The organism is Acholeplasma equifetale ATCC 29724, from assembly GCF_000687735.1.
Lineage (GTDB): Bacteria > Bacillota_I > Bacilli_A > Acholeplasmatales > Acholeplasmataceae > Acholeplasma > Acholeplasma equifetale.
In genome coordinates, this window is record NZ_JHXL01000001.1 from 57,672 (window position 1) to 115,342 (window position 57,671).

55 protein-coding genes and 1 tRNA gene (2 of these 56 cut by a window edge) are annotated in these 57,671 nt (G+C 27.7%); 54 read left to right on the forward strand and 2 right to left on the reverse strand.

All coding sequences use genetic code 11. The features are described from left to right. From T434_RS0100330 to T434_RS0100395, 13 genes are all read left to right on the forward strand, one after another. On the forward strand, positions 1-590 hold the 3' portion of the coding sequence (locus tag T434_RS0100330; RefSeq protein WP_035357868.1) for an NAD(P)/FAD-dependent oxidoreductase. 379 nt of this gene lie to the left of the window's left edge; the window shows 590 of its 969 coding nt (coding positions 380-969); the start codon falls outside the window, past its left edge; it ends in the stop codon at positions 588-590. Between the two features lie 136 nt (positions 591-726). Then, positions 727-1,041 carry a PadR family transcriptional regulator gene (locus tag T434_RS0100335; RefSeq protein WP_162150546.1) on the forward strand — a complete coding sequence of 105 codons (315 nt, stop codon included), beginning with the start codon at positions 727-729 and terminating at the stop codon, positions 1,039-1,041. Beyond that, positions 1,038-2,162 carry a DUF1700 domain-containing protein gene (locus T434_RS0100340; RefSeq protein WP_026399419.1) on the forward strand — a complete coding sequence of 375 codons (1,125 nt, stop codon included), beginning with the start codon at positions 1,038-1,040 and terminating at the stop codon, positions 2,160-2,162. The genes T434_RS0100335 and T434_RS0100340 overlap by 4 nt, the downstream gene beginning before the upstream one ends. A 105-nt stretch (positions 2,163-2,267) precedes the next feature. Beyond that, positions 2,268-2,456, forward strand: coding sequence for a hypothetical protein (locus T434_RS0100345; protein ID WP_026399420.1), 189 nt, complete (start codon positions 2,268-2,270; stop codon positions 2,454-2,456). A gap of 194 nt (positions 2,457-2,650) precedes the next feature. Next, positions 2,651-3,832: an ABC transporter ATP-binding protein gene (locus tag T434_RS0100350; protein WP_026399421.1), complete on the forward strand. Its 1,182-nt coding sequence runs from the start codon at positions 2,651-2,653 to the stop codon at positions 3,830-3,832. After that, positions 3,832-4,725 carry an ABC transporter permease gene (locus T434_RS0100355; RefSeq protein ID WP_026399422.1) on the forward strand — a complete coding sequence of 298 codons (894 nt, stop codon included), beginning with the start codon at positions 3,832-3,834 and terminating at the stop codon, positions 4,723-4,725. Before T434_RS0100350 ends, T434_RS0100355 begins: the two co-directional genes overlap by 1 nt. Beyond that, positions 4,712-5,506: an ABC transporter permease gene (locus tag T434_RS06235; protein WP_162150547.1), complete on the forward strand. Its 795-nt coding sequence runs from the start codon at positions 4,712-4,714 to the stop codon at positions 5,504-5,506. Before T434_RS0100355 ends, T434_RS06235 begins: the two co-directional genes overlap by 14 nt. Continuing rightward, on the forward strand, positions 5,503-6,573 hold the full coding sequence (locus tag T434_RS0100365; protein ID WP_026399423.1) for an extracellular solute-binding protein: 1,071 nt from the start codon (positions 5,503-5,505) through the stop codon (positions 6,571-6,573). Before T434_RS06235 ends, T434_RS0100365 begins: the two co-directional genes overlap by 4 nt. 125 nt (positions 6,574-6,698) lie before the next feature. Then, positions 6,699-7,082, forward strand: a complete 384-nt coding sequence (locus T434_RS0100375) for a transcription antitermination protein NusB (protein ID WP_162150548.1) — start codon at positions 6,699-6,701, stop codon at positions 7,080-7,082. Between the two features lie 10 nt (positions 7,083-7,092). Further along, complete coding sequence (xseA, locus tag T434_RS0100380; protein WP_162150549.1) at positions 7,093-8,436, forward strand: exodeoxyribonuclease VII large subunit; 1,344 nt, start codon at positions 7,093-7,095, stop codon at positions 8,434-8,436. Then, positions 8,433-8,618 (forward strand): exodeoxyribonuclease VII small subunit, encoded by a 186-nt coding sequence (xseB, locus tag T434_RS0100385; protein WP_162150550.1) that lies wholly within the window; start codon positions 8,433-8,435, stop codon positions 8,616-8,618. The genes xseA and xseB overlap by 4 nt, the downstream gene beginning before the upstream one ends. Beyond that, positions 8,615-9,310, forward strand: coding sequence for a TlyA family RNA methyltransferase (locus tag T434_RS0100390; RefSeq protein WP_162150551.1), 696 nt, complete (start codon positions 8,615-8,617; stop codon positions 9,308-9,310). Before xseB ends, T434_RS0100390 begins: the two co-directional genes overlap by 4 nt. Positions 9,311-9,314: 4 nt before the next feature. Further along, complete coding sequence (locus T434_RS0100395; protein WP_026399428.1) at positions 9,315-10,964, forward strand: DNA repair protein RecN; 1,650 nt, start codon at positions 9,315-9,317, stop codon at positions 10,962-10,964. A gap of 312 nt (positions 10,965-11,276) precedes the next feature. Here the strand turns inward: T434_RS0100395 and T434_RS0100400 are convergent, their stop codons facing one another. Continuing rightward, positions 11,277-11,462, reverse strand: coding sequence for a hypothetical protein (locus T434_RS0100400; protein WP_026399429.1), 186 nt, complete (start codon positions 11,460-11,462; stop codon positions 11,277-11,279). A gap of 72 nt (positions 11,463-11,534) precedes the next feature. Between T434_RS0100400 and dinB the strand changes: the two genes are divergently transcribed. From dinB to glgB, 39 genes are all read left to right on the forward strand, one after another. Beyond that, complete coding sequence (gene dinB, locus T434_RS06240; protein ID WP_051614251.1) at positions 11,535-12,626, forward strand: DNA polymerase IV; 1,092 nt, start codon at positions 11,535-11,537, stop codon at positions 12,624-12,626. A gap of 33 nt (positions 12,627-12,659) precedes the next feature. Then, positions 12,660-13,913 (forward strand): DEAD/DEAH box helicase, encoded by a 1,254-nt coding sequence (locus T434_RS06245; RefSeq protein WP_051614252.1) that lies wholly within the window; start codon positions 12,660-12,662, stop codon positions 13,911-13,913. Further along, positions 13,888-14,781 (forward strand): deoxyribonuclease IV, encoded by an 894-nt coding sequence (locus T434_RS0100415; protein WP_026399430.1) that lies wholly within the window; start codon positions 13,888-13,890, stop codon positions 14,779-14,781. Before T434_RS06245 ends, T434_RS0100415 begins: the two co-directional genes overlap by 26 nt. Positions 14,782-14,832: 51 nt before the next feature. Continuing rightward, entirely contained in the window at positions 14,833-15,480 is a 648-nt protein-coding gene (locus T434_RS0100420; RefSeq protein ID WP_026399431.1) for a hypothetical protein, read from the forward strand. 83 nt (positions 15,481-15,563) lie between these two features. Beyond that, on the forward strand, positions 15,564-17,240 hold the full coding sequence (gene argS / locus T434_RS0100425) for an arginine--tRNA ligase (protein WP_084300985.1): 1,677 nt from the start codon (positions 15,564-15,566) through the stop codon (positions 17,238-17,240). After that, positions 17,241-18,308 (forward strand): lysylphosphatidylglycerol synthase transmembrane domain-containing protein, encoded by a 1,068-nt coding sequence (locus T434_RS0100430; protein ID WP_026399433.1) that lies wholly within the window; start codon positions 17,241-17,243, stop codon positions 18,306-18,308. After that, positions 18,289-19,485 (forward strand): alpha-monoglucosyldiacylglycerol synthase, encoded by a 1,197-nt coding sequence (mgs, locus tag T434_RS0100435; protein WP_026399434.1) that lies wholly within the window; start codon positions 18,289-18,291, stop codon positions 19,483-19,485. The genes T434_RS0100430 and mgs overlap by 20 nt, the downstream gene beginning before the upstream one ends. 14 nt (positions 19,486-19,499) lie before the next feature. Further along, positions 19,500-19,582, forward strand: a tRNA-Leu gene (locus tag T434_RS0100440). Between the two features lie 94 nt (positions 19,583-19,676). Then, a complete protein-coding gene (locus tag T434_RS06250) occupies positions 19,677-19,859 on the forward strand; it encodes a DUF4250 domain-containing protein (RefSeq protein WP_210997077.1) in 183 nt (60 codons plus the stop codon). Between the two features lie 176 nt (positions 19,860-20,035). Further along, on the forward strand, positions 20,036-20,947 hold the full coding sequence (locus tag T434_RS0100450; RefSeq protein WP_026399435.1) for a metal ABC transporter solute-binding protein, Zn/Mn family: 912 nt from the start codon (positions 20,036-20,038) through the stop codon (positions 20,945-20,947). Positions 20,948-20,959: 12 nt separating this feature from the next. Continuing rightward, positions 20,960-21,670, forward strand: a complete 711-nt coding sequence (locus T434_RS0100455; protein ID WP_026399436.1) for a metal ABC transporter ATP-binding protein — start codon at positions 20,960-20,962, stop codon at positions 21,668-21,670. Between the two features lie 8 nt (positions 21,671-21,678). Continuing rightward, positions 21,679-22,737: a metal ABC transporter permease gene (locus T434_RS06255; protein WP_162150552.1), complete on the forward strand. Its 1,059-nt coding sequence runs from the start codon at positions 21,679-21,681 to the stop codon at positions 22,735-22,737. After that, complete coding sequence (locus T434_RS0100465; RefSeq protein ID WP_026399437.1) at positions 22,734-23,846, forward strand: metal ABC transporter permease; 1,113 nt, start codon at positions 22,734-22,736, stop codon at positions 23,844-23,846. The genes T434_RS06255 and T434_RS0100465 overlap by 4 nt, the downstream gene beginning before the upstream one ends. Positions 23,847-23,865: 19 nt before the next feature. After that, the gene (locus T434_RS0100470) at positions 23,866-24,525 is read left to right on the forward strand and encodes a metal-dependent transcriptional regulator (protein WP_026399438.1); all 660 of its coding nucleotides are present in this window, start codon (positions 23,866-23,868) and stop codon (positions 24,523-24,525) included. A 117-nt stretch (positions 24,526-24,642) separates the two neighbouring features. Then, entirely contained in the window at positions 24,643-25,818 is a 1,176-nt protein-coding gene (locus T434_RS0100475; RefSeq protein WP_026399439.1) for a PTS sugar transporter subunit IIC, read from the forward strand. Between the two features lie 81 nt (positions 25,819-25,899). Continuing rightward, complete coding sequence (locus T434_RS0100480) at positions 25,900-27,345, forward strand: nicotinate phosphoribosyltransferase (protein ID WP_026399440.1); 1,446 nt, start codon at positions 25,900-25,902, stop codon at positions 27,343-27,345. Positions 27,346-27,373: 28 nt separating this feature from the next. Further along, positions 27,374-28,780: an MATE family efflux transporter gene (locus T434_RS0100485; protein ID WP_162150553.1), complete on the forward strand. Its 1,407-nt coding sequence runs from the start codon at positions 27,374-27,376 to the stop codon at positions 28,778-28,780. After that, positions 28,777-29,301, forward strand: coding sequence for a tRNA (cytidine(34)-2'-O)-methyltransferase (locus T434_RS0100490; RefSeq protein ID WP_026399442.1), 525 nt, complete (start codon positions 28,777-28,779; stop codon positions 29,299-29,301). Before T434_RS0100485 ends, T434_RS0100490 begins: the two co-directional genes overlap by 4 nt. 1 nt (position 29,302) lies before the next feature. After that, positions 29,303-29,977 (forward strand): PAQR family membrane homeostasis protein TrhA, encoded by a 675-nt coding sequence (gene trhA, locus T434_RS0100495; protein WP_026399443.1) that lies wholly within the window; start codon positions 29,303-29,305, stop codon positions 29,975-29,977. A gap of 80 nt (positions 29,978-30,057) precedes the next feature. After that, entirely contained in the window at positions 30,058-31,248 is a 1,191-nt protein-coding gene (locus tag T434_RS0100500) for an acetate kinase (RefSeq protein WP_026399444.1), read from the forward strand. An 82-nt stretch (positions 31,249-31,330) separates the two neighbouring features. Then, entirely contained in the window at positions 31,331-32,542 is a 1,212-nt protein-coding gene (locus tag T434_RS0100505; RefSeq protein ID WP_026399445.1) for a thiolase family protein, read from the forward strand. Continuing rightward, positions 32,529-33,926 carry a 23S rRNA (uracil(1939)-C(5))-methyltransferase RlmD gene (gene rlmD / locus T434_RS06260; protein ID WP_245588305.1) on the forward strand — a complete coding sequence of 466 codons (1,398 nt, stop codon included), beginning with the start codon at positions 32,529-32,531 and terminating at the stop codon, positions 33,924-33,926. The genes T434_RS0100505 and rlmD (T434_RS06260) overlap by 14 nt, the downstream gene beginning before the upstream one ends. A 23-nt stretch (positions 33,927-33,949) precedes the next feature. Next, complete coding sequence (gene rlmD / locus T434_RS0100515) at positions 33,950-35,317, forward strand: 23S rRNA (uracil(1939)-C(5))-methyltransferase RlmD (RefSeq protein WP_026399446.1); 1,368 nt, start codon at positions 33,950-33,952, stop codon at positions 35,315-35,317. Positions 35,318-35,329: 12 nt separating this feature from the next. Continuing rightward, positions 35,330-36,052, forward strand: coding sequence for an HAD-IIB family hydrolase (locus tag T434_RS0100520; RefSeq protein ID WP_026399447.1), 723 nt, complete (start codon positions 35,330-35,332; stop codon positions 36,050-36,052). 96 nt (positions 36,053-36,148) lie between these two features. Continuing rightward, a complete protein-coding gene (locus tag T434_RS06265; protein ID WP_162150554.1) occupies positions 36,149-36,463 on the forward strand; it encodes an antibiotic biosynthesis monooxygenase family protein in 315 nt (104 codons plus the stop codon). Then, entirely contained in the window at positions 36,460-37,434 is a 975-nt protein-coding gene (locus tag T434_RS0100530) for an ABC transporter permease (RefSeq protein ID WP_035357880.1), read from the forward strand. Before T434_RS06265 ends, T434_RS0100530 begins: the two co-directional genes overlap by 4 nt. Continuing rightward, positions 37,427-38,425: an iron chelate uptake ABC transporter family permease subunit gene (locus T434_RS0100535; RefSeq protein WP_162150555.1), complete on the forward strand. Its 999-nt coding sequence runs from the start codon at positions 37,427-37,429 to the stop codon at positions 38,423-38,425. Before T434_RS0100530 ends, T434_RS0100535 begins: the two co-directional genes overlap by 8 nt. After that, positions 38,422-39,219 (forward strand): iron ABC transporter ATP-binding protein, encoded by a 798-nt coding sequence (locus T434_RS06270; RefSeq protein ID WP_051614256.1) that lies wholly within the window; start codon positions 38,422-38,424, stop codon positions 39,217-39,219. Before T434_RS0100535 ends, T434_RS06270 begins: the two co-directional genes overlap by 4 nt. A gap of 1 nt (position 39,220) precedes the next feature. After that, on the forward strand, positions 39,221-40,216 hold the full coding sequence (locus T434_RS0100545) for an ABC transporter substrate-binding protein (RefSeq protein WP_026399450.1): 996 nt from the start codon (positions 39,221-39,223) through the stop codon (positions 40,214-40,216). Between the two features lie 80 nt (positions 40,217-40,296). Next, positions 40,297-41,658, forward strand: a complete 1,362-nt coding sequence (locus T434_RS0100550) for a serine hydrolase domain-containing protein (protein ID WP_026399451.1) — start codon at positions 40,297-40,299, stop codon at positions 41,656-41,658. Between the two features lie 95 nt (positions 41,659-41,753). Next, a complete protein-coding gene (locus tag T434_RS0100555; RefSeq protein WP_026399452.1) occupies positions 41,754-45,434 on the forward strand; it encodes an AAA domain-containing protein in 3,681 nt (1,226 codons plus the stop codon). 45 nt (positions 45,435-45,479) lie between these two features. Continuing rightward, entirely contained in the window at positions 45,480-45,821 is a 342-nt protein-coding gene (locus tag T434_RS0100560) for an iron chaperone (RefSeq protein ID WP_425393895.1), read from the forward strand. Further along, complete coding sequence (locus tag T434_RS0100565) at positions 45,818-46,102, forward strand: DUF1294 domain-containing protein (RefSeq protein ID WP_051614258.1); 285 nt, start codon at positions 45,818-45,820, stop codon at positions 46,100-46,102. The genes T434_RS0100560 and T434_RS0100565 overlap by 4 nt, the downstream gene beginning before the upstream one ends. A 78-nt stretch (positions 46,103-46,180) precedes the next feature. Next, positions 46,181-46,735, forward strand: a complete 555-nt coding sequence (locus T434_RS07335; protein ID WP_051614259.1) for a DUF2188 domain-containing protein — start codon at positions 46,181-46,183, stop codon at positions 46,733-46,735. A gap of 89 nt (positions 46,736-46,824) precedes the next feature. Further along, a complete protein-coding gene (locus tag T434_RS0100575; protein WP_026399455.1) occupies positions 46,825-47,631 on the forward strand; it encodes a hypothetical protein in 807 nt (268 codons plus the stop codon). Beyond that, positions 47,624-48,667, forward strand: coding sequence for an LLM class flavin-dependent oxidoreductase (locus T434_RS0100580; protein WP_026399456.1), 1,044 nt, complete (start codon positions 47,624-47,626; stop codon positions 48,665-48,667). Before T434_RS0100575 ends, T434_RS0100580 begins: the two co-directional genes overlap by 8 nt. 12 nt (positions 48,668-48,679) lie before the next feature. Further along, positions 48,680-49,978, forward strand: coding sequence for an ArsB/NhaD family transporter (locus T434_RS0100585; RefSeq protein WP_026399457.1), 1,299 nt, complete (start codon positions 48,680-48,682; stop codon positions 49,976-49,978). 118 nt (positions 49,979-50,096) lie between these two features. Then, positions 50,097-52,472 carry a glycogen/starch/alpha-glucan phosphorylase gene (locus T434_RS0100590; RefSeq protein WP_026399458.1) on the forward strand — a complete coding sequence of 792 codons (2,376 nt, stop codon included), beginning with the start codon at positions 50,097-50,099 and terminating at the stop codon, positions 52,470-52,472. 68 nt (positions 52,473-52,540) lie between these two features. Further along, complete coding sequence (gene glgB / locus T434_RS06280; RefSeq protein WP_245588306.1) at positions 52,541-54,388, forward strand: 1,4-alpha-glucan branching protein GlgB; 1,848 nt, start codon at positions 52,541-52,543, stop codon at positions 54,386-54,388. 4 nt (positions 54,389-54,392) lie between these two features. Here the strand turns inward: glgB and T434_RS0100600 are convergent, their stop codons facing one another. After that, positions 54,393-55,364, reverse strand: a complete 972-nt coding sequence (locus T434_RS0100600) for a LacI family DNA-binding transcriptional regulator (protein WP_035357885.1) — start codon at positions 55,362-55,364, stop codon at positions 54,393-54,395. An 85-nt stretch (positions 55,365-55,449) separates the two neighbouring features. Here T434_RS0100600 and T434_RS06285 point away from each other — a divergent pair, with 85 nt between their 5' ends. Both T434_RS06285 and alsK read left to right on the forward strand, forming a co-directional pair. After that, positions 55,450-57,405, forward strand: coding sequence for an alpha-amylase family glycosyl hydrolase (locus T434_RS06285; RefSeq protein WP_051614260.1), 1,956 nt, complete (start codon positions 55,450-55,452; stop codon positions 57,403-57,405). Next, positions 57,405-57,671: the beginning of an allose kinase gene (gene alsK / locus T434_RS0100610; protein ID WP_162150557.1), read on the forward strand. 624 nt of this gene lie beyond the right edge of the window; 267 of the gene's 891 nt are visible here — the first part of the coding sequence; it begins with the start codon at positions 57,405-57,407; its stop codon lies off the right edge, out of view. The genes T434_RS06285 and alsK overlap by 1 nt, the downstream gene beginning before the upstream one ends.

Below are 57,671 nucleotides of genomic sequence, written 5' to 3' on the forward strand. Positions count from 1 at the left end.
CAAAAGATTATAATAATATTCTTTATTTTGTTAAAGATTTAGAACAATTTAGAGATAAGAAAGTGTTAGTATTAGGTGGTGGTGACTCAGCGTTTGACTGGGCATTAGCTATTTCAAAATATACAAGCGATGTCACATTAGTTCATCGACGTGATGAATTTAGAGCAATCCCATTAACTGTTGAATTATTTAGATCAAAGGGAAAAATATTAACACCATATACAGTTTTAGATGCAATAGGTGATGGTAATATTGCTAAAGGTTTAAAACTAAAACATGCTAAAGATGGTTCTGAATTAATATTGGAAGCAGATTATATTGTTGTTAACTATGGCTTTGTATTATCAAAATCTCGTCTAGAAGATTGGAAATTAGATGGTGAAAAAGGTTTAATATTCGTTGATAGCCAAATGAGAACAAGTCAACCAGGTATTTATGCAGCAGGTAATGGTGTAGATTACCCTGGAAAAGTTAAACTTATTTCTACAGGTCAAGGAGAAGCTGCAATAGCAATCCAATCCATATATAATGAATTACATCCAGAGGCATTAAATAAATTCGAACACTCATCATCACTCATTAATGATTAATTAAGGTATAGTTTTCTATACCTTTTTTTTACAATAAAAAAAATTATCAAAAGTATTGTGTTTTACACAGGACCTATGATATTATAGTATTGTGTAAAACACATAACCGTAAAATTAGAGAGAATTGGGGTGTAAAATGACAACGCAATTTAAAAAAGGAATTTTAGAACTTTGCATATTGAAATTGATTGAAAAAGAAGATATGTATGGTTTTGAACTTATAGATAAAGTTGGAACAATTCTTGATGTAAACGAAAATACAATTTATCCAATATTAAGAAGACTAACACAACAAGGATTATTTGATATATACATCAAGGAAAGTTCATTAGGAGCAAATCGTAAATATTATAAAATTACAGAAAAGGGTATTAACAAATTAAATGAATACTATCAAGAATGGAAAACATTTTTAGAAAGTGTTAATCAAATTTTAGGAGAGAAGATATGAGAAAAAAAGAGTATTTAAATGAATTATTTCATATTTTGATGGAACATGATGTAGATAGAAAAGAAGTCGATAAAATTATAAAAGAATATGAAGAACTTTATGGCGAAGCATATGATTACTATATGGATGATGAAAAAGTTATAAAAAAATTAGGTTCTCCAAATGAAGTTTATCATGTTTTAAAACATGATTTAAAATATCGTAAATCAAGTCAAATGAATAATAAGTTTGTGGCCTTAAGTCCATTTATTGCATTAATATTATTTTTTGCCATCGGTATGGGGTTTGATGCATATGAATATTCTTGGATGTCATTTTTATTAATTCCAATATCAGCTATTCTATTAAATGTAAAGGGTCGTGCGAAATTTATAGCTATATCACCATTTATTAGCTTGGTTGTATTTATGATATTAGGTTTTGTATGGAGTTTATGGCATCCAGGATGGTTGGTGTTCTTATTAATTCCAATGACAGCAATTACATTAGAAGCAGGTAAAGATAGATATGTTGCTTTAAGTCCATTTGTTATTACTTTCATATATGTATTAGTATCTTATTTCAACCAAGAGTTTTTAATTTACGGATGGGGGTTATATATATTTGTTTTAGTATTTGCAAGTATAAGAAAACCATTCAAAATTATGGATCTACTAGTTATATTAACTTCTATAAGTGCATTAATAATCCATTGGTGGATTGGATTAGCCACAGGAAACTTTGAATATTTATGGTTAGTATATATCGTACCGTTATTATTTGCTTTATATTCTGGTGTAATAAAAATTGATATAACATTTTTCGATATTAAAAAACATCCTATATTATTCCTAATATCTATCTTAATGATCTTATTATTTATTGGATTAGGATTCTTATTACCAAATAATGGGTTTTCATATAGTTGGGTAACATTATTAGTAATTCCAATGTGTGCTATCTACTCAAAAGTTAAATTTAAATATCTAGTTGCATATACACCATTTTTATCTGTTATCATATTTATGACTTTAGGTTATTTCTTTGGCTTATGGAATATTGCATGGATTATATTCTTAAGTATTCCAATTATGGGAATTCTAACCCCTGAAGAAAACTATGAAAAGGAAGAAAAAGCATAAAAAGTACGAAAATATAGAATTTTGATAAAATAGATGTGTCATCTTGAAACATTAGATGATGACAAGAAAGGAGTATAGAATTAAGTTTTAATTCTAGAAAAATATATGACTGTCAAAGAATATCTTGATCAAAATCCAAATGTTAAATATATTATTACAGATCGTATGAGAGTTCCAATTTCTGCTGATTTACTAAAATGGTTAAAGTTAGAAGAAATTGATATTAGAAAAGTTGAAACATTAGAAGATGGATCTGTAAAAATACATACTGATTATATGCATGATGCTTGCTAAACATGACTTGAACGAGTCATGTTTTTTTTATTTAAAAAAATAAAGTTTTATTATTGACATCTTAAAAATATTCTATATAATATATGCAGTTTAGTTTATTATTGTTTAACAGTAAGATTATATTTACTAAACATTAATTAAAAAACAAAAATATAAATCATACTGTGAGTAAACACAGTAGGAAAGGGATAAATATGGCTACATTAGTACAGTTAAAAGATGTTACAAAAGAATTTAATGGACAAGTTGTCTTAAGAGGTATTGACCTTGAAATTAAGAGTAATGAATTCGTGACTTTCTTAGGTCCATCTGGATGTGGAAAGACAACAACATTAAGAATTATTGGTGGATTTATCGATCCTACTGGTGGAGAAGTATTATTCGATGGAGAAGATATTCTAAAAATCCCTGCATATAAAAGACCTACAAATACTGTATTTCAAAGATATTCTTTATTTCCACATTTAAATGTATATGAAAACGTAGCATTTGGATTGAGAGTTAAAGGACGTAATCATAAACAAAAAGAAGAAATTAAAGCTTTGAAATTGGAATTAAAAAAAGAAATTCAGGAAAACCCTGAACAAAAAGAAAAAATTTCAAAAACTTATCAAGAAAAAATAAAACAAGTCAAATCAAAATTTATAACTAAAAAACAATTTGAAGAAGAAATTAAATTTAAAGTGAATAAATATTTAAAATTAGTTGGTTTAGAAGGTTTTGAAAATCGTTCAATTCAAAAATTATCAGGTGGGCAAATGCAAAGAGTTGCTATTGCAAGAGCATTAATTAATGAACCGAAAGTTTTATTACTTGATGAACCATTAGCAGCATTAGACTTAAAACTTCGTAAAGAAATGCAATATGAATTAAAAGAGATTCAAAGAAATGCTGGAATTACATTTATTTATGTAACGCATGATCAAGAAGAAGCATTAACAATGAGTGATAAAGTTGTTGTCATGAATAAAGGTGAAATTCAACAAGTTGGTACACCAATTGATATTTATAATGAACCTGTTAACCGATTTGTTGCTGATTTTATTGGTGAATCTAATATCATTCCTGGTATTATGAAAAAAGATTTCTTAGTTCATTTTGATGGTTATGATTTTGAATGTGTTGATAAAGGATTTAGTGTAAATCAAGAAGTAGACATTGTGATTCGACCTGAAGATATTGACATTGTTCCAAGAGGTAAAGGAAAAATTCCCGGAATTGTTGATTCAGTCATCTTTAAAGGTGTTCACTTTGAAATAGACATTAAAACAGATACAAGAGTTTACACAGTACATACAACAGATTTTGTTGCCGAAGGTAAAGAAGTAGATATTGATTGGTTCCCAGAAGATATTCATGTAATGGAGATTTGGTAATGGATAAAGGGTTTATTCAAAAAAAGAGTAAATCAGATAAAAAGAATATATTTCAGTTAGATTTCTTTTTAGGTTTACCTTACTACGTTATGCTCGTAGTATTCATTATCATACCAATATTTATTCTAGTTTTATATGCCTTCACTGAAGGTGGGGACTCATTATTCAATATTCGTTTTACTCTGGCAAACTTTGAAAAATTCTTTAGTCAATCAATATTTATTGAAAGACTTATAGAATCTATTTGGTTAGCTATTCGTTCAACTTTTTATTGTCTACTTATTTGTTATCCTTTAGCATATATGGTTTCAAGACTTAAAAAACGAACTCAAACGATTTTAGTGTTATTATTAACTGCAACCATGTGGATTAATTCATTAATTCTCATGCATTCACTTAAAAACGTGTTTTTAATTGCTGGTTCATGGGTAGCGGGGTCTAATGCAAGTTACACAGAACAAGCGATGTTCCTTGGACATGATTACTCAATTATTATTGGTACGATTTTCTTATATATGCCATATATGTTTTTACCAATTTATACACAAATGACAAAAATTGATCCTGCTTTAATAGAAGGTGCTACTGATTTAGGCGCTAATAAAATTCAATCATTATTCAAGGTTGTATTACCATTAACATTGTCAAGTGTTATATCGAGCTGTTTAATTGTTTTGTTACCTGCTACAACAACTTTAGTTGTAAACCAAATTATGGGGGATAGCAGAAGACCATTAATCGCTAATCTTATTGAACAACAATCTAAAAAGATTGGTGCATTTGGAGAAATGGCTGCTTACGCTATGATATTAAGTCTTATCATGTTAATCTTTGTTTGGGTACTTAATAAATTTGATCGATATGAAGAGGTACTTGCTAATGAAGAAGAATAATCGTCGTTTATCGTTACTATCTTATGTGTTCATAGGATTAGTCTTGGCATTTATATATATTCCATTAACGGTTATGGTTGTATTTTCATTTAATGAATTACAAAGTCAAACAGTTTATCAAGGATTAACATTAAAATGGTACTTAAACATTTTTGAAAATAGAGATTTAAGAAGTGCACTTATTAATACAATTATTGTTTCAATTAGTGCGACAATATTTTCAACAATAATCGCGACTTTTGCAGCAATTGCTGTATCAAGACAGAAAAAAACATTTAGGGAATTAATTTTACAAGGAAATAATATTCCAATTTTAAGTCCCGATATTGTTACTGCAGTTGCATTCTTATTATTCTTTATTGCACTAGCAATTGAACCAAATTTAGGAACAATGATTATGGCTCATATTGCAATTTGTACACCTTATGCTTTTGTAACCATATATCCAAAGGTTAGAGGATTGGACCCGAGCATTATTGAAGCTGCTCAAGATTTGGGAGCAACACCACTTAAAACGCTTTGGAAGGTCATTATTCCTCAATTATATGGAACAATTCTAGCAGGTGCTGCAATTTCATTTACAATATCATTTGATGATTATATTATTTCAAGCTTAACATCAGGTGGTATTCAAAATATCTCTATTTACTTATATTCATTAACTAGAGGTATTTCGCCAAGTATTAATGCATTATCTACAATTATTATGTTAGTAATTGGTATTAAAATTATTTATGATTTAATTAAAAATAAAAACAACGAAGGAGAAGAGGAAGAATGAAAAAAATCTATGCATTATTATTTACATTAATCACAGTATTATTTCTACAAGCATGTGATTCAAACGCACTAAAAATTTATTTACCAAAAGAATATATTGATGATTCAGTTGTTGAAGCATTTGAACAAGAATATGGTGTTAAAGTTGAAATTTATCAATTTGATTCAAATGAAATTGCTTTAACACAAGCAAGAATCAATCGTTATGATTTAATTATTCCATCAGATTATGCGATTGAAGAATTTAAAGCTGAAGGTATGATTAAACCTATTGATTGGGATAAAATTGAATTAAAGAAAGATGGATTTGCTGAAAGTCTACAAACTATTTTAGATGAACTTAAAGCAAACGGATTTGATTTATTAGAATATGCTGTACCTTATTTCTGGGGTTCAATTGGCTTAATATATAATCACAATAAACCTGAAGTTGAAGAGAAAGTATTAAGTCAAGGTTGGGCTGTATTAGGTGATCATTCAATAACAAAAATGATTTATGATTCACCAAGAGATGCTTATATGGCAGCGTTATTTGCAAATGAAACACCAATTACAATGAGTAATGCAACAGAAAATGATATTAAAGCTGCAACTGATTGGTTAATTGCTGCAAAAGGTCCAAATACTGTTGTCGAATCAGATGAAATTTTAGATAAAGCAGCTGGTAATGCAGTGCCTTATGATGTTGCTATGGTATATTCAGGTGATGCGACTTATATTTTACAAGATAATGAAAATTATACATTTTATATTCCTGAATGGAGCAACGTTTGGATTGATGGTATGGTTATTCCAACCAATTCACGTAATGAAGATTTAGCATATGACTTTATCAATTTCATCAACTCATATGAACAAAACTTAGCAAATACAATGTATATTGGTTATTCACCAGTTCGTCAAGATGTTTTAAATACATTATTAGAAGACGAAGAGTTCGTATTTGATGAAAGAATTGAATATGCATTTAATGTTGATGTTACATTATTTAGTTATGAAGTGTATCGTTATGACAACAAATTAAAAGGTTGGATTGATGAAAACTACGATTTATTCTTACTTAAGTAATGAAAAGTTAAAAACTGAGTTACAAGACTCAGTTTTTATTTTAAATTATCTAAAAAAATCAAAATTGTACTTAATTATTTTTTAGAATATAAAAAAATGTTATAATTACACATGAGGTAATGAACATGATTAACAAACCAATTGAAAAATATGAAAATTTAATGAACTTATTGTATCAATATGAATTTTATAATACAAAAGATTTTTATGAATATGAACTTCTTGATGAGGATACAAAAGAAGTATTTAATGATATTTTAAATCAACTTGAATCAATTGATAGTCTAATTTCTTCACATTTGTTTAACTATACAATTGATCGATTAAATAAAGTTGATCTAAGCATTATACGTATTGCAGTCTATGAGTTAATTAAAAAAGAATATGAAGCAGTTTTAGTCTTAAATCAAGCGATTGAAATGACTAAAGAATATTCTGATTTAGATGATGAAAAACAGCATAAGTTCACAAATAAATTATTAGATAGTATATATAAAAGCTTAAAATAAGGGGTACTAAATGAGTTACTCAAATTACTTAACAGTAACAGCTTTAACTACATATCTAAAAGTGAAATTAGAAAATGATCCTCACCTTAAAAAAATCTTATTAAAGGGTGAGATTTCTAATTTTAAGAGACATAGTACTGGTCACTTATATTTTTCACTAAAAGACGAAAAATCATCGATTAATTCGATGATGTTTTCATCCTATACTAAATCACTTCTATTTGAACCAAAAGACGGGGATCATGTTTTAGTTGAAGGATATATTTCTTTATATGAAGCACGTGGTACTTATTCTATATCTATAACATCAATGACTTTAGATGGTGTTGGAGAATTATATTTAAAGTATGAACAACTTAAAAAAGATTTTGAAGCATTAGGATATTTCGATTCAAAATATAAAAAACCGATTCCTAAATTTCCAAAAGCAATCGGTGTAATTACATCAGAAACTGGAGCAGTTATTCAAGATATTAAAACAACAGTCTCAAGAAGATATTTACTTACTAAAATTATTTTATATCCTGCTTTAGTTCAAGGTGAAGGCTCTAAAGATAGTCTTGTAAGACAAATTAAACGTGCAAATGAAGAAGCGATCGTTGACACGTTAATTATAGGACGTGGTGGTGGATCAATTGAAGATCTATGGTCATTTAATGAGCCTGAAGTTATTACAGCGATATTTGAATCCAAAATACCTGTAATAACTGCAATAGGGCATGAAACGGATACAACCTTATCGGATTTTGTTTCAGATCTAAGAGCTCCGACACCTACTGCAGCTGCAGAATTAGCAACACCAAATATCAATGATTTACTAATAAATATAAAAGAAAAAGAACAACAATTAAACTATTATATTAATGAACGATTAAAAAATATTAAACTTCAATTAATGAATTTAGATGAAAGATTAGTTATTTCAAGTCCAAAAGCAAAACTTGAAACAATTCATGATAGAGTATCTGACTTATCATATTTACTCAATAAAAACTATAAAAATAAACTCACACAATATGAATATCAAGTCTTAGTATTAAAGAATAAACTTATAAGTCCAAAAGACAAAATACATAACATTGAACAAAAGATAATGCTTTTAGAAAAAGCACTTTCTTCAAATTATCAACATAAAGTGAGTCGATTAGAAAGTGACTTTAAGTCACTAACAAGTAAGCTAAATGCATTAAATCCATTGAATATCATGGAAAGAGGCTTTTCACTAACAACAAAAAATCAAAAGGTTATTACATCGATTAAAGAATTAAATAAAGATGATGTCATTGAAGTGGATTTTAAAGATGGTTCTGTTGAATCAAAAGTTATCCAAATAAAGGAGCGTAACTTAAAATGAATGAAAAATTAAATTTCGAAGAATTAATGAAAAAATTAGAAGAAACTGTAAAAGCTTTAGAAAGTAAAGAAATTTCATTGGAAGATTCAATTCATAAGTATAAAGAAGGTTTAGAATTATCTAAACAACTATATGAAATGATTAAATCTGCTGAAAAGTTAATTGTAGAAGTTAAAGAATGAGACTTGATAAATACATTCAAGAAAATTTTTTAGAATATACACGTTCTAAAGCTGCAGATATTATTAAACGTGGTTTTGTATATGTCGATGGAAAAGTTGTTACAAAACCTGGGTATGATTTAAAAGGACATGAACAAATCGAAATTAAATATGATGGGTTTGCATCTCGTGCTGGAGAAAAGTTAGATTATGCAATCCGTTTATTTGATGTTGATGTAAAAGATTATGTCGCTGTTGATATTGGTGCATCAACTGGTGGTTTTACAGATTGTCTTTTAAAAGCTGGCGTACATGAAGTTTACGCTTATGATGTGGGAAAAAACCAAATGATTGAGCGATTGAAAAATGATCCTAGAGTTCATTCATTTGAAGAAACAAATATTTTAGATGTTAAAATTCCTAAAAATGATATTTGTGTCATTGATGTTTCTTTTACATCTATAATACCAATTTTAAATCACATTAAAGATGATACAAACTTAATATTATTCTTGTTTAAACCACAATTTGAAACGCAAGGTAGAGGTTTAAAAAAAGGTATTTTAAAGGATATAAAAATTCAACGACAAGCCATCCAAAATATTACAATGTTTATTCAATCAATTAATTATAGAATTCTTGGATTTACTAAATCGCCAATCGAAGGTAAAGATGGCAATGAGGAATTTTTATTTCTAATTCAAAAAGGGTGATTCAATGCTTAAAACACTGTCTATTAAAAACTTTGCATTAATCGATGATTTAGAAATTAATTTTGAAAATGGATTATCAGCAATAACAGGTGAAACAGGCTCAGGTAAATCAATTTTACTTGAATCTTTATCGCTTTTATTTGGTAAACGAAGCGATAGTGATTATATTCGTCATGGAGCAAAGAAAGCGACTGTTAAAGGTGAATTCATACTTTCAAATGAGCAATCATTTGTACTTGATCTACCAAATCATATTGTCTTAGAACGAGAAATTGATGAAAGTGGTCGTCATGTCGTTAAACTAAACCATGAAGTCATAACGCTTGGTAAACTTAAAAATATTACAGCATCAATTGGTTTAATTCACGGACAAGATGATACATATCTTTTATTGGACAAAAATAGTTTAATTGATTTTGTTGATCAATTAGATATAAAAAAAATAAATGATTTACAAAATGATTTTTTACTTAAACTATCTAATTACCATGAAGAAGTAAAAAAATTTGAATCATTAAAAAAGAAAAAAGATGCAAATTTAGAACGTTTAGAAATTTTAGAACAACAAAGAGCAGAACTTGAATCATATAACTTAGAAGAAAATGAAAAAGTTGAATTAGAAGAAATTGTTGATAAATTAAAAAACTTTGATTTAATTAAACAAAACTTACAAATATCTTACGATCTTGTTACAAGTGAAACGTTCCAATTGAATCAATTGTTTGATGCTTATAAACATTTAGAAAAAATTAAATCATATGATTCTTCTTATGAAAGACTATCAACGTTATTTATGGATAGTTTTTATAATCTAGAAGATTCAATAAATGATTTAAAAAACATATTGAAAAATTTTGATTTTGATGAAGATTTATTTAATCAGTATCAAGAACGTATTTATGAACTCAACAATTTGGAATTAAAGTATGGTAAAGAAATTAATAATTTAATTATATATTTAAGTGAAATCAAAGATGAGATTTCATTAATGAGTAATTATGATCAATTTATTATTGATAGTGAAAATAAAATTAAAAAACTATATGATGAAACATATAAACGTGCTAAAGTATTAAGTGATTACCGAATGAAACTTGCAGAAAGACTAGAAATGAAACTTATAGAACATTTAAAAGAACTTGATCTTATAAATGCACAATTTAAAGTTACATTTGAACCATTCCGATATGGTGATTCATTTTATGAAAATGGAATAGATAAAGTGGATTTTTTAATAAGTCTTAACGAAGGTGAACCCTTAAAACCATTAAGTAAAGTTGCAAGTGGTGGTGAAAAAGCTCGTTTTATGTTTTCTTTAAAAAGTATTTATGCTAAAGAACGTGGTTTATCGATGGTAATTTTTGATGAAGTTGATGTTGGCATCTCTGGTAAAACAGCAGCTAAAGTGGCACAAAAAATGAAGGAACTTTCTAACGATATGCAAGTATTAGTTGTGACACATCTACCACAAGTTGCTGCAAGATCTAAAATGCATTACAAAATTTACAAGGAAAAAGAAAATCAAAGAATGAAATCATTCATCAAAACATTAACATTCGATGAACGAATTATGGAACTTGCAAGTATGCTTTCAGATGAAAAAATCACACAATTTGCAATAGAACAAGCAAAATCCTTGTTAAATAATGATTAAAATACGCAAAAATGCGTATTTTTTATTATAAATACTACTAAATGTAAATTTACATTGTATTTTCATGAAAATATGTTACAATATATAAGTACCAAGAAAAAAGTAATTAATTTTAGGAGAGGATGGATATTTTATAAAAGGGGTGATATACATATGAATAAGTCAAGAAAAAATGTTTTCTATTATCTAGGACAAATGTTTTTAACAGTATTTTTATTACATGAAAGGAACTAATTAATAAATGAATACGTGTTATAAATAAAAACGAACTCGTTGTTATGTGTGAGTTCGTTTTTATTTTATATTAACTTATTATTGCTTAAATGCTTGAATTGTTACAACGATTGCACCAATAATAATAGATGCAACAAAACCAAAGAATAAAATCCCAAGGATAACTTTTCCAACAACTGATTCAGATGGGTTTTTAAATTCTACATAATCTTTCTTTTGATCCTTTTTAATAGCAGGATTTTGTTTGATTTTCTTTTTAGACATTTTATCACTCCGTAAAATATAATTCATTAGTCATTATACTATATAATAGAAGATAAATAAAGGAAGAATGATATGAAAAATAACGTGAGGGTCATATTTCATATAGATTTAAATGCTTTTTTTGCAACTTGTGCAATGATTAAAGAGCCTTATTTGAAAAATAAGGTGTTTGCTGTTGGCTCTCCAAGCCAAAGAGGTGTGTTATCAACTGCGAGTTATAAAGCTAGAAAATATGGCATTGGTGCTGGTATGAGTGTTACAGAAGCACTTAAAAAATACCCGAAGTTATTATTAGTACCATTAGATTTTGATTTTTATAAACAAAAATCTAAAGCATTCATGAATATTTTAGAAGAGTATAGTGATTTAATTTTACAAGCATCGATCGATGAAGCATATGTAGATATGACACATCATATGAAAACAATTCATCCAATAGAACTAGCAAAACAAATTCAAAAGCGTTTGTTGAAGGATGAATCATTACCTTGTAGTATTGGCATTGCACCAACCTTATTTTTAGCTAAAATGGCTAGTGATTTAAAAAAACCTTTAGGTATCACTGTTTTACGTAAAAGAGATGTAAAAAAAGTTTTATATCCTATGGATGTTAAAGATATTCATGGAATTGGGAAGAAAACATATCCTAGATTAAAACAATTAGGTATAAATACGATTGAAGATTTTGTTAATTTGAGTAATTTACCTACGATTAAAAAAGTGATGAGTGAAAGAAGTTATCAACAATATCGTGATAATATTTTAGGTAATGGAAATAATGTCATTGATCCAGATAAATATAAATTACCAAAATCAATATCGTCTGAAACAACATTCAATTATGATGTAAGTGATGAAAATGTAATATTCGATGAGATGAAAAATCAATTTCAAGAAGCATATAGACGTTTAAAAAGAACGGAGATGCTTGCAAAAACCATTGGATATAAGCTTAAAAAATCAGACTTTAAAACAATTACACGTTCAATTACTTTAGAAGAATATACTGATAACGATGTAATCTTATTAGATGCATTAGATACTTTATTTCAAGAAACATTTGATGGTGAAAAGGTGCGCTTAGTTGGTGTACATTTAAGTAATTTAAGTTTAAAAAATCAAGATGAAATTCCATTTAATTTGTTTACTTATCAAAATTTTTAGTAATATTATGATATAATGCTTGAGGTGATGAATATGACTTTATATGAATTGTTAAGAAATTTAAAATTTGAATCGTTAACGCCTATTCAAGAGGAAGTTTTTGAAAAATTTGATGAACCACGACATATTGTTGGTTTGGCTCCTACTGGAACAGGTAAAACTCATGCGTATTTATTACCTTTATTAGTCAATCTTAAAAGGAATCCAAATGAACTTGAAGCAATTATTTTAGTTCCGACAAATGAACTAGTTATACAAGTTTCAAAAATGTTAGAAGATACAGATAAAACTGTGATTTATAAAGCTTTTTATGGTTCTATGGACATGGAAAAAGAAGCTTTAAAACTGAAAAATAATCAACCTAATTTAATTATTACAACACCACATAAATTAGTTGATTTATTTGTTGAAAAGCGCGTACTTAATTTAAAAAATTTACATTATTTAATATTAGATGAAGCGGATATGATGTTTGATGAAGATTTTATGAGTTTAATTGATCCTGTTTTATCTAAAATTGATGTTCCAAAGTTTTTATTATTTAGTGCAACACTTACAAAAGCGATGGAACCATTTATTAAAAAATATTTTGGCCAACACATTTTTATTGATACAACAAACGTATCAAAATTAAATATAGAATATCCATTAATTAGATGTTACGATAATAGATTAGACACATTAGTTGAAATTACTAAACGTATTAATCCATATTTATGTTTTATTTTTGTTAGTAGAAATGAAGATATAGAGCGTGTCTTTAATCGATTACTTGATGAAGGGTTAAAAGTTATTTCGATTTCATCAAATATTAATGTAAAGCAAAGAAAACGTATTATGGAACAAATTGAATCGCTAGAATATCAATATGTTGTCTCAAGTGACTTATTATCTCGAGGTATTGATTTTAAAGTAAGTCATGTTATTCATTATGATTTACCACATTTTTTAGAATATTTTAATCATAGAAGTGGTAGAACAGGTCGTATGGGTGATGAGGGCATTGTTATTACACTTTATGATGAAGAAGACCGAAAGAAAATTGATAAATTAAGACAAAAAGGTATTCTCTTTGTTAATGCAACATTAACGAAAGATGGATTACAATATGTTATAAGAAGATATAAAAAATATGACAAAAAGATTGCTGAAGCAATAAAATCAGTTCCAAAACCTAAAAAGGTTTCTCCAGGATATAAGAAAAAATATCGAAAAGAAGTTAAAAAAGCAATCCAAAGTGTCAAGAAAGAGAGATATCGTCATGCTAATATTAGGAAGTCACGTTAGTTTAAGTGGTAATGAAATGTATTTAGGAAGTGTTAAAGAAGCACTTTCATACGGTGCAACAACAATGATGGTTTATACCGGTGCACCACAAAATACAATTCGTAAACCATTAAAAGATATGCGTATTGATGAAGCTAAATCATTAATGCAATCATCAAATATTGATATTAATCATGTGGTTGTTCATGCACCTTATATTATTAATCTTGCAAATCCAGATCCTGAAAAAAGAAGTTTTGCAGTTGAATTTTTAACAAAAGAAATTGAAAGAACGGATGCAATGGGTGTTAATCAAGTTGTATTACATCCTGGATCAGCAGTAGGATTAGATCGCATTCAAGCAATTCAATGGATTGCAGAGGGTATTAATCAAGTATTTAATAATACACCAAACTCTAAAGTAAGAATTGCATTAGAAACAATGGCTGGAAAAGGTAATGAAGTAGGTAGAACTTTTGAAGAGCTTAAAGCAATTATCGATTTAATAGAAAATCAAGCACGTATTTCGGTATGTTTTGATACTTGTCACGTACATGATGCAGGGTATGATTTAAAAAATAATTATGAAGAGGTATTAAAACAATTTAATACTGTAGTTGGTTTAAATCGTATTAGTGTTATTCATGTAAATGATACAAAAAATGAACTTGGTGCCCATAAAGACCGTCATGAAAATATAGGTTTTGGACATTTAGGTTTTGATGTTTTAATCAAAATCATCTTTGATGAACGTTTCAAAAATATACCTAAAATATTAGAAACACCATATGTTGATGGTTTACCACCATACAAATATGAAATAGAAATGATTAAAAACCGTAAATTTATAGATAATCTCAAGGAAGTCATCAAAAATAGCATTGAATAATATTGTTATTCATGCTATAATGAAAATCGCGAATGTTAAAGGAGTATTGTGATGGCGAAAAAATATCAAGCAATTGAATCAAAAGTACACTGGTTGACATGGACAGCGATTATTGCAATTGTTGTTGCATTAGTAAGTTTAGTCATTTTAATTCAACCATCAAAAGAAGAAGTATTTTATAATACATATTATGGTATAGCTACTGAATATGATTTTAAGAAAAAATTACCTAGAGATAATAAATATATTATTGTTGATCGTTTAGAAGATGGATTCTTAGGTATTAATAAAGGTGTATTTTCTATGGGGGAAAGAAACGATAAATTAACAATAGTTTTCGTAAGTCATCCTTCGATTGAAAATGGATCAACAACTTTAAGTAACGTTTATGCAAGATTATATGGTTCAAGTGAAGTAAAACCATCAATTGAAGCATCTAATTTATATAAAGAATTAGGTGATGAAAAAATTGATTTAGTTTACTATGAACTTTCATCTGATAAAGTTGATGAATTTGTAGATCAAATTAAAAATCGTTATGATAATAAATTTGCATCTGAAACAATTCCAATGCTTCTTGTATTGTTTGATGGAAAATTAGTTGACTATGCAGTATTAACAAGTTCAAACATTCCATTACAATTAATTCAATTCTATGATTCAGTATTAGACAACAAACTAATCGCTTCATTAAAATAACAGTTAGTATGAACTAACTGTTTTTTATATCATCTTTTGATGATATTTTTTATAATTTTTGTTATAATAAATTGAATTGAGGTATGGCCATGATAAATCAAGTAAAAGTCGAATTAAAAAAATTATTAGAGAATAAATTGAATATATCAGGTATAGTTGTTGAAACACCAAAAAAAGGACAAAGTGATTTGAGTATCCCTCTTTTTGGTTTTGTTAAACTTCTAGGATTACCAATGATGGATGTATATCACAAATTCAGCGATGTTATAAAAGATTATCCACTTTATTTAAAGGATGAATTTGTATCTGGATTTTTAAACATTTATTTAAATAGAGAAATATTAGCTAAAAATATATTAGATGAAGTACATTTAAAAAAATCAAATTATGGTAGTTCAGATATAAATGGTAAAACTGTTGTCATCGATTATAGTTCACCAAATATTGCAAAAAGTTTTTCAGTAGGTCATTTACGTTCTACGGTTATTGGAAATTCCTTAAAGTTAATTTATGAAAAAAATGGATATCATGTCATTGGTATTAACCACTTAGGTGACTGGGGAACTCAATTTGGTCGAATGATTGTTGCATATAAAAAATGGGGAAATGAATCATTAATTGAAAAAAATCCAATTTCTGAGCTTCAAAAATTATACGTTAAGTTCCATGATGAACTTGCTAATCATCCTGAATTAGAGCAAGAAGGTAGAGATGCTTTCTTAAAACTTGAACAAGGTGATCCTGAGTATATAAAACTTTGGGAATTTTTTAGAGAACAATCACTTAAAGAATTTATGGAAATGTATGATCTTTTAAATGTAAAATTTGATTCGTTTAATGGTGAAGCATTCTATAATGACAAGATGGATAGAGTTGTTAAAGAATTAGAAGACAAAAATTTAATTAAAGAAGATGAAGGCGCATTAGTTGTCTTCATTGGTGAAAATTATCCACCAGTACTTATTAAACGTAGCGATGGAGCTACACTATATGCAACTAGAGATTTAGCTGCATTATTGTATAGAAAAGATACATATAATTTTGATAAAATCCTATATGTTGTGGGCAATGAACAAAAATTACACTTTGAATCACTTAAAAAAGTTTCTGATTTAATGGGTTATAATTTTGATTTAGTTCATGTAAACTTTGGTTTAGTGCTTCAAGATGGAAAGAAAATGTCTACACGTACAGGTAAATATACAAAATTAATGGATGTCATCAATGAAGCAATTTCAAATGCTAAAAAGGCTATTGAAGAAAAAAATCCAAATTTAGAAAATAAAGAAGAAGTTGCAAAAACCGTTGGTGTTGGTGCAATTATATTCAATGACTTAAAAAATGAACGTCATTTAGATGTAGAATATAACTTAGAGCAAATGGTTAAGTTTGAAGGGCAAACAGGACCATACTTACAATATTCTATTGTGAGAATATTTAGTATGCTAAAAAACGTTAACTTAAACTTTGATCTTGTAAATTATCAAACATATACAAATGATGTATACTTTAATCTTGTACAACTCATTGATCAGTTTCCAGTTGTATTAGAACGTGCTCAAAATGAAAATTCTCCATCAGTAATCGCTAGATATTTACTACAATTAGCTCAAGAATTCAACTCATTCTATGGAAAGGTTAGAATTTTAGCTGATGATCAAAATTTACTACAAGCAAACATTTATCTTGTAACTGCAATTCAAACAGTTTTAATTGAAGGATTAAGACTATTAGGTATTGGTTATTTAGAGGCAATGTAGATGGATCAAAATAATCAGTCACAAAAAAAAATATGGATTAATATTGTAGTTGTTATCATCATTATGTTATCAATGATAACAATCATTGGTAGTTTAAATGATTTTGAAACATTACTACAAACCATTTCAAATATAAAGATTCATTATTTTATTATTGCGCTTATTATTGCTTTGATTAGTTTTTTATTAATGAGTCTTTCAAGTTTTATTGTTTTACGTGCGATAAATAAAAAACTTAGTTTTGGGACAGGTTTTTTAATCCAAACTGTTGAACCGTTTTTTAATGGTATTACACCATTTTCATCAGGAGCTCAACCTTTTCAAATTTATTATTATCATAAACATCATGTTGAAGTAGAAGAATCAACATCTGTATTAGCTGTAAATTTTATATTATATCAAATCGTTACCGTTATTTTATCAACTTTGTGTATTATTTTATTTTGGGATAAAATTTATCAAGCAATGGGTATTAATGTTATATATATTCTCATTGGATATTCTATTAATACTTTAATACTTATCATGATGTTTTTAATGGCCTATGTAAATAAAGTTTACCGTTTGTTCGAAAACATGTTTGGGTTTTTCCAGCGATTTAAATTAACCAAAAAACATGCAACAAATTTTAAAAATAAAACAAAGAACTTTGTTGGTAACTTCCAAAATGGTGTTAGATTCTTATTTACTAAAAAACGTGTATTTATATTAGGAACTTTTACGAAATTGATATCCATTATCCTTACATATTTAACGACCGTATTTATAGCTATGTCACTTGATTTTTCTTTTGATTTGAGTGACAATATATATATGATTTTTGCAAGTGTAATTGCTGTAAATACAATGATGTTTGTACCGTTACCTGGTGCATCTGGTGGTACTGAAGCAGCATTCACTGGATTAATGGCAGGATTGTTTATAAATCAAAGTAATACAACAGAATTAGTAACTATTATGTTACTATGGCGTATAGCAACATATTATTTTAGTATGTTATATGGATTTATAGGGTACTTAATTTTACAAAAGAAAAGAGTTGTAACGGATGAGAATAGGGATATTTAGTGATGCTTACAAGCCATTGATTTCTGGTGTTGTAACAAGTATTGAAACACTTAAAGAAGGATTAGAACAATTAGGACACGAGGTTTATGTCATAACACCTTATGGCCCTAATCAAAAAGAAGAACTAGATCCTCATGTTATCCGTCTAAAAGGTATTAGAGTTCCTAAAAAAGGATTAAAGGACTTTAGATGGGTATTATTTGCTAAAAGATATTTAAAGTTAGTTAAGAAATTAGAATTAGATGTAATACACATTCATACAGAATTTTCTGTTGGTCAATTAGGCTTATCAGCAATGAAAAAATTTAATATTCCTGCAGTATATACGCTTCATACATCATACCAAGATTACACACATTATGTTTCAAAAGTCATGACATACTTTACACCAATGATAGCTAAGCGTATTGCAGGTATGATTAATAATAAATATACAAAAAGAGTCGATATGACAATTGTACCAACTAAGAAAATTTATGATAAAATGATTAAGTTGAAACACGATGGTAGATTTACAATTATACCTTCTGGTATTGAACTTAAATCATTTTACAAAGAATCATATTCTGATGAAGAAGTACAAGCTCTTAAAGATAAACTCAGAATAAAAAAAGACGATTTTGTTGCTATTATCGTAGCACGTATTGCAAAAGAAAAGTCAATTGAAGATTTAGTTGATGGATTTGTTGAATTTCATCAAAGTTATCCAAAATCAGTATTCTTTATCGTCGGTGATGGTCCAGATAGAGTTAAATTAGAAAATCATATTAGAAAATTTAAAGGAAATGACTTTATTAAAACTTTAGGGTTTGTAAGTCATGATCAAGTCGGATTGTATTATCAAGTTGCAGATGTATTTTTAAATGCATCGACAACAGAAACACAAGGTTTAACATATGTTGAGGCATTGGCTGCATCGTTACCAATTGTAGTTAGATATGATGATGTATTTGATTCTTTTGTAAAGCATGGAGAAAATGGAATATTTTTCAAACAGACTAGTGAATTAGTTCAAATTTTAAAAGATATTCAAGAACAAAAAATTGACTTAAATATATTAAAAGAGAATGCTCGAAAGAGTGTTGAACCGTATTCAAAAGAACAATATGCAAAAAACTTAGTTAAGCTTTATACACAAGTTATTGAAGAAAGAAATGAAAAGAAAAAGCCTAAATAATTAGGCTTTTATATGGGCGATTGGCGAAATCGGCAGACGCAACGGACTCAAAATCCGTCGGGAAACCATGTGGGTTCAAGTCCCACATCGCCCACCACATAGCTTTAATTGGTTTGATACTAAGTTATCAAACTTTTTTATTTGTTTAAAGGATACTTAAGTGTTAAAATCGCTATTAAGAGGGATGTATTATGATTAAAGAACCTAATATTTTACTAAGTTATATAAACACAAAACTTCGTGATTTTTATAAATCGATAGATGACTTATGTGAAGATTTAGACTTATCAAAAGATGAAATTGATCAAATTTTAATTTCAATTGGTTATATATATGATGAATCATCAAATCAATACAAATTGAAAATTACTTGATATAGATTATTAAGTTTTGTTGATATAGAAATATATATTTACACGTATTAGATTTAATTATAAATGCTGTTATAACAGCATTTTTTTATTAATCAAATCAAATTTATTGCTTATTATATAAAATAATGATAAACTTAATAAAAAATTAAGGTATACCATAAAAAAGGAGAGAAATCATGAAAAAAATCATTATGCTTATTACTTATATGATTTTGTCTTTTATATGTGTAAGTTGTGAAATTAAAAAGTATGAATACATTGAAGGTAAGGTTAATATTGTAGTTACGACGACTATGTTAGCTGATTTAACAAAAGAATTAGGCAAAGAACGAGTTAATGTTAAAACATTGATGGAAGTTGGCGTAGATCCGCATAGTTTTGAACCACGTCCAAGTGATGTCCGAGCTTTGATTCAATCAGATTTAATAATTGCAAACGGTCTACATTTAGAAGCTAAACTTTTAAATGTTCTTGATGGTTTTGAAAATGATAAATTGTTAAATATTGGGAAATATTTAGATGAAAGTAAACTTATTTATGATGAGAATGGTCAAGTTGATCCTCATATATGGTTTGATATTGATCTTTGGATGGATACAGCAAAAATTATCAAAGATAGATTAATTGCATTTGATAAAAAGTGTGAAGATATATACGAACATAATTATAGAAATTATGTATTAGAACTAAATGAATTAAAGATATATGTCTTATCGCGTATTAATGAATTGAATATTGATAAACGAATTTTAGTCACAGCACATGATGCATTTAGTTATTTTGGTAAAGCATATGATTTTCAATTATATTCTATACAAGGAATTTCAACTGAAACTGAAGCAAGTGCCAAAGATATTGAATCATTAGCTAATTTCGTAGCTTTACATAAAGTTAATGCAATTTTTATAGAATCTTCTGTTCCGTATACAACAATTGAATCTGTTATACAAAGTGCTAAAGTTAAAGGTCATAATTTAAAAATTGGTGGAGAATTACATTCGGACTCACTAGGTTCAAATGAAGATGATAATACATATATAAAAATGGTTAAAAAGAATGTTGATACCATCGTAGATAATTTAAAATAAAGGGGGATATATATGTTTGCGTTAGAAATTGATGACTTAACAGTATCATACGATTTAAAACCAATATTATGGGATGTTGACATTAATATTTCTTTAGGAAGATTGGTGGCAATTGTAGGTCCCAATGGGGCTGGTAAATCCACTTTAATTAAGAGTATATTAAATCTTATAAAACCAGTTAGTGGACGTATAAAGATTTTATCAAAATCTTATAAAGATGTAAGAAAAAGAATAGCTTATGTACCACAAAGAAACTCTGTTGACTGGGATTTTCCTACAACAGTCTTTGATGTTGTTATGATGGGAAGATACGGGCATATTGGTTGGATAAAACGTCCAAGTTCAAAAGATAAAGAAATTGTCTATGATGCGCTTTTGAAAGTAGATATGATAGATTACAAAGATAGACAAATATCTGAATTGTCAGGCGGTCAACAACAACGTGTATTTTTGGCGAGATCTTTAGTACAGCAAGCAGATATATATTTAATGGATGAGCCTTTTCAGGGTGTTGATGCAAAAACTGAAAAAGCAATTGTAGATATTTTAAAAAATTTGAAGGAAAACAATAAAACAGTAATTGTAGTTCATCATGACTTAGAAACTGTTGATAAATATTTTGATGATGTAATTTTATTAAACAAAAAGATTATCGCATATGGAACAGTAAGAGAAGTATTTACACCTGAAATGATTAAAAAAACATATCAAACAAAAGAGTAGGTGAAATTATGCTCGATTTTATCATAGATAATTATACGTTATTTGTTATCATATTAGGAACTATGCTTCTAAGTATGGCAGCTTCATTTTTAGGAGTTTTTCTAATATTGAGAAAACAAGCTTTAATCGGAGATGCTATTTCGCATGCGACATTACCTGGAGTTGTATTAGCATACATATTAACACACAATAAAGATATGAAAATACTTCTATTAGGGGCAGCTTTTTCCGCAGCTGTATCAATCTTTATACTTGAAATGATAAAAAGATATTCAAAAATAAAATATGACGCATCACTTGCACTCGTGTTATCATCTTTTTTTGGATTAGGTCAAATTTTATTGCAAATTGTTCAAGGTAAAGGGGATGCAGCATCTGCTGGATTAAATAAGTTTATATTTGGTGAAGCTGCAACGATGTTATTAAGTGATGTCATTTTAATTGGAATAGTCGCTTTCTTAGTAAGTTTTATACTTATTATATTTTGGAAAGAAATTAAACTTTATCTATTTAATGAACAGTTTTTTGAGTCACTAGGATTTAGTTCATTATTAATGCGCACAATTTTTACATTTTTAACGATTATTGTTGTTGTTATTGGTATAAGAACAGTTGGGGTCATACTCATGAGTGCATTATTAATTGCTCCAGGAGTTGCAGCTAGACAGTGGTCTAATAGATTAAATTACAACGTACTTATTGCAACTTTATTTAGTGTTATCTCTGCAATAATTGGTACAATTTATTCAAGTCAAATAAGTCATTTACCAACAGGACCGGTTATTGTAGTTTGCTTGGCATCCTTAGTGTTTTTATCACTTATATTTGCTCCCAAAAGAGGTATATTGTTTATAAAATTTAAGAATATAAAATATAAAAAAATGATTAAAAGATATCGCATATTGATACATATTTATGAAAATAACGATAAATCTTTAAAAATTTATGATATACCAAACTTTCTTATTAATGAAGGATATGTCTATATAAGTGATGATAAAAGTATAAATTTATCAAATAAAGGTAGATCAATTATAAAAAAAATATTAAGTGGTGATGTCAGATGAATTATGAGATTAGTATTTTTTTGATTGCACTTATCACATCAATTACATGTAGCATAGTTGGTGTATTTCTTGTAATACGTAAAATGAGTATGATGACTGACGCTATAAGTCATACAATTTTATTAGGTATTGTTATAGCTTACATATTTGTAAAAGATTTACAATCTCCGTTGTTATTTATTGGTGCGACAACGATGGGATTGGTAACAGTATACTTAATTGAACTTTTAGTAAAAACAAGAAAGATTAATGAAGATGCAGCAACAGGGGTAACCTTTCCATTATTATTTAGCATTGCGGTTATATTAATTAGCTTAGATTTTAGAGATGTACATTTAGATATTGATGCTGTTATACTTGGTAAACTTGAATTTAGCGCTTTAAACAAATTAATTATAGGAAATTTTATTTTAGGTCCGAAAAATTTATGGGTTATGTCAATTATTTTACTTATTAATTTATTTTTTATAATAACTTTTTATAAAGAATTAAAGATTGTAAGTTTTGATAGTGCCCTAGCAAGTATTCTTGGTATAAGTCCAATTATCATCCATTATGTACTTATGTCATTAGTTTCAATAACTGCTGTGTCGGCATTTGAAGCAGTTGGTTCAATTTTAGTAATTTCTATGATGATAGGACCGACTATGACTTCTTTGTTAATATCTAAAAATTTATGTCATACAATTATATATTCTGTTATTTTTGCATCATTGAACTGTATTATGGGTTATAGTGTGGCATTTATACTAGACGTACGTATATCAAGTGTTATTTCAATTATGACACTTATAACATTTTTAATTGTATTTATATTTGCACCTAAAGGAATGATTAAAACAATTATTAACAAAAGAATTCAAAGAAATGATTTTAATTTAATGACATTTTTAACACATATACATAATCATCAAAATACTCAAAATGCATTGAATGAAATATCTATCGAGAATGCACAGATAGCATTAAATTGGAATAAAAATTTTTTTGATAAGTTTTATAAAAAAGCATATAAACTTGGACTAATTTATGTGAATGATGATATGATAATATTAACAACCAAAGGGATAGAACACATAGATTATATGAATAAAGTGTATTCTCGATAGAGAAAGAGGTAATTTATATATGAATCGAGCAGAAGAAGATTACATTAAAGCTTTATATGAGTTGACTGTCGAACGTGATCGAAAGATGGTAAAAACATCTGAATTAGCATATCAATTTGGGTTTACAGATCAAACAGTTAACGAAATGATAAGAAAGCTGAAGAATAAAAAATTAGTTAATTTTATACCGTACAAAGGTGTAAGTTTAACAAAAGATGGATTGGATATCGCAATAAAAATGATTCGAGCACATCGTTTATGGGAAGTTTTTTTAACTCAAAAACTAGGTTTTAATTGGTCGGATGTTCATGAAAATGCTGAAATGTTAGAACATGTTTCAAATAATCAAATTTTAGATAAATTATATGAATTTTTAGGTGAACCTAAATACTGTCAGCATGGAAATCCTATACCTTCTGTCGATGGAAAAGTAAAACCAATTAGCATTACCCCACTTATTGATTTAAAAAAAGGAGATAAATTTAAATTAGTTAGAGTGCTTGATAAAAAAGATTTACTTCATTATTTAGACACATTAAACATTAATTTATATGACTCATTTGAAGTAGTAAATATTGATGATTTTTTGCAAACTATAACTTTAAAAAATAATGAAATTCAATATGATATTAACTATCATATAGCATCAATGTTATTTGTAGAAATATCAAAAATATAATTTAAATATGAGGTTATATCTCTTGATATAACCTTTTATTTGTATATAGATAGCAAAATGATATAAAAAATGATATATTATGGATTAGTGAAAATATAATGAAAGAAGATGAAAAGAATGACAACAAGTGAAAAAAATATTTCAAACGATAAATTAAAACGTGTAAAAGATTTTTTATACACAACACTCAATTCCATGACATTTGGAATTTTTGGAACAATTGTTGTTGGTGCAATAATTGGAACATTGGGGACCATTTTGGTATTAATAGGTTTACCAAGTGAATATAATGTTTTTGCTAGAGTATCTGGCATATTAACTGCTTTAACAGGAGCAGGAATAGGATTATCAATTGCTTTAGGTTTAAAACTCAGTGGTCTTAAACTGGTTATGCTAACTGTTGCTGGTGGAATAGCAACAATGCTTAAAATAGATTTTTCATTACCTGGTTTTTATGGTGATATGAATCTTTCAAGTCCTAATCCAATTACTGCATATTTTGTAGTTATTATTACGTATTTCATCATCGAAAGTATTTTTAAAAAGAAAACAAATTATGATTTATTTTTTATTCCTATTGTTGGTGTATTAGGTGCTGTATTAGCGAGTTATATCGTATCATGGCCTATTGATCGACTCATGTTTCTAATTGGCCAAATGATATCATTTTTTATTGATATTGAACCTTTTACAACATCAGCATTCATTGGATTAATTTTTGGTATTTTATTAACTCTACCATTTATATCATCAGCTGGTGTAGCGGTTGCGGTGTTTTCAGTAAGTTATCCTCTTTATCCAACACAAACTGTTATTGCTATGGCAGCAGCAGTTGTTGGATGTAGTGCTCAAATGATTGGTTTTGCAGTACAATCTGCAAGAAAAAATAATGCTGGAACGATATTTTCAATAGCACTTGCTTCAAGTATGTTCCAATTTAAGAATATTATGAAAAAGCCTTTAGTATGGGTACCAACATTAATTACATCATTACTTTTACCACCAATAACATATTTAATTTTTGGTGGATATGACTGGTTAATTCAAACATTTGCTGAATTAAGTGCGAATGGAGAATTGGCTTCTGGACATTTTGTATGGCCAGGTATGGGGTCCAGTGGATTAGTAGGACAACTACAAACGCTAGCAATATCTGGATTTAATGTTCAAAGTGTATTATTTGTTTTAGTACAAGTATCTTTCCCTGCAGGATTAGTGTTCGCATTAGATTCTTTATTTTTAAAACTTAATCTTTATAAAGCGGAAGATTTAGTTTTAGATGCTACATTGTAATAAAAATCCCTTAATAGGGATTTTTTTTACTTTTGAATGGTTTATTGTATTAATAATGATAAAATAGAATTAGGTGATAATATGGATCAAAGAAAATTTACATTGTTAACAGACTTATATGAAATAACAATGGCTAACGCATATTTCAAAGATGGCAGAAAAGATGAAATAGCTGTTTTTGATGTTTTTTTTAGAAAGGTTCCAGATGATGGAGGATATGCAATTTTAGCAGGTTTAGAATCAATTATTGATTATATAGAAAATTTAAGATTCGATCCTGAAGAAATTGAGTTTTTAAGAAGTAAAAAAATGTTTGATGATGGTTTTTTAGAATATTTAAAAACTTTTAAATTTACATCAGATGTTTATGCGATAGAGGAAGGTACACCGATTTTTCCAAATGAACCGCTTCTAATCGTTCACGGACCTATTATTGAATGTCAATTAGTTGAGACATTTATTTTATTATCATTAAACCATCAATCATTAATTGCAACCAAAGCATCACGCATAGTACGTGAAGCTAAAGGGAGACCAGTATTTGAATTTGGTGCTAGAAGAGCACATTCATATGATGCATCGATTTTAGGTGCAAGAAGCGCATATATTGGTGGTGTTATTGGAACATCAAATGTTATTGCTGAACAACTTTATGGTATTCCATCTGTTGGTACAATGGCTCATTCATATATACAATCTTTTGATGATGAATTTGAAGCATTTAAGAGTTTTGCATTAAATTATCCAGATAATACAATATTACTCGTAGATACTTATGATACATTAGGTCAGGGTATACCTAATGCTATTAAAACACATTTTGAAGTATTACAACCAATGGGAAAACGTTTGAAAGGTATTCGTATTGATTCTGGGGATTTAGCTTATCTTTCTAACAAAGCAAGAGAAATGTTAGATGAACAAGGTTTAACCGATGTGACAATTACTGTTTCTAACTCATTAGATGAGTTTTTAATTCGTGATCTAGTTACACATCAAGATGCTAAAATTGATTCATTTGGCGTTGGCGAACGCTTAATTACTGCAAGAAGTGAAGCAGTTTTCGGTGGTGTTTATAAATTATCTGCTATTAAAGAAGGCAATACATACATACCGAAAATTAAAATTTCTGATAATGTTGCAAAGACAACTATTCCTGGATTTAAGCAAGTATATCGTTTTTATGATGAGGATCATAAGGCAATTGCAGATGTCATTACATTACATGATGAAGTGATTGATGAAAGTAAACCATATTTACTATTTGATCCAAATTATCCTTGGAAAGAAAAATTAGTTACAAATTTCAAAGCAGAACCACTTTTAGTACCAATTTATAAAAATGGAAAACTTGTATACAAGAAACCATCGTTAGTTGAAATTAGAAAACGTAAAATTGAATTATTTGATACTTTATGGAAAGAAGTTACAAGATTAAAAAATCCACACGAATACTATGTGGATTTATCTAAACCATTATGGGATTTAAGACAAGAACTTATCACATCACATAAAACAAAAAATTAAATATAAAAGTTAGAAAGAAGCTATACATATGGATCAGCAAATATCAAAAAATACTCGAAGAATGATCGAAGGTAAACATCCTTGGGCTTATATGTTGTTATTATCATTACCGATTTTAGTAAATAACCTTATTAAGTCATTTAATGGGATGGTTGATATATATTTTGTCTCTCGAATGGATGCAAGTAAAGAGGCAATTGAATCTGCGATTGCTGCATTGAATTTACATGAATCATACAATAACCTTTTATTAGCATTAGGTGTTGGGTTATCAATTGCAACTATGACTGTAGTCTCTCAATATCTTGGTGCAAAAAGAGAAAATAAAGCAAGATATTTTGCAGGACAATTTGTTTTTATATCAATTATTGTAGGGTTAATATTAACATTTTTTGTTCTTAGTACAACGTGGTTTATTATCGATTGGATGGGTGCTAAGAATTTAACATATGAATTTGGTTTAGAATATTTTAATATTCGATCTCTTGAATTGATAGCAGTTGTATTTTTTTCTGTTTATCAAGCGATACGTCAATCTCAAGGATCAACATTAATTCCTACGAGCTTAAATATTTTAGGAATTATCACAAATATTATATTAACTTGGTATTTTGTTTCAGTTCTTAACATGGGGGTTGCTGGAAGTGCTTGGGCTACATTAATTGGTAACTGGGCGTTTGTTCCATTTATGATTCTTGATTTATTTATTTCAAGAAAACATATGCGTTTAAAACTAAATGATATAAAACCAAACATTAAAAGTGTTAAAGAAATTTGGCCATTTGCTTATCCAGCTACTTTATCACATGCAATTACTTATTTTGGATTTTTATTAATCAATGCATTTATTTTAACTGCATATGGTGATACAATTGCATCAGGATTTTCAACAGGAAATAAATTATCAAATTTATTGATGAATCCAATATATGCAATTACAACGATAAGTGCTGTATTCATTGGAGCTAATATTGGTAACAAAAAGCCAGAACGTGCTATAAAAATATATCGCCAATCAGGAATAATAACATTTTCACTTACAGTTATTGCAATATCAATCGCTATTATTTATCGAGAACCATTTGTTACAGCTTTAGTTGGAGAAAATAATCCAAATTTAATTGAAATATCTAAAGAATACACCATATGGTTACTAATTACACAACCATTTATGGCTATTTTCCAAAATTATATGGCTATTTTTAATGGATCCGGTCAATCCAGACTCGGTATGAAATCTCAATCATTTAGACTCTGGATATTAAGAATTCCATCACTCATTATTTTATATTTTGGTTTTCCAAATTTAAGTTATAGTATCATTTGGATTGCAATGAATTTTTCTAATATTACAGCATTATTCTACGCACACCATCAAAGAAAGAAAATTGATTTAAGTATTAAAGTAAATTTAGAAGAAGGTGTCACATCATGATTCACGTTGTTTTATGTCAACCTGAAATACCACAAAATACAGGTAATATTATGAGAACTTGTGTTGGTACAAATGTGAAATTACATTTAATTGAACCGCTAGGTTTCAAAATAGATGATGCAAAATTAAGAAGAAGTGCAGTTGATTATTATGATCATATTGAATATGATATTTATCCTGATTGGGAGTCATTTATTAAAACACATCAAGGAAAATATTTTTTTCTAACACGATACGGAAAACATGCATATCACGAACCAAAATATAATGAAATTAATGAAGATATTTATTTAGTATTTGGTTCAGAATCACATGGAATTAATAGAATCTTATTAAAAGAACAATTTGAAAATACATTTAGAATTCCTAGCAACGATAAAATTAGAAGTCTTAATTTATCAAACTGCGTAGCTATATGTATATTTGAGATTTTAAGACAAAAAGGATTTCCCAATTTAGAATTACAAGAACCAGATACATTAAAGGGGAAAAATTATTTATTAACAGTAACGGAGGATTAGTATGGCAGCAAAAGAAAAAATAAAAAGGAATCAAACTGTTGGTGAAGAAATAGCGAATTCCGTTTCACATGGTGTTATGGCACTTTTTGGTGTTTTAGCTTTAGTATTGTTAATTCTAAAAGCTGATGGACCATGGGAAATGTTATCTGCAATTGTATTTGGGATTTCAATAATACTTTTATACGCTATGTCAACACTTTATCATGCTTTAGCATTTACGAAATCTAAAAGTGTATTTAAGAGATTAGACCACATATCTATTTATATTTTAATAGGTGGTACATTTGCACCTGCTTTATTACTCTTACCATCATTAAGAGATAAGTATTTTTTAGGTATTGAAGGATTTTTAGATGCCGGATTAAGTTTATTTATTATTCAATGGATAGTTATTACTGTAGGTATTGTATTTAAGTCAATATGGGTATATCGATATCAAGCACTTCATGTTATTATATTTTTAATACTTGGTTGGAGTGCATTAATATTTGCAACAGATTTATTTAATCAAAAACCAATGGCGTTTATTTTAATTTTTTTAGGTGGTTTAGCATATTCAGTAGGTGTTATATTTTATGCTAAATCTGATATAAGATATTTTCACTTTTTATGGCATATATGGGTAGCGATTGGTACTATATTACAGTTTTTTGCAATATACCTTTATTTAATATAATTCAAGATAAAGTTTGTAAATGTTTGTAATTCTACATCATTTACGTTACAATAAATAAGGAAATGTGAGGTAATTAGATTATGAAAATCATGTCGGTAAATGCCGGAAGTTCAAGTTTAAAGTTTCAATTATTAAGAATGCCAGAAGAACTTGAAATCGCAAGTGGTATTGTTGAAAGAATTGGAAATAATAATGCTGAATTCACTTTAAAATTCAATGGTGAAAAATTCGTTTCAAAAGATTTAGTTATTTTAGATCACTCAGTTGCAGTTGATTTAGTAATTAATAGTTTAATAGAACATAAAGTCATCGAAACATTAGATGAAATACAAGGTGTTGGTCACCGTGTTGTTCAAGGTGGGGAGTTATTTAAAGATTCTGTCATAATCGATGATGAAGTTGTTTTAAAAATTGCATCATTAAATGACTTAGCACCATTACATAATCCTGCACACATTATTGGTATAAATGCATTTAGAAAAATTTTACCTAATGTTGTACAAGTAGCAGTGTTTGATACAACTTTCCATCAAACGATGCCAGCTGAAAACTATTTATATGCTGTACCATATGAATGGTATGAAAAACATGGTGTAAGAAAATATGGTGCACATGGAACAAGCCATCAATATGTTTCACAAGAAGCAATTAAGAGATTAGGGAATAAAGAAAATTCTAAGATTATTGTGTGTCATATTGGTAATGGCGCATCAATTACAGCAGTATTAGACGGTAAGAGTGTAGATACTTCAATGGGATTAACACCACTTGAAGGTATTCCTATGGGAACAAGAAGCGGTAATATTGATCCATCTATCTTCCAATTAATGAATAAAAAAGAAGGTTATTCATTAGAAAAGACATTAAATGAATTAAATAAGAGCAGTGGTTATTTGGGTGTTTCAGGTGTATCACACGATTCAAGAGACATTATTGCAGCAGCTGAACAAGGAAACAAACGTGCCCAACTTGCATTAGATATTCAATCAAAACGTATTGCAGACTATATTGCAAGCTATTATGTTTTACTTGGTGGATTAGATGCGTTAGTTTTCACAGCAGGAATTGGTGAAAACTCAAAAGAACTTAGACTAAATGTATGTAAAAGATTAGAAGTTTTAGGTATCGAAATTGACGAGGAAAAGAATAATTCACGAGGCGATAAAGAAATTTCTAAAGATACATCAAAAGTTAAAATTTGGGTAATTCCAACAAATGAAGAAGTTATGATTGCAAGAGACGTTATTCGCTTAGGTAATTTTAAGAAGTAAAACTACAATTTTGTAGTTTTATTTTCTTTTATAACTATAAATATCTTATAATAGATATGTATCTTTTTATTCGGAGGTTTTCATGGAAAATGTATACATCATTGCATCTAAACGTAGTCCAATTGGATCGTTTTTAGGAACTTTAAAAGATCTTCCATTAGTAGATTATGCTGCACATGTATTAAAAGAAACAATTCAAAGTAAGAATATTAATTCAAAAGATATTGACGAAGTTATTGTTGGACAAGTTTTGAGTGCTAATCACGGCCAAGGTGTTTCACGTCAAATTGCACTTAAAGCGGGATTAGATGAATCAATTCCAACATTTTCAGTAAACATGGTTTGCGGATCTGGTATGTTAAGTATCATTCAAGGTTATTTAGCTATTAGAGAAAAAGATGCAAACTTAGTTGTTGCAGGTGGTATTGAGTCTATGAGTCAGTCCCCTTTTTATATTGATTCTAACATTCGTAGCGGTGTTAAATTTAATAATTTTGAATTAAAAGATGGCATTATTAAAGATGGATTAATAGATGCTTTTACAGAAGAACACATGGGCGTTATTGCTGAAAAGGTTGTTGATCATCTTTTAGTTACCAGAGAAGAATCTGATCTATTTGCATATCAAAGTCACATGAAAGCCTCAGAGGCTTTAAATTTAGGATTATTTAAAGATGAAATTGTTCCAATTGAAATAAAAACTAAAAATCAAGTTAAGATTTTTGAAAACGATGAACATATTCGTCCAGAAACTTCTTTAGAAAAGTTAGCACAATTAAAACCTATATTTAAATCAAACGGTATAATTACAGCTGGTAACGCTTCAGGTATGAACGATGGTGCTAGTTTTGTCATACTTGCAAGTGAATCATATGTTAAAAAACATCAAATAAAACCACTTGCAAAAATAATTTCATACGCAAAAGTTGGTGTTAGTCCACAAAATTATGGATTAGGAATTGTCCCTGCTGTTAATAAAATACTAAAAAATACAAATCTAACTCTTGATGAAATTGATACGATTGAATTAAATGAAGCATTTTCTATTCAAGTTTTAAGCGTTGTTAAAAAATTATCAAAAGAATTAAACATTGATGAAAATAAAATTTTAAATAAAATTAATCCACTTGGTGGTGCGATTGCTTTAGGACATCCTATTGGTATGAGTGGGAATCGTATTGTTGTTACACAAATACATCATATGCTAAGAAATAAACTTCGTTATGGTTTATCAAGTTTATGTATTGGTGGAGGTTTAGGAATCGCATTACTTATTGAAAATGCATCAATTTAAAAGAGGTGACATTATGCAACAACATGTTAAATTAAATGATTTACTAGAACTAGATATAAAAAGAATGGGTATTAATGGTGAAGGCATTGGCTATTATGAAAGATTAGCTATTTTTGTTGATCATGCATTACCTGGTGAAAAGGTATTAGTTCGTATTAAAGAAGTTTATCCTAATCGTGCTGTTGCTGAATTAATTAAAGTAATTAACGAATCTAAAGACCGTATTGACCCGTTTTGTCCAGTATATGATGTTTGTGGAGGTTGTCAAACACAACATTTTAATTACGAGGCAATGTTAGAACAAAAAAAAGACATTTTAATGAAGTCCCTTGATCGCTATTTGGGAAACTATTCAAAATCTATTATTAGAGATACAATTGGGATGGATTTTCCAATGCATTATAGAAATAAAGCATCATTACCATTTAAAAAAATAGATGGTAAAAATCATTTTGGAATGTATGAAAGAGGAAGTAACTATTTTGTTCCAATTGAAGATTGTGGTATACAACATCCAACAATCAATGAAATTTTTAAAACATTAACTTACCTGATGGATAAATACCATATAGATAGTTACGATTTTTATACTCAAATGGGTTATTTAACACATGGTGTTGTTAGAATTTCAGAAAATTTAGAAGAAATTCAAGTGTCATTAATTACTGTTAAAGAATTACCATCAATGGATAATTTTATACAAGAACTTATTGAATATCACCCAATGGTTAAAAGTGTTTATGAAGTTGTTCAACCAGATATTAAACGACAAACATTTTTAAATGAAAATTCAAACCTATTATATGGAAAAGAATCAATTAATGAAAATTTAGGCGGTTATGAATTTACATTAAAACCTGAAGCATTTTTCCAACTTAATACTTATCAAGCACATCATTTTTATGAGGCTATGAAAACTTTAGCAAAATTATCAAAAAATGATGTCGTTATCGATGCTTATGCAGGTATTGCACCTATAAGTCATTATATTCATTCTTACTGTAAAAAAGTTTATGCAATAGAAATTAATGAAGAATCAGCATTAGCTGCTAAAGCATCTTTAATAAAAAATAATATTCATAATGTTGAAGTTATCGAAGGTGATTTCAAAGATGTTTTAAAGGAAAGATTTTTAAATAAACATATCGATGTGATATTATTTGATCCACCACGTATTGGCTTAGGAAAAGAAACAATCGATGTGATTAAACTTAAAAAACCAAGTCGAATTGTTTATGGGTCATGTAATCCTTCAACACTAGCTAAAGATTTAAATGAATTGATTGATATTTATGAAATTAAGGAAATTATACCATTTGATATGTTTCCTTATACAAGTTTAGTTGAAAGTGTGACGCTTTTAGAACTTAAAAAAATTAATTGAACCAAAAAGAAAGCGTGTAGTTTATGATTAATCATCAAATAAAAATAAATGATTTAATAGAAGTTGAAATAAAAAAAATTGGAATTAACGGTGAAGGTATTGGATATTATAATAGATTAACTGTTTTTGTTGATCATGCCCTTCCAGGAGAAACTGTTATCGTAAGGGTTAAAGAAATTTATCCTAATAGAATTGTAGGAGATATTGAAAAAATCAAGAATCAAAGTCCAGATAGATTAGAAGTACTATATCCTGAGTATGATGCATGTGGTGCATATAGCATGCAACATATGACGTATAAAAGATCATTAACATTAAAACGAGATATTATTGTTAATGCTTTAAATCACTATGTTAAAGAAAAAATTAATTATAAAAAAATCAAACCAATGATTGGTATGAAAGAACCTTTTGGTTATCGTAATAAAGTTTCTTTACCTATAAGAAGAATTAACGGTAAAAATAAATTTGGATTATACGCCGAAAAAAGCAATGAATTTATACCAGTTAATGATTCACCAGTTCAAAATCCAATAATCAATAAAATTATTCAATATTTGGAAACTATCCTTGATGAATATCATTTTGATGCGTATATTTCTAAAACAAAGCAAGGATTTATTAAAAGCGTTGTTGTAAGAAGAGCACATTATTCAGGTGAAACACAAATTTCTTTTTTACTCATGAGAAAATTTGATAAAGTAAAAGAAGTTGTTGAAAAATTGGTAAATAAGTTTCCTGAAGTTGTTTCAGTTTATGTGTTTTATACAAATAAGTATAAAGAACAAGTTTTCTTTTCAAAACAATTTGAACTTATTTATGGAAAATTAACAATCACTGAAAAATTAAATAATCAATTTTATCATTTGTATCCTGAAGCTTTTTTCCAATTAAATACTGAGATGGCTGATATTTTTTATAAAAAAATGAAATCTTTAGCTCAACTTAAAAAAGATGATATTGTTGTTGATGCATATGCAGGAATTGCTCCTGTAAGTCATTATGTTTATGATGCATGTCAAAAAGTATATGCTATTGAAATTGAAGAAAAATCAGTTAAAAGCGCCAAAGAATCGCTTAAACGAAATCGAATTTTCAATGTCGAAGTAATTCAAAATGATTTTAGTATAGCTTTAAAAAATTTAAAAAATATAAAAATTGATGTTATGTTTTTTGATCCTCCTAGAACAGGTTTAGGATTAGAAACTATAAACCAAGTTATTAAGTATTTACCTAAAAAAATAGTGTATGGATCATGTAATCCGTCCACACTTGCTAAAGATATAGCTGAACTCGTTAAGTATTATAATGTCGTAGAAATACAACCTTTGGATATGTTTCCATACACGCCATTAGTTGAAAGTGTGACATTATTAGAACTCAAAAAATAGAAAAGGGATTTTATGCAATATAAAACATTCATCGTAGATTATGATGGTACATTTTATCGAAGCGAAAAAGAATTATATGAAAATATGGATTTAGTCAAAAAATTAAGACAACAAGGCCATCAATTTATGATTGCTACTGGTCGTGGGCATGATAGTTTTGCAAGAGAAATGGCTAAGCATCAATTTGAATATGACTATTTAATTTTATGTAGTGGTGCTTTAATCTTAAATAAAAATAATGAAAGACTACATCATTTTTCAATGAGTCATCATAATTCAGAGAAATTAAACCAAATAATAAAAACATATAATGATAATTTAGTTAGTGAACGATATATTTATTTAGATTTTGTTGATCAATATTATTTGCCTAATGAACCGTTGTTAAAGGTCGCATATACATTTCAAAAACAAGATAAAAACCTAACATTAAAAAAAGTTTTAGAAGAAGAATTTAAAGATGTTTTTAATGTATATTATATTGCTGGAACAACACATGATTATATTGAAATTATAGCTAAAAACATTCATAAAGGGATTGCTATTATGTATTTAAGGGATTTAGGTCTATTGAACAATGAGATTTTTGTGTTAGGTGATTCGGAAAATGATTTGGAAATGATAGATATGTTTGACGGTTATTTAGTTTCTAATCATCAAGTTCAAAGTAAAAAATCATATAAAATTATTGAATCTTTTGAAGAATTAATAAAAGTAAATGTTGGTAAAATATAAAATATTTTATGGTATAGCACTAATTTCATTGTAAAAGTTGGCTTAATCATATAAAATATAAATTAGTAACTTTGTAGAACGAAAGGAAAATTGAATATGTACGTCATTGTAAGGACTATGAAAGTCAAAAAAGGCTACGAACAAGAAATTCTTGAACGTTTTCTTAAACCTGGTCTGATTGAAAACTTTAAAGGTTTTGTAAAATCAGAATTATATGTTGATCGCATAAATCGTGAATACGATCTTTTTAAGCAACATATTTATTGGGAAGATAAGAAAGCGTTTTTTGCTTGGGAAGGCTCTCCTGAACATATTGCTATGCACAAGGATAAGAATCACTCACACAATCAAAAACCTGAATATATTTTAGAATCTTCTAGAGAGGCATATTATTTAATTGCATCAAAATGAATAAAAAACGAATAATTAGCATCATTATGTTAATCATTTTAATGATTTTGTCACTTGGCATAGATGCTAGAGAAGATGTCAACTTAATCACGATTTTACAAGGTAATCCAGAGGCATTAGAAATTCTTTTTATATCTAGAATTCCTAGAACAATAACCATTTTACTCACAGCTAGTGCATTATCTGTTGCAGGATTAATTATGCAAGCAATTGGAAGAAATAAATTTGTCGCACCTTCCATAGCTGGTACTACACAAGCAGCAGCATTAGGTATTTTACTAACAAGTTTACTAATCCCAGGAACACCAATATGGGGTAAATTTTTATTTTCATTTAGCTTATCGATGTTAGCTACTTTTTTCTTTTTATATTTTTTAAATAAAATACAGTTTAAAAATGAAATATATATACCACTTATTGGTCTTATGTTCGGATCACTAATTGGTGCTTTAACGACATTGATAGCTCAAATGACGAACACTTTACAAGTCTTAAATGCTATTGGTGTTGGGAGTTTTACAAATAAAACAATTGGAACATATGAGATAATTTTGTTAATAGTACCAGCATTGATTTTTGCATTTATGTATGTTACAAAATTTAGTATTGTTTCAATGGGAAAAGATTTTAGTCAAAATTTAGGTGTCAAATATAATAAAGTTTTAACGATTGGACTATTAATTGTTTCATTAATTTCTGCAAGCACATATATTGTTGTTGGACCATTACCATTTTTAGGTTTAATTATTCCAAATATTGTTTCAATCTATTATGGAGATAATCTTAAAAAGAACATTTGGGATATTGCAATATTTGGTTCAATTTTTGTATTCATTTGTGACCTTTTAGCTCGTACACTTATTTTCATTTTTACAGGAATGCGTTATGAGTTAAGTGTTGGATTCATTATGGGAATTATTGGATCGATTATATTTTTATGGTTAATATTTAGGAGGGTTAAACATGCGTAATAAGAATTTCCTCCTAATTATAATTAGTATTGTTTCCGTAATTACTTATTTATCCATATTTTTAGTTTCACAATGGCAAGTTATTCAATATAGCTTATCAGATCCAAATCGAGCACCATATGTTTTTCAAATGATTGGACAAATTGTATTAAGAAGAACGATGCATATAGTTGCGTTCTTAATAGTTGGTGTTATCATTTCTTTTACAACTTTAATTTTTCAAACACTTACACAAAATAAAATATTAACACCATCTTTACTCGGATTTGAAAGTATTTATGCAGTCACTCAAACAACAATTGTATTTTTTATGGGAAGTATTTCGCCATTATTAATTAACTTACAATTAAACTTTATGGTTAGTGTTTTATTGATGATGGGTGTAACTTTACTTATGTATCAATTTGTTTTAAAGAAGAATAAAAATAACATCATCTTACTTTTACTTATTGGTATGGTTTTATCAACGTTAGCCCAAAATTATGCGTCTTTTTTACAAGTTTTAATGCATCCTGAAGAGTTTCAAACAGTAGCAAGTTTAACTTCTGTTTCGATTACAAATATTGAGGTTAATTTAATATTTTGGGTTTTACCTATTGTTGTGATAAGTATGATTTATTTATATCGAAAGCATTATACATATGATGTCATGCAGCTTGGAGAAGTTTATGCAAAAAATTTAGGAATTAATTATTCAAAAGAAACATATACTTCATTAATATTTGTTTCATTATTAACAGCCATTTCAACTGCTCTTGTAGGACCATTATCATTTTTAGGATTATTAAGTGTTAATTTAGCAAGAGAGTTTACTAAAAAGTATCAGCATAAACATTTATTTTTCACGTCATCGATAATTTCAATAATCTTTTTAGCATTAGGACAATCCATCATTGAGTTGACCGGATTTGTTACAACAGTAACAACTTTTATTTCAATTGTTGGTGGAAGCTATATGATTTACCTAATTGTAAAGGAGCATAAAATATGATTAAACTAGAAAATGTCAACCAAAGTTATGGCCATAAAGATATTTTAAAAAATATTAATATTACCATTCCTGAAAATAAAATTACAGCAATTATTGGTCCTAATGGTGCGGGGAAAACAACATTATTTAATGTAATTTCACGTTTAGTTCCAATTAAAAGTGGTGTTATTGAAATAGATGATGTCAATGTATTAACTAATAAAGAAGACTTAAGTAAAACAATAGCTGTTTTAAAACAATCTAATAATTTTAATTTAAAACTTACAAGTGAAGAGCTTATTGCATTTGGTCGATATCCGCACACTAAAGGACGATTAAGCAAAGCATGTAAAGAAAAGATTGAAGAAGTTATTAAATATTTAAAATTAGATAGTATTAGACATCAGTACATTGATACATTATCAGGTGGTCAGTTACAACGCGTCATGCTTGCTATGATTTTGGTTCAAGATACAAAATATATTTTATTAGATGAACCACTTAATAATTTAGATATGAAATATGCTGTAGAAATGATGTTATTGTTACAAAAGTTAGTTGAAGAATTAGGGAAAACAATTATTGTTGTGATGCATGACATTAACATTGCTGCAACATTTTGCGATTATGTTATTGCGATAAAAGACGGTAGAGTTCAATTCGAAGGTAATATGGATGATTTAATGCATGTTGAAGTTTTAAACGAAATTTACGATCATCAATTTTGTATTCGAGAAGTTGATGGTAAAAAATTCTGCGTTTATCATAATATATTAGATGCACAAATAAAAAATTCAAAAGAAGGGATATTGTAGAATGAGAAAGATATTTTTAACATTACTTACATTGAATTTAATATTTTTAGCTGCTTGTTCATTTGATTTTCAAAATGGCGATTTTGAAAAAGTCTCAATTACACATCAAGTTAGTAAAAAAATTGGTGAGGATAAAGACGGAAAAATTATTTATGAACGAGTTAATGTAACTGAAACATTTAAGGTAAATCCAAAAGTTGTTGCAGTATTTACATTAGAAGTTGCAGATATCTTTTTACAAACTGATTTAGAAAATTATGATTTTTCATTATTAGGTATTGCAAAAAGTAATTTACCACCAGTATTAGATGAATTTAAAAAAGATAAATACCCAAATATTGGTACATTGTTTGAACCTAATTATGATACATTAGATTTAATGTTGCCTGATTTAATTATTATTGGTGGACGTAGTGCAAGTCTATATGAAACATTAAAAGAAAAGTATCCAATGGCGGATATTCTAGATGTTTCAAATACAAATTACTCATTTTCTATTCAAAAAGAGGTATTTCATAATATTGGACTTATTTTCCCAAATGCAAAAGATATATTAAATCAAAAAATCCTTGAGTTTGAAGAAAAAATTCTTGAAATCAATTTAAAAGCAAACGGATTAAATACATTATTTGTTTCAATTAATGAAGGTCAATTATCTGTTTTTGGATTAAACTCAAGATATCATACTGTTTTTAGTGATTTTGGTTTTTCTGCAGCTGATCCAAATCAAGAAACATTTAATAGCCATGGAAATAGTGTTACTTTTGAATATATTTCAGCAGTAAATCCAGATGTCATTTTATTTATGGATAGAGGAGCTGCAATAGGAACGAGTGGTTCTATCATAGAAATTATCAATAATCCTTTAATTTTAAATACGAATGCTGGTAAAAATTCAAAAATTGTTGTTCTTGATTCATATGCATGGTATATTTTACCAGGTGGATTGAGTTCAACAGAAACAATGATTAAAGATTTAAAAAAAGTAGTTGAATAATTACAAGATGTATTTTAATTTCAAATTAAGATACATCTTTTTATTTAGTTTGCTATATAATAGTGATGAGGTTGAAAACTATGTACAAAAATTTAAATCTTCGCCTAACAGGCTTTTTTAATGAAATGAAAAATTGTCATGACATTGATATGAGTCATTTTGCAGTTATTGATAAAAATGATACGCTATTTAAGTTTGTAAAATACCCATATAGTCATGATTCATATTCAAAAACAGTATTTTCTATTACAAAATCCATTACATCTTTAGCAATTGGTATACTTTACGATGAACATAAAATATCTTTAGATGATTATGTTACTAAATATATTGATTTAAGTTCATATAAAATTAATCCAGCAGTAAACCGTATAAAGGTTAAACACTTACTTACAATGACATCAGGTTTAGAAAAAGAAAGTGTTATTGAAATGAAAAAAGAACTCGATTGGGTTAAATTGTTTTTTGAAAAAAATCAATTATTTGAACCAGGTAGTTATTATCAATACTCAAGTCTATCAACTCATATGTTAAGTGTGATTATTACTAATATTACTCAAAAAAAATTAAAGGACTTTGTCCGTGAAAAAATATTCGAACCAATGGATATTTTAAGTGACCAATGGTTTGAAACAAAAGATTATACATTTGGTGGATTTGGATTAGCGATTGCTTTTGATGATTTAATTAAAGTTGGAAAACTTATGTTAAATCAGGGCGAATTTAATGGAAAAAGAATTGTATCTAAAGAATACATAAAAATGGCTTCATCCATTCAAACTTTAAAACAAAGTTACTTTGGTTTACCAAATACAGATTATATTGGAAGAGCATATGGATTAAGTTTTCATATTATGCCAAATGGAACATATCGTATGGATGGTGCTTTTGGTCAAATCGTATATATGATCCCGAAATATGATATTGGGATTATTACGATGTCAGAAAGTATTAATTTTGAAAGAATGTTTTATTTATTCGATAAATACTTTGTGAATGAATATGATGAAAAACTCAATTTGGAAATGAATGAAGTATTAGATATATTTAACGTCAAATATGATATTAAACCAACTTATAAATTACCATTGGGTGAATATCAATTCACCAATAACACTTTAAATTTAAAGAAAATTATCATTAATGAAAAAGAAGTGCTTATTAAAGATGAGTTTGATCAAATTTCAAAATTTGAACTTAATTTTGAAAAAGATACATTTGGTGAAAGTTATTTTGTTAGAAGTTATGATTGGATGAAATTAAAACACAATCTTCAAACATATTTTATTGATGAAAATACTTTAGTATTGAAAGTAAGATATTTAGAAACACCATATATTGTGACCTATACACTTAAAAATGAGAATAATGAACTTAAATTTATATTTGATGTCAATGTTAATTTTTATTATCAAAAATTTACAACAACACTTAAAAAGTAAGCCTAAATTATAGGTTTACTTTTTTATTTATCTAAAACTATAATTCTTTCATTTAAAATAACATGTTACAATAGTATTAGAAAGAGGTTGATTATATGGCATTAAAGAAGAATACACTATTAGAACAATTAGATCAATTAAGAGATCAAATTCGATTACAAGAAGCATCATTTGGTGTGAATGCTTTTGTATGTAGTGACGACGCATTAAAAGATATTGCAAAAAGAAAACCTCTTAAGCTATCTGATTTTCATGCGATTTCTGGTTTAGATGAAAAATTTATTGAAAAATATGCTCAAGATTTTTTAAATATTATTTTAAAATACTCAAATGAAACATCAAAGACTGTAAAGGTGAGCAAGAAAGCATATCAAGTTTTATATCGTTATAAAGATCGATTAAGTGATTTAAGTAAAAACAATCGAAATCTTTACTTGGGAAGAGTTGATCAAACACACACTTTTGATTTATCAATGATTGAAAATTATGAGGAAATTTTACCATTTTTATGGAATAAACGAACTAAGCAATTAAAAATTGTAACAAAAGATCAAAAACATGTTGACTATCTTGTTAAATTATATCGAGAGGTTAATAAACAGTTTAAAGAAACTGGTATCTATCAACTTTATATTAATTATTTATTTGTTGAAGGTTATATAGCAAAAGAAAAATTCTTGATTAAAGCACCTTTAATCTACATTCCTGTAATTCTAGAGAGAACTTTAAAAACATTTACGATTAAAAAGGATTTGGATAAAGATATTTTATTAAATAGGGATTTACTTTTATATACATCGAAATTAGGCAAATCAACGATTGATCAAGATCTACCAACGATAGAAGAACTCAATGAATCTATTATCAATAGTATGATTATTCCTTTTTATCAAAAACATGGTCTACCAATTACACAAGTTAAATCATTTGAAGTTAAATCGTTTGAATCAATGACAAAAGATGAATACATGCATATTATTGATAAAAAAGCTTTTCACATTAAACCATTTATAACACTTTCTAATATTGGTATTTTTTCATCAAGTATTCAAAAAGATATGGAAGAAATCTTAAAAAATCAAAAGTATAATGATTTATTAGAAGGATTGATTGATGAAAAAGATTTATTTGAAAAAGACCAAGTGACGCAATTTAAAATTTCGAATGATAATGTTGATGAAGAAAATTTAATGTATATTAATGACTTAAACTATTCACAAGAAAAAGTTATTGAGCTTTTAGATAAATATCAAAAATTAGTTATTTGGGGACCGCCTGGAACAGGAAAAAGTCAAACAATTACATCACTTATCGCTAAAAGCATATTAAGAGGTGATAATGTATTAGTTATTTCAGAAAAGAAAGTTGCTTTAGATGTCATCTACTCACGTTTAAAGAATGCAAGTAAATATGCAATGAAAATTGATGATCATCAAAATAAAAACGATTTTTATGAAAATTTAAAACAGTTTATTAATCCATTACCACCTGTTAGAACATTAAATAATGACCAATATGAACTTGATCGAAAAATTGATAAACGTTTAGATGAATTAGACAAAGTAATTGATTTATTATTTAAAAATAATGGTCAAACATCACTTGATGATTTATATGTTAATTATTTGCAAGATCGAGAAATTCAAGATGATTTAACACCAACTTTAGTTTTTAATTTGTATATGAAATATTTTAAAATATTCAAATACAATGAATTAAAATTTATTGAAAGTGAACTTGTTAAAGAGCAAACCTTTAAACAATTTGTAAAATATCAGTCTAATTTAACTAAATATCCAATATTAAAAAATTATCAAGTCAATTTATCAAGAAGTGACAAAAAAGAATACCTTTCATTTTTAGAAGATTTAAAAGAAAAGGTAAATCAAAAACTTTCATTCCTTAAAAAAAGAAAATTAATTAAAAACAATATCGAGACTTTAAAACAATTTAAACTTCTTAAAAAGAACAGTTATAAACAATTATCTAAAGCTTTAGTAAGAGACCAAGAATTTATAATATATTTATACGAAACGGTAAATAATTTTAATGTAATCCAGCAAAAATTTGAAGAACTTAAAAATAGTGTAAAAACATTTATTAAGATGATTGTCGATGAGAATGCCTTATTAAGTATTAAAAATCAAGAAAAGAAACTTTCTTATTTATTTAAAGCAATTTATACAGGTTATATTGAAAATCAATTAAGTATGCATCAAAAAACAATTAATACAGTAGAAAATTATCATGATATGATGCAGGAACTAAAAAGCCTTATGGATGAGAAACGTAACTTAAGTTATGAGTCATTTGAAATGGCTTTATATAAAAACGCACTTAATTTAAATAATACAAAACGAATTATGGATATTAAACGTATTCTTGATAGTCAACAAAGACCAAGCATTAAGGCATTTATGGAAATATTTGAAGTAGAGATGTTAAATCATATTCGTCTATGGATGATGACGCCTGAAGTATTATCTGGAATTATGCCACTTAGAGCAGGAATGTTTGATGTTGTTATATTTGATGAGGCAAGTCAAATGTATGTTGAAAAAGGGATACCTGCAATTTATAGAGCTAAAAAAGTTGTAATAGCAGGAGATCCTAAACAATTAAGACCATCAAGTCTTGGAAGTGGTAGAATTTTTGAAGAAGATGAGCTGTTCGAAGAAGAAACAATGAAAGATGTTTCGTTTGATGCGAAAAGTTTATTAGATTTAGCAAGGTTTAAATATCATGAAACGTTATTAAATTATCATTACCGATCACAATTTGAAGAATTGATTTTATTTTCTAATCATGCGTTTTATGATGGTAATTTAATTGTTTCACCTAACCGATTAATCAAACATGATAAAGCGATTGAATATGTTTATGTACCGAATGGCAAGTTTATACAAAAGAAAAACTTAAATGAAGCAAAAAAAGTTGTTGATATTGTAAAAATAATTCTTAAAAATAGAAAAAATAATGAAAGTATCGGAATTATCACATTTAATAGTTCACAAAGAGATTTAATTCATAATTTAATTGATAAAGAAACATATACTAAAGGACAATATCAAGAATTATTTCAAAAAGAACTTATAAGAAAAGACGATGATGAAGACAAAAGTCTATTCATAAAAAATATTGAAAATGTTCAAGGTGATGAAAGAGATATTATTATATTTTCAATGGGCTATGGCAAAGATGAATCCAATAGAGTATATAGACGTTTTGGATGGCTTAATCAAGAAGGTGGAGAAAACCGCTTGAATGTTGCTATTACAAGAGCCAAAAAGAAAATATATTTTGTGTCAAGTTTATACCCTGAAGAATTTGAAGTAGATGACTTAATGAATCGCGGACCAAAATTATTAAAAGATTTTATGCGATACTGCTACTTTATTTCAAATCAAAATTATCAAATGGCTCAAAGCATCTTAAATGAATTACATGAAAAAGAATTAAATACTCAAAAAGTATTAAAACATCAATTAGCCACTGACTTGAAACAAAGATTAGAACGAAATGGATTGGAAGTCGATGAAAATATAGGTATTGGACAATATCGTATTGACTTAGCTATAAAAAATAATGATCAAACAAGTTATGATTTAGCTATACTTACTCATATGAGCCCAAATGCTATAGCAAGAAAAGATTTTCTACATCAAGAAAAATTCTTAGAAAGTAGAGGATGGAAGGTTTATCGTGTATTTTCAACGACTTATTATGAAAATCCAAGTAAAATAGTAAGAGAAATAAAAAATCATTTAAGGAGATAATTTGTGGGGTATATAACGTCTTTTGAACAATATGTTGAACATACGATTAAAGATGAAATAAATAAAACAAAATATGTTGAATTTGTGAATTGGATAAAGAATAATTTTCCGTTAACATTAGAAATTCGATGGAACCAACCAATGTTTACAAAAGATCAAACGTTTATTATTTCTGTCACAGCAGCAAAAAACCATATGTCTGTTGCACCAGAAAAATATACATTAGATTATTTTAGAAAATCCATTCAAGAAAGTCGATATAAAGACTCAAGTCATTTATTTCAAATACAATTTAAACAAGAAATTAATTATGATTTACTAAAAAGAATAATTGATTTTCAAATTGAGGATAAAAAAAATTATAAAAAATTTTGGAGAGAATCATGATATCAACTGGACTATTAATTTATTTAAGTGCATGGTTTTTATTATCACTTTTTACATTCTTTTTATATGGAAATGATAAGAAACGTTCTATAAAAAATAAATATAGAATTCAAGAAAAAACACTTTTACTTGCAAGTTTTCTTTTGGGTTCTCTTGGAGGATTATTAGGTTTATATGCATTAAGACATAAAACAAAGCATTGGTATTTTGTAGTTGTCAATTGGTTGTCACTCTTTCTTCATATAGGCGTTGCTTATTTCATTTTTAAACAGACAATGTAAATATATACATAAACAATATTTGTTATTTTGAAATAAATTTAGTAAAATAGGATTATAAAGGTATATTAGGAGGATAAAATGTTCGATTTTGATAATATTTCAAGTTGGGGAACTGAATGGATTATTATTGGTGGTGTTGCTGCTTTAATTGTGTTAATTTTATTATTTGTTATCTTAGGTAATAAAAAGAAAAATGTTTCAAAGCCTGTAGCACAAGAAGCTAAAGCAACTCAACCAGTTAAACCTCAAAGCGAACCAGTTGTAAAAGAACCGATAAGTGAAACTAAATCTGAATCTAAAAAGATCAAAGAAGAAAGTGTTTCTTTAGATGATGAAATTGACGATGACGAAGAAGATGAAGCGGATGAGCAACCTTTAAAGGATGAACCAAAGAAGGAAAACTCTAAATCTCAGGCTCAGAAATATCATGTTTCTCAAAACAAAGATGAAGATTCTGAACATTTTGGTAAATGGCGTGTAAGAAAGTCTGGAAGTAAAAAAACAATTAAGTATTTTAATACACAAAAAGAAGCAATTGAATTTGCACAAGAATTAGCTAAAAACCAAGATGCATCAATTGTTATTCACAAACGTGATGGTACAATTCGTAAACAAGATTATAGTAAAAAATAATATATTTTATATTTGATTAAAATTTAAAACCCTTATACAAGGGTTTTGTTTTTTTTATGCTAAAATGGAATTAACTATAGAGGTGAATTATGGAAAAAATCAATTTAAAAAGATTAATTCGTTTAGGAGATATATTAAATCAATTTGATAAACATCATTTATTTCAAGTTTTAAAGTTAAAGGGAACATCTGCTATACAAATGCTTTTTTTCAATCGCAATCAAAATATTAAACCATTTTTAGAATTTGATTTTCATGTAACTGGGATTGCTGAAAATTTAAATGAATTAAGAAAAAGAATGATTGAAGATTTGCCACATTTATTAACTCAAAAAAACTTTGAATTATTAGTTAAAGAATCAAAAATCACTACAACTTTTGATAATTATAAAGTTAAAGATTTATTAACAAATGAGGTTTATGAAATTCATATTGATTATTTAAATCGCGAACATATATTGAAACCAGAATTTTATGCGAGAAAAGATGATTTTTTTGAAGATTTACATATGCACAGTTTATCATTATTAGAAAACTATGGTATTTTTATTGTTGATTATTTATTAGGCAAAACAGATATGAATGCTATTAAGTTTTTAATTGATGAAAACAAGATTTTGCCTCAGCAATACCCTTTTTTAAGAAAAATAGTATTATTTTATTTAGTTTTAGAAGGTTATTTAGATTATGAGCCTACAATTAAACAAGAAGATTCTTATCAAATACTATTAGATGCATTATTCGAATATAATGAAAAAGAGATAAGTTTTATCGAAGGATTAAAAGTTTTAGAAGTGAGAACTAAAGATTTATTTCCAGGAATGATTGGAGAAAAATTATCTAAACATCCTAAATTATTGTGGAGGATAAAAAATAAGGAATGGAAAAATGCGTAAATTAACTTTTGGTATAACTACATTTTTAGAAAGCGGCGTTGATAAAGATTCTGGAATGATTTCCCATGACCAAAGAATTAATCACGCAATTGAAGAAATTGTTTTAGCTGATCAAGTAGGATTAAATTTTTATGGTATTGGAGAACATCATCGAATAGATTATGCAGCATCAAATCCTGAAATTATTTTAGCTGCAGCCTCTAAGTTAACTAAAAATATACATTTAGGAAGTGCTGTGACTGTTTTATCAAGTGAAGATCCAGTAAGAGTTTATGAATCTTTTGCAACACTAGATATATTATCAGATGGTCGTGCAGAAATTATGGCTGGAAGAGGGTCTTTTATTGAGTCATTTCCATTATTTGGCTATGTTTTGAAAGATTATGATCAATTATTTACAGACAAACTTAACATGTTACTTGAGATAAGAAAAAATGAAAAAGTATTTTGGTCTGGTACAGAGCATACACAAAGGCTTGATGGATTAAGTATATATCCTAGAAGTATCCAGAAACCTTTAAAGGTTAGTATAGCTGTTGGTGGAACGCCTAATTCAGTTATTCGTGCTGGTAAATTAGGTTTGCCTATTGTTTTTGCGATTATTGGTGGTGAACCAATACGTTTTAAACCATTAATCGATTTATATAAATATCATTACCAAGAAGCGGGACATGACATAAATAAAATGGAAATTGGTGTTCATTCACATGGTATTATTACTGATGGGGATGAAAAAGAATTCAAAGATCGCTATTTTAAAAGCCATCAAGCAAGTTTTTCAAAGATTGGTGAAGAAAGAGGATGGTCAAGAGTAAGTAAAGAGCGTTTTTTAGCATCAATTGAATACGGACCACTTTATGTTGGAAATGTTGATTTTGTTGCTAAAAAGATTGCTAAAACAATCAAAGAATTAGGTATTAATCGTTTCTTATTACATACACCTGGTAGTTACATGCCACATGAAGATGTCATGAAGAGTATTAAATTATATGGTCTAGAAGTAGTTCCTAAAGTGAAGGATTTATTAAAAAAGTAAGAGGTCTTATTTATGTCATTGTATATTTTTATGATCACCATTGTTTTAATGATGGTTTCTTTAATTAAGTTTCCAAAACTACATATATTTAAAAAAACCATTCAAACGCATTGGTTAATTATTATTACCAGTGCTTTTTTTACGGTTATTTTTGGTGTAGTTCATATAGATGATTTATTAAAATTAATGTTTTCTGATTCATCGATGAATCCGGTTAAGTTAGTTATATTATTTATTTTTTTAACAATTATTTCTATATTCTTAGACGAAGTTGGATTATTTAAGTTTTTAAGTTATAAAGTGATTGATTGGTTCAAAGATAGTCAAATTAAAATATTTATAGCAGTATATTTCTTAACTGGTATTTTAACAGTTTTTACAAGTAATGATGTTGTCATACTTACATTAACACCATTTGTTATATATTTTTCTAAACATGTTAAAATCAATCCTATACCATATTTATTTAGTATATTAACAGCTTCAAATACCTTTAGTATTATATTAATTATTGGTAACCCAACAAATATTTACATTGCATCCACTCTAAATGTTGATTTCTTTGAATATTTAAAAGTTATGTTCTTACCTGGATTAGTTGCAGGATTTATGGGCTTTTTTATGAACTTTTTTGTTTTTAGAAAGCTCTTAAAACAACCGATGGAAAAGGTTGATGGTGCAGTTAAATTATTAGAACCTAAATTAGTCATTGTTTCATCAATTATTCTTTTAATGACAATTGTTTTAATGAGTATTTCCAATTTTATTAAATTAGAAATGTGGTTAATTACAATAATTATGGGTATTGTTTTAACAGTATTTGCATTTATCTATCTAAAAGTTAAAAAGTTATCTTTATCACCTTTAATTCAAACATATAAAAGAGCACCATGGAATTTTATTCCTATGGTACTTGGAATGTTTATTCTAATCGTTGGATTACTTAATGATGGTTATATTGAAATGTTAAATCAATTTTTAAGTAATTTAAATCCTGTATTTGGTTATGGACTAACATCTCATATTTTAAGTAATGCTTTAAATAATCAACCATTAAGTATATTATTTGCAGAAGCTTTAAAATCGGTTTCTGCTGATACATATATATATTCAAAAGTCTTTGCAAGCATTATAGGTACGAATACAGCGGTATTATTTACACCATTTGGAGCATTAGCTGGTTTAATGTGGTTTGATATATTAAAGGAAAATGAAGTTGATATGAATTTTAAAATTTACTTTAAATATATGATTCCAATCGGTACAGTTATTGTTATAAGTAGTTTAGCTATGTTGTATATCATGGTTTAAAAACAATATTTAACATATTTTTAGAAATAGAACTATAAATGTAAACGGTTGCATAGATTTTTATACTTTATAGTGTGTTAAAATGATAATGGCTAAAACTATTGAAAGGAATTAAAATATGCAAAATACGTTTACTTCAAAAGAAAGCTTTAAGAATGCATTTACATTAAAAACTTCTAATTTATTTAATAAAGAAGTTAATCAAACAACCGTTTATGAAAGATATGTTGTTTTAGCGACATTATTAAACGAAACTTTAAATGAAAATTATAATAAAACAAATCAATATGTTAAAGAAAACCATCTAAAGAAAACTATTTATTTTTCAATGGAATTTTTAATGGGAAGATTAATTACTTCAAACCTTATGAATGCTGGTTATGCTTCAGTTGTAAAAGAAGCATTTGATGATTTTGGGTTTAATTTAAATGAAGTTGAATTAGCAGAAACTGATGCAGGATTAGGGAATGGTGGTTTAGGTCGATTAGCTGCTTGTTTCTTAGATTCAGCAGCAAGTTTAGGATTACCATTCTATGGGAATTCAATTCGTTATCAAAAGGGATTCTTTGTTCAAAAAATTGAAAACAATAAACAAGTTGAATATCCTGATCCATGGTTAGATAAAGAATTCATATGGGAAGAAAAAAGAGAAGATGAATCTATTGATATTCCTTATTTTGGTGAATTAAATGGTATTCAATTAGTCAATCCAACTTGGGTTAAAGCTGTACCATATAATGTAAAAGTTGTTGGTGCCAACAACAATGTGGTTACACATTTAAGATTATGGAGTACGGAACCATCTAAAAAACAATTAGTACAAGATGAGAAATATTTAAAGATGGTATCAAAGATTTCTGAATCATTATACCCGGATGATTCAACTGATGAGGGTAAAATCTTAAGATTACAACAACAATATTTATTCTCTTCTGCAGGAATTCAAGATGCTATTCGTGAACACAAAGCATTAGGTAGAGATTTAAAAGATTTACCAAAATACTATACATTCCAAATTAATGACACGCACCCAACTTTAATCATTCCTGAACTTATGCGTATCCTCATTGATGAAGAGTATATGGGTTATGATGAAGCTTGGAGTATAGTCACTCAAGTTGCTGCATATACAAATCATACAATCTTAGCAGAAGCGTTAGAAAAATGGAATATTGAGTTATTTAAACGACTATTACCAAGAATATATCAAATAGTTGAAGAAATGGATCGTCGTTTTAGACTGTTCTTAAAAGGTAAAAATCTTTCACAAGATAAAATTAATCATATGGCTTTAATTGGTTCACATGATGTTCGTATGGCTCATATTTGTATTTATGGATCATTTTCTGTAAATGGAGTTGCTGCATTACACACAAATATATTAAAAGAAATTGAATTAAATGATTTCTACCAAATCTATCCTGAGAAATTTAACAATAAAACTAACGGTGTTACACATCGTCGTTGGTTAATGCATATTAATCCAGAGTTGGTTAATATTCTTGATAAAACAGTTAAGGGGAATTGGAGAAAAGATTTATCAGCAATTAAAGAACTCGAAAACTTTAAAGATGATGAGTCGATTCAAAAAGAAATCAAAAATATGAAATTAGCTAAGAAACGCCAATTAATCGATGTAATTTATAAAGATACCGGTGTTAAACTAGATGAAAATGCAATTTTTGATATTCAAATTAAGCGTCTTCATGAATATAAACGTCAATCATTAAATATTTTCCATGTGATTTACTTATATTTACGATTGAAGAAAGATGCTAACTTTAGAAAGACATTCCATCCACAAAATTTTATCTTTGGTGCTAAAGCTGCTCCATCTTATGTAATGGCTAAATATATTATTGAGATTATTAATAGAACAGCTCAAATTATCAATAATGATCCAGAAACTAAAGACTTATTAAAAGTTGTTTTCGTTCAAAACTATAATGTTACATATGCTGAATATTTATTCCCAGCAGCAGATTTATCTGAACAAATTTCAACAGCTTCTAAAGAAGCTTCAGGAACTGGCAACATGAAATTCATGCTAAACGGTGCTATTACTATTGGAACTATGGATGGTGCAAATGTTGAAATTGTTGATTATGCTGGTATCGAAAATGAAATTATCTTTGGTTTATCTGCTGAAGAAGTTACTCAAGCATATAAAGCAAATTCATATAATCCAAGAAAAATATTTGACAATGATAAAAGAATACAAGATGTATTCGAGTTCATTAAATCTTTAGATAAAGATGAACATTATTTTGATTTTGTATTCAATAACTTATTAAATGTTGACTATTTCTTCGTATTAGCTGATTTTGACGCTTATGTAGAAGCGCAAAGTCGTGCGAACAAATTGTATCAAGATGAAAAGACATGGTGGAGAATGTCAATTATGAATATTGCTAATGCTGGATTCTTCTCATCTGATCGTACGATCAAACAATATAACGAAGAGATTTGGCATTTAGATACTATTAAATTGTAATGATTGCTGCCATTTTGGCGGCTTTCTTTTTCGAAACAAGGTAAAATTTAATTAAAGGGGTGATTTTTTTGAGTATACAACAACATATGAACTTGTATCTTTTAGGGAAAGACTACTTAGCACATCAATTTTTAGGTTCATTTTTAAACAGAAATGAGAAAGGAGAAATTATTTCGACTACATTTAGAGTATATGCTCCAAATGCAAAAGAAGTTCGATTAATTTCAAGTTTTAATAATTATCGTGGTGAAAACCATAAAATGATTAAAATCAGCCCATATGGTTTTTTTGAAATAACAGTATCACATAATTTGGAATATGCTGTTTATAAATATGAAATCCATACTTTCAATAATGAAGTTTTATATAAATCAGATCCATTCGGACATTTTTCAGAAGTTCGACCTCAAAATGCTTCAATAGTATATGATATAGAAGGTTATCATTGGAATGATAGTGAATGGTTTAAAACTAAGAAAAAAGTTTATCAAGAACCAATGTTTATATATGAACTTCATATAGGAAGTTGGCGTAAACATGAAAATGAAGAAGTTAATTATGTGAAGATTGCAAAAGAACTTGTTCAGTATTGTCTTGAACAAGGGTTTACTCATATAGAACTTATGCCTGTATATGAATATCCTTTAGATGATTCATGGGGATATCAAGGAACTGGATTTTTTGCTCCTACATCAAGATATGGTTCACCTAAAGATTTGATGTATTTCATTGATTTATGCCATCAAAATGGTATTGGTGTCATCATGGATTTTGTTTTAGGTCATATCAATAAAGATGCGCATGGCTTATATCGTTTTGATGGTTCATACTTATATGAATTTGATGATGCTTTTTATAGAGAAAATGAAACATGGGGAACTGCAAATCTCGATTTTAATAAGGGGATAAGCAGAAGTTTTATGATGAGTGCATTGACGTTTTGGATGGATTATTTTCATGTTGATGGTTTTAGAATTGATGCTGTAAGTCATTTGATTTATCATCTTGGAAATAAAGATAATGGTGAAAATAAAGGTGCAATTAACTTTATTAAAGAACTTTCTAATCACTTATTTGCTAAAGATGATCGGATTATTTTTTCTGCAGAAGATTCAACAGATTATCCAAAAGTTACATGGCCTACTGACGTTGGTGGACTAGGATTTAACTATAAATGGAATATGGGGTATATGAATGATACTCTAAAATACTTTAAAGAAGATCCGATTTATAGAAAATTTCATCATCATAATATTACTTTTGGCTTAGTATATGCATTTAACGAACAATTCATCTTACCTTATAGTCATGATGAAGTAGTACACATGAAAGGAACCTTAGTCCAAAAGATGTTTGGTTCGTATGAACAGAAATTTAGCAATTATAAATTATTGATGACTTTAATGATAACTCATCCAGGCAAAAAACTTTTATTTATGGGACAAGAATTTGCACAAATGAGCGAATGGAATTTTAGAACACAATTAGATTGGCATTTATATCAGTATCCGATTCATGATTCATTTAATTTATATTTAAGAAATTTAATTAAAATCTATAAATCTGAAAAAGCACTTTTTCAATATGATCATCAACCAAAAGGTTTTAGATGGTTAATTGTTGACCATAAAGATAGCAGTGTTTTTTCATATGCTAGATATAGTGATGATGATATGATAATTACCGTTTTAAATATGACACCAAATTCTTATGAGTCATATGAAGTGGGTGTACCAAACTTAGGTAATTATGATGTGCTTATTGATTCAAACCAAGATATTTATTCAGGATATGATTTAAATCCTAATAAAATGTATCAAGCAGTAAAAGGTGAAAGAAATGGGGAACCCTATCATATATTACTAAAATTAGGACCACTTTCAGCAGTCGTGCTAAAATATAAAAAAAGTAGGTAGAAACCTACTTTGTTGATTTTCTTTCAATGAGTTGGACATCCATGACTTCATGAAGTGTTTCAAGTTCAATTCCGCGAATTAAACGAATAAGATTAATGAATGCTTGTTTACCAATTACGGATACTGGTTGACTAATTGTTGTTAGCGGTGGATCCATGAATTTACAGAATGGAGAGTTATCATAACCAATTAACTGTACATCATCTGGAATTCTACGACCTAATTTTTTTAAAACAGACATGACAACCATTGCAAGAGTATCTGAATAGGTAAATATGCCATCAATATGAGGATTTGTTTGTAGTATTTGCTCAATTTGCCGAGCATCTGGAGAAATTAAGTCAAAATCAAAGATTTCAGCATACATATTGTGTTTTCGAAGTTCTTTATTAAATCCCATAGTTCTTTCTATTGTTGTCATTAGGAATGAGGGACCTCTAAATACAGCTAAGTTTTTACATCCGGATTGAATCAACTTTCTTGCGGCTAATTCACCTGCTTTAACACTATCAGCAGTAATAGAAGGGATGTTTTCATCCAAAATATGATCAATTGTAATAATTGGAACTTTAAGTTGATCTAATTTAGAAGTATTTTGGAAGTTAGAAGCAATAATAATACCTTCGATATTATACTGTTCAAAAAATTTTAAATATTCAAGTTCACGTTCGGGATCATCTTGTACGTTAAAGAACATAATTTTATAGTCGTTGGCTTGAGCTTGAGCTTCTATAGATTCTAGTAATTCACCATAAAAATATGGCCCAATATGTGGCACAATCACTGCGATAATTTTAGAAGAACGATTTGTTAAACTACGAGCTAATTGATTAGGAACAAAACCTAATTCCTTAATTGTTCGTTCAATAAGCTCTTTAGTTTCTTCGTGAACATATCCTTTCTGGTTAATGACTCTAGAAACAGTGGATATTGATACGTTTGCCTTTTTAGCAACATCTTTAATTGTTGGTTTCATTTTTTCCCCCAAATACGATATTTTACGAATACATTTTACCATAATTATATATAAAAAATTGATAGAATAGGACGTTATAGTAGATATGAAAGCGTTTATAGATGATTTTAAAGTTATTAGAGTTGAAAGTTATGATTATATTTATCAAATTTCAATTGATGGATATGAGCTGAAATATAAAGAAACTCGAAACAATATGCAGTTTTTTATTTCAAATAAAGAATTAAAACTTCATGAAGTAAGTCATATTTCAATTAATCATCAAGTATACCCTCTTGAAATTGGTGTTGTGACATTAAGGAAAGAATTTAATAAAAAATTTCAATATGATGGACCATTAGGTGCAATCTATCATAAAACGCATACTGACTTTTATGTATTTAGTCCTGTAGCAAAAGAAATAATTTTGGTTGTTGATGATAATCACTATCCAATGACTTTTGAGTCACCTATTTGGAAATCAACTGTTCAAGGTGATTTAGAAGGAAAGCTATACTATTATTTAGTAAAACTGGTAGATACATATAAAAAAGCAAACGATCCATATACAATTGCATCAAATCATTTAGGTTCAATTATTGTAGATATGAATAAACTCTATGAGCCTAAATATGATTATGTTGAGTTAAAAAAATATACAGATGCTGTGATATATGAAGGGCATATTAGAGATATGTCAATCACTTTAGATGTTGAATCTAAAGGGTTATTCTTAGGTATAACAGAACATTCAAATAAACTAGGTAAAAGTGTATTACAATACATTAAAGATTTAGGTATTACACACTTACAATTATTGCCAATTTTTGATTTTTATGGTGTTGATGATTTCAAAAAAGATGAACTTTATAACTGGGGATACAACCCTATGCAGTATTTTGCTATTGAGGGATGGTATTCAAAAGATCCATCAAATCCATATTTGAGAATGAACGAATTTAGAACATTGGTCGATGAAGCACATAAATTAAATTTAGGTATTATAATGGATGTTGTTTATAATCATGTATATGAGCGTGCATTATTCCCATATGATGATTTTGTGCCAGGATATTTTTTTAGACATGATAAAAATTATCAACCAACACATAGTTGCTTTTTAGAAAACGATGTTGAAACAACAAACTATATGGTTAGAAGATTAATTATTGATTCTTTAGTTCATTTCGTTAAAGTTTATAAAGTTGATGGATTTAGATTTGATTTGATGGGATTATTAGATGTTGAAACTATGAACCTAATTGAGAAAGAATTACGTAAAATAAATCCAAATGTGATATTGTATGGTGAAGGATGGAACATGGATGTTCATTTACCATTAAATCTAAGAAGTAATATGAATAATCAACATTTAATGAATTCTATTGGTCATTTTAATGATTTTTATCGTAATACATTTAAAGGTCAACTTCATACAAAAGAATTGGGTTATGCAACAGGTGCAACTAACCTAACAGATAATGCTAAAAAAGGTATTATTGGATCTCCACATATGTTTTCAAGTCCAATTAAGAGTATAAATTATGTTGAATGTCATGACAATATGACACTTTATGACACTTTACAGTTGAATTATCAAGATAAAAAAACTATGAGAATATATCAAGACTTTGCAAACCATTTAATCGCTATCTCACAAGGGGTTCCATTTTATCATGCAGGTCAAGAAATCTATCGCACAAAATATGGTGAAGAAAATTCATATAATTGTAAAGATGACATCAATCAAATTATTTGGTATGATTATACTAGTGTGGAAGTCTTAAAAGATTTATTATCAATTAGAAAAAAATATGATATATATCGTTTAGACTATTATGATAAAGATAAAGTTAAAATTAAAAATCGAAAAACATTAATTATTTATGAACTTATAGATAAAGATTTTGTATTAACACACTATATTAAAAATAATTTTTCTAAATCTAGAATTAATAAGAAAGGTAAAGTTATTTTTAGTTCACAAAACTATAAAGAAAATCATGATACAATAATTATAGATAAACCAGGTGTTTACATTATAAAAAGAAAGCGTGACTAATGATGAAGTATTATGTTGGAATTGACATTGGTGCTACAAATATTCGTATAGGCTTAGTGAATGATTTAGAAGAAATTCTATTTCAAGAATCATATAAATCTAATGATTATGCACATAAAATATCAGAAGTAATTGAAAACTTTGTTATAAAATATAAGAATGAATATGATATTTTAGCCGTTTCAATTGGTTTTCCAGGTTTAGTTGATAATGAAACTAAAGTTGTCATTCATACACCAAACCAAAAGGCATTTGAAGGCGACTAT

What these genes read in the sequence shown, in the direction of transcription:
- T434_RS0100335 (WP_162150546.1), top strand. Translation starts at nt 727, where the DNA reads ATGACAACGCAATTTAAAAAAGGAATTTTAGAACTTTGCATATTGAAA.
- T434_RS0100340 (WP_026399419.1), top strand. Translation starts at nt 1,038, where the DNA reads ATGAGAAAAAAAGAGTATTTAAATGAATTATTTCATATTTTGATGGAA.
- T434_RS0100345 (WP_026399420.1), top strand. Translation starts at nt 2,268, where the DNA reads ATGACTGTCAAAGAATATCTTGATCAAAATCCAAATGTTAAATATATT.
- T434_RS0100350 (WP_026399421.1), top strand. Translation starts at nt 2,651, where the DNA reads ATGGCTACATTAGTACAGTTAAAAGATGTTACAAAAGAATTTAATGGA.
- T434_RS0100355 (WP_026399422.1), top strand. Translation starts at nt 3,832, where the DNA reads ATGGATAAAGGGTTTATTCAAAAAAAGAGTAAATCAGATAAAAAGAAT.
- T434_RS06235 (WP_162150547.1), top strand. Translation starts at nt 4,712, where the DNA reads ATGAAGAAGAATAATCGTCGTTTATCGTTACTATCTTATGTGTTCATA.
- T434_RS0100365 (WP_026399423.1), top strand. Translation starts at nt 5,503, where the DNA reads ATGAAAAAAATCTATGCATTATTATTTACATTAATCACAGTATTATTT.
- T434_RS0100375 (WP_162150548.1), top strand. Translation starts at nt 6,699, where the DNA reads ATGATTAACAAACCAATTGAAAAATATGAAAATTTAATGAACTTATTG.
- xseA (WP_162150549.1), top strand. Translation starts at nt 7,093, where the DNA reads ATGAGTTACTCAAATTACTTAACAGTAACAGCTTTAACTACATATCTA.
- xseB (WP_162150550.1), top strand. Translation starts at nt 8,433, where the DNA reads ATGAATGAAAAATTAAATTTCGAAGAATTAATGAAAAAATTAGAAGAA.
- T434_RS0100390 (WP_162150551.1), top strand. Translation starts at nt 8,615, where the DNA reads ATGAGACTTGATAAATACATTCAAGAAAATTTTTTAGAATATACACGT.
- T434_RS0100395 (WP_026399428.1), top strand. Translation starts at nt 9,315, where the DNA reads ATGCTTAAAACACTGTCTATTAAAAACTTTGCATTAATCGATGATTTA.
- T434_RS0100400 (WP_026399429.1), bottom strand. Translation starts at nt 11,462, where the DNA reads ATGTCTAAAAAGAAAATCAAACAAAATCCTGCTATTAAAAAGGATCAA.
- dinB (WP_051614251.1), top strand. Translation starts at nt 11,535, where the DNA reads ATGAAAAATAACGTGAGGGTCATATTTCATATAGATTTAAATGCTTTT.
- T434_RS06245 (WP_051614252.1), top strand. Translation starts at nt 12,660, where the DNA reads ATGACTTTATATGAATTGTTAAGAAATTTAAAATTTGAATCGTTAACG.
- T434_RS0100415 (WP_026399430.1), top strand. Translation starts at nt 13,888, where the DNA reads ATGCTAATATTAGGAAGTCACGTTAGTTTAAGTGGTAATGAAATGTAT.
- T434_RS0100420 (WP_026399431.1), top strand. Translation starts at nt 14,833, where the DNA reads ATGGCGAAAAAATATCAAGCAATTGAATCAAAAGTACACTGGTTGACA.
- argS (WP_084300985.1), top strand. Translation starts at nt 15,564, where the DNA reads ATGGCCATGATAAATCAAGTAAAAGTCGAATTAAAAAAATTATTAGAG.
- T434_RS0100430 (WP_026399433.1), top strand. Translation starts at nt 17,241, where the DNA reads ATGGATCAAAATAATCAGTCACAAAAAAAAATATGGATTAATATTGTA.
- mgs (WP_026399434.1), top strand. Translation starts at nt 18,289, where the DNA reads ATGAGAATAGGGATATTTAGTGATGCTTACAAGCCATTGATTTCTGGT.
- T434_RS06250 (WP_210997077.1), top strand. Translation starts at nt 19,677, where the DNA reads ATGATTAAAGAACCTAATATTTTACTAAGTTATATAAACACAAAACTT.
- T434_RS0100450 (WP_026399435.1), top strand. Translation starts at nt 20,036, where the DNA reads ATGAAAAAAATCATTATGCTTATTACTTATATGATTTTGTCTTTTATA.
- T434_RS0100455 (WP_026399436.1), top strand. Translation starts at nt 20,960, where the DNA reads ATGTTTGCGTTAGAAATTGATGACTTAACAGTATCATACGATTTAAAA.
- T434_RS06255 (WP_162150552.1), top strand. Translation starts at nt 21,679, where the DNA reads ATGCTCGATTTTATCATAGATAATTATACGTTATTTGTTATCATATTA.
- T434_RS0100465 (WP_026399437.1), top strand. Translation starts at nt 22,734, where the DNA reads ATGAATTATGAGATTAGTATTTTTTTGATTGCACTTATCACATCAATT.
- T434_RS0100470 (WP_026399438.1), top strand. Translation starts at nt 23,866, where the DNA reads ATGAATCGAGCAGAAGAAGATTACATTAAAGCTTTATATGAGTTGACT.
- T434_RS0100475 (WP_026399439.1), top strand. Translation starts at nt 24,643, where the DNA reads ATGACAACAAGTGAAAAAAATATTTCAAACGATAAATTAAAACGTGTA.
- T434_RS0100480 (WP_026399440.1), top strand. Translation starts at nt 25,900, where the DNA reads ATGGATCAAAGAAAATTTACATTGTTAACAGACTTATATGAAATAACA.
- T434_RS0100485 (WP_162150553.1), top strand. Translation starts at nt 27,374, where the DNA reads ATGGATCAGCAAATATCAAAAAATACTCGAAGAATGATCGAAGGTAAA.
- T434_RS0100490 (WP_026399442.1), top strand. Translation starts at nt 28,777, where the DNA reads ATGATTCACGTTGTTTTATGTCAACCTGAAATACCACAAAATACAGGT.
- trhA (WP_026399443.1), top strand. Translation starts at nt 29,303, where the DNA reads ATGGCAGCAAAAGAAAAAATAAAAAGGAATCAAACTGTTGGTGAAGAA.
- T434_RS0100500 (WP_026399444.1), top strand. Translation starts at nt 30,058, where the DNA reads ATGAAAATCATGTCGGTAAATGCCGGAAGTTCAAGTTTAAAGTTTCAA.
- T434_RS0100505 (WP_026399445.1), top strand. Translation starts at nt 31,331, where the DNA reads ATGGAAAATGTATACATCATTGCATCTAAACGTAGTCCAATTGGATCG.
- rlmD (WP_245588305.1), top strand. Translation starts at nt 32,529, where the DNA reads ATGCATCAATTTAAAAGAGGTGACATTATGCAACAACATGTTAAATTA.
- rlmD (WP_026399446.1), top strand. Translation starts at nt 33,950, where the DNA reads ATGATTAATCATCAAATAAAAATAAATGATTTAATAGAAGTTGAAATA.
- T434_RS0100520 (WP_026399447.1), top strand. Translation starts at nt 35,330, where the DNA reads ATGCAATATAAAACATTCATCGTAGATTATGATGGTACATTTTATCGA.
- T434_RS06265 (WP_162150554.1), top strand. Translation starts at nt 36,149, where the DNA reads ATGTACGTCATTGTAAGGACTATGAAAGTCAAAAAAGGCTACGAACAA.
- T434_RS0100530 (WP_035357880.1), top strand. Translation starts at nt 36,460, where the DNA reads ATGAATAAAAAACGAATAATTAGCATCATTATGTTAATCATTTTAATG.
- T434_RS0100535 (WP_162150555.1), top strand. Translation starts at nt 37,427, where the DNA reads ATGCGTAATAAGAATTTCCTCCTAATTATAATTAGTATTGTTTCCGTA.
- T434_RS06270 (WP_051614256.1), top strand. Translation starts at nt 38,422, where the DNA reads ATGATTAAACTAGAAAATGTCAACCAAAGTTATGGCCATAAAGATATT.
- T434_RS0100545 (WP_026399450.1), top strand. Translation starts at nt 39,221, where the DNA reads ATGAGAAAGATATTTTTAACATTACTTACATTGAATTTAATATTTTTA.
- T434_RS0100550 (WP_026399451.1), top strand. Translation starts at nt 40,297, where the DNA reads ATGTACAAAAATTTAAATCTTCGCCTAACAGGCTTTTTTAATGAAATG.
- T434_RS0100555 (WP_026399452.1), top strand. Translation starts at nt 41,754, where the DNA reads ATGGCATTAAAGAAGAATACACTATTAGAACAATTAGATCAATTAAGA.
- T434_RS0100565 (WP_051614258.1), top strand. Translation starts at nt 45,818, where the DNA reads ATGATATCAACTGGACTATTAATTTATTTAAGTGCATGGTTTTTATTA.
- T434_RS07335 (WP_051614259.1), top strand. Translation starts at nt 46,181, where the DNA reads ATGTTCGATTTTGATAATATTTCAAGTTGGGGAACTGAATGGATTATT.
- T434_RS0100575 (WP_026399455.1), top strand. Translation starts at nt 46,825, where the DNA reads ATGGAAAAAATCAATTTAAAAAGATTAATTCGTTTAGGAGATATATTA.
- T434_RS0100580 (WP_026399456.1), top strand. Translation starts at nt 47,624, where the DNA reads ATGCGTAAATTAACTTTTGGTATAACTACATTTTTAGAAAGCGGCGTT.
- T434_RS0100585 (WP_026399457.1), top strand. Translation starts at nt 48,680, where the DNA reads ATGTCATTGTATATTTTTATGATCACCATTGTTTTAATGATGGTTTCT.
- T434_RS0100590 (WP_026399458.1), top strand. Translation starts at nt 50,097, where the DNA reads ATGCAAAATACGTTTACTTCAAAAGAAAGCTTTAAGAATGCATTTACA.
- T434_RS0100600 (WP_035357885.1), bottom strand. Translation starts at nt 55,364, where the DNA reads ATGAAACCAACAATTAAAGATGTTGCTAAAAAGGCAAACGTATCAATA.
- T434_RS06285 (WP_051614260.1), top strand. Translation starts at nt 55,450, where the DNA reads ATGAAAGCGTTTATAGATGATTTTAAAGTTATTAGAGTTGAAAGTTAT.